This window comes from Candidatus Pantoea formicae (assembly GCF_011752625.1).
Taxonomy (GTDB): domain Bacteria; phylum Pseudomonadota; class Gammaproteobacteria; order Enterobacterales; family Enterobacteriaceae; genus Pantoea; species Pantoea formicae.
This window is the reverse complement of sequence record NZ_VWXD01000011.1, coordinates 1-57,671: the sequence shown is the minus strand read 5'-3', so window position 1 is coordinate 57,671 and position 57,671 is coordinate 1. Positions and strand designations below refer to the sequence as shown.

Genomic DNA, 57,671 nt, shown 5'->3' with positions numbered 1-57,671 from the left:
ACCCCTGTGATTTGTGTACCGTCATCGCCCAAGCCGTATCGTGCGCCGGTAAGCGACTCGGCTGCACCGCTTTAATGCTGCCATCCGGCAGCGGAAAGAACACTTTCAGCAGCCCTTCCTCGTCCAGCAGCGTGATGCCAATATCGCCGTTAAACAGCCCTAGTGCGCTATCATTGCGCGTCACCATCACCGGACGGCCCTGATACCAACGACTTCCACCTTGCGGCCGACGAATCAACTGCAGCTGCATCAGCTTCTGTTCAATTCTCTGATTCAACCCCTGCACACCAAAAGGTCCTTCGCGTAAGGCGCACAGCAACTGATAGCGACCAAATGCGGCGATGATTTCATCGGGTTCGGCGTGCTGGCTCACCAAGCGGAGAAACGGGCAATACCCCTCAGCAATATCAGCCAGCATAGTCTGATAGGCTTCACCGTCGTTGAGCGGCTGGCGAGCAATGTCGGTAAATCCCGCCATGAAAGCGGCTTCCACCGCTTGAGGATCACCCGCGTTCACCGCCGCCGCCAGCTTACCAATGCCCGAATTGGCATCGAAGCGATAGCTTTTGCGCAGCAGGCAGATGGCGTCGCGCACTGCTGGCGCGCTGTTGTCGTCATTGCCGACAACGTCACATCCGGTTAAAGCACTGAGTTGGGCTGCACGCGCCGGGCTGTAACCTGACTCCGCACAGCGACAAATATCACCCAGCACCGCTCCTGCCTCCACGGAGGCCAGTTGATCGCGGTCACCCAAGAAAATCACCCGTGCCTGTGGCGGTAATGCAGCGATCAGATTGGCCATCATCCCCAAGTCGACCATCGAGGCTTCATCGACCACCAGCACATCAAGATGCAGCAGATTACCGGCGTGATAGCGTAAGCGTTGCGTTTCAGGCTGAGCGCCTAGCAGACGGTGCAGCGTGGTGGCTTCGGCTGGGAAACGTAGCCGTTCAGTCTCGCTCACGGGCAGCGCCTGTAGCGCCTTGCCCAGTGATTCCGTCAAGCGCGCGGCCGCTTTCCCGGTAGGTGCTGCGAGCTGAATACGCAGTGCTCCTTCACTCAGACGAATCAGTGCCGCCAGCAGTTTTGCTACGGTAGTGGTTTTACCGGTGCCGGGACCGCCGGATATCACCGCCGTTTTTTGCGTTAGCGCCACCGCTGCAGCGATTTTTTGCCAGTCATCAGGCTGGGTGCCAAATAACGCATCCAGCACTTCACGTACCTTTTCAGCCTGGAATTGCTGCGGTGCCGACTGTTCGAGGAAGAAGTTTGCCACCTGCCCCTCGTTATGCCAGAAACGATGCAAATAAAGGCGGTGTTCGCTTAGTACAATCGGCGCAGCCTGTTCGCGACTGCTGAGTGCAGACCAGTTAGCGAAAACGGTCTGCCACGCCTCAGGCTCTCCAGCCGTTTGCCAAATCGCCTGAGCCAACTCGGGATGGCGTCCCTTAAACAATTGATTCTGGTTTAACTGAGACAGGGGCAAGCAAACGTGCCCTTCTCCCACCTCCGCACTGAGGCAAGCGGCAGCCAATAGCCTGGCGGGTTGGCTATCATCCGCCAGCAGTTGTGCGAACTGCACGTCCAAGGGGCGCAATAATCGTAAGTCAACCGCCTGGGTTAACAGCGCTGTCATGCTGCTCATGCTATGACTCCCTGGCCGCGAAACAGGCGATCCAGTTGTGTAACAAAATCGAGGCTTGGCCGGGTATGAAACACCCCATTGTCCGGTGAAGTCCCATCCATACCGCGCAGGAACAGGTAAAACACGCCGCCAAAGTGCTGCTCGTAGTCATAATCCGCCAGACGATGATTAAGATACCGATGTAACGCCAGCGTATAGAGTTGGTACTGCAAATCGTAACGGTGGTCGATCATCGCCTGTTTCATCGCCGCTGGCGTATAGGCGTCATGGCTGTCGCCCAGCCAGTTGGATTTGTAATCCAGCAGGTAATATTTACCCTGCCAGCGGAAAACCAGATCGATAAATCCTTTCAGCATCCCCTGTACCTGGCGGAATTCGAGTGGTGGAGCAGCCGCAGAGAGTGGATCCTGGCGTATCAAACTATCGAGCGCATTCGCCGTCAGTAGCCCTCCAATCGGCAGATAAAAGCCCATCTCAACCAAACGCTCACTGGCCTGCACGCTACCCAGTTGAATGCCCTGCGCGTTAAGCGGGGTGTTCACCACTCGCGCGATCCAATCACTCAGCATCGGCTGCCAGTACAGTGGGTAGCCATTCTGAAGCAGATGTTGTTCCAACTTTTCAGCGACGGGCGGCTGCGGGAAGTCGAGTGATTCAAACAGTTCGTGCAAAAAGGTTCCGGGTGCTGCACCGCGCGGGAAATGATGCGGCGTCAGAGCACTGTCCGTTTCCTCTTCCTGATGATCTTCACCTGCGGCTTCAATATCAAAGTTCGGCATGACATCCAGCAGTCGTTGGCTTCCGTGTTGCTGTAAGCCGGAATAACTGGTCACGCGCCAGGGTTCAATCAGCGTACGCGAGACTGATCGCGCGGCGAGCGCCCCCTCACTGGCGACAGGTTCTTGCCAAGGTAAGGCGGGCTGTTCCTCTACCCGCAACACTTCGGTGCCCACCACCTGCATGTCATTCAGCAGAACTTCCAACTGCTCGGCCGTGGCCGCTTCACCACGCTGTAACAGGAAACCCAGCGCACTTTTGTGAAAATCGCTTTCTCCCTCTTTCTTACGCGTGCCGCGAAACAGCGGCGCGATGCCTACGCTACAGTGATAAACCGAACGCGTCAGCGCCACATACAGCAGACGTAAATCCTCCGCTAGCCGCTCTTGCTCCGCCAGCGCCAGGCTCGCGTCGTCGGCTTGCAGATCCAGCACCGCAGAGAAGGTTTCACGATCGTGATAAAGCGCAGTATCGGCTTCCCGAAAACCCGCCGCAAACGGCAACCATACCAGCGGATATTGCAGCCCTTTGGATTTATGGATGGTGACGATCTGCACCAGATGGCGATCGCTCTCCAGACGCAGTTGCTGACTGGAGGACTGGCTGTCTGGATTGGCAATCTGTTGGGCAAGATAACGCACCAGCGCGTGCGGGCTATCCAGTTGTGCGGAAGCCTCCTGCAACAATTCGCCCAAGTGCAACAGATCGGTCAGACGCCGTTCGCCGTTTTCTGACGCCAGCAGATTTTCAGCCAACTGACGTTCCTGCATCAGCTGGCGCAGCATCGGTAACACCCCACGCTGCTGCCACAGTAACTGCCAACGGGCAAAGGTATCGACCAGCTCATCCCAGCCGCGCGCATCCTGGTCCAGCGCGTCCAGCTGGGCGGCATCAAAAGCAAACAGTGATGTGGCCAGCGCCGTGCGCAGCATGCGCTCTTGTTCAGGTGCCAGCACCGCTTGTAGCAGCCACAACAGTTCGTGCGCTTCCGGCGTGGTGTAAACACTGTCTCGGTTTGAAAGATAGACCGACGGAATGCCAAGCTGATTGAGCGATTCGCGAATCAGGTTGGCCTCATTACGACTTCGCACCAGCACCGTAATATCTGATGCTTCCACAGGGCGCTGCGCTGAGGCGGTGCCCAACAGCGCCCGCTGCTGCTGTCCTGCCTGTAACCAATGGCTGATATCAGCGGCACACTGTTGTGCCATCGCTTGTTGGTACTCCCCGACGCTGCAGCCCGCGCCCGGTTGCAACCAAAAGCGCAGTGCAGCTTGTTCCTGCTGATCAATACTGAGTGACAGTTTTTGATTCGGCGGTGCGAATTGCACGGACTGAAACGGGATGGCCTCAAACAGGAAGGGCGACTCAAGGCGTGAAAACAGTTGATTGACACTCTCGACCATGGCCGGTGACGAACGCCAGTTGGTGTCCAGCGTGTAGTGCGCCTGAACTTCATTACGCGCACGGATATAGGTAAAAATGTCCGCACCACGAAACGCATAAATAGCCTGCTTAGGGTCGCCAATCAGCAACAGGGCATGTTCGGGCTGATTGATGTAGAGCGTGCGGAAAATACGATATTGCAGCGGATCGGTATCCTGAAACTCATCAATTAACGCCACCGGAAAGCGCTGACGAATCGCTTGCGCGAGCTGTTCTCCACCGGGCTGCTGTAGCGCGTCATCTAAACGACTGAGCAGGTCATCAAAACCGAGCAGCGCCTGCTGACGCTTCTCTTTCCGCACCGCAGCACGAACTTCGACTAACGCACGCGCAATCACCAAGTCGCGCAGTGAAATCGGCTGGGCGAGGAAGGTATCAATAGCGGCAAACAGCGCATGCTGTGGGGGACTGCCCTTCTTGGTTTTTTCATCAAGCATCTGCTGACCAAAACGCGCCAGTTCAGGTGGCACCTGATAATCACCGGTTTCACTCTGCGCCCATAAACTCACCTTGCACACCCAGACCGGCAAGTTTTTGCTGCTGTAGCTGCGTTTATCCACATCGGACTGGCCAACTAACGACAGCACTTCTTCGCCGACTGCAAGCCACTGAGCTTTCATCGCGTCAATACGCGTCAGATTGTCATGGTGGCGAGTGCTCAGTGTTTCTGCATCACCAGGCGGCAGCCGTAAGTTGGGTGCCTCCCCCTGCAACCAAGGGCGTAATGTCGCCAGCAACTGTTCCGGGCCACTCCATTCACTGACAATCACGCGAGCGATATCCAGCGAAAGCGGATAGCAATGGCGACGCCAGAAATCGGCGGTGGCCTGCCGTAACAGTTGTTGTTCATCTTCAATCAACTGCTGCTCAAACAACATGCCCGACTCAAACGCATTCAGATTAAGCATGCGCTGGCAGAAGCCGTGGATAGTAAAGATTGCTGCTTCATCCATCTGACGCTCAGCCGCCAGCAGCAGCGACGCCGCCTCAGCGGGTTGCGGCATCTCGCTCAATAACTGCATCAACATCGGGTTGCGGCTTACACCCCGAATGCAGGCCAGGCGTAGCTCATGGATGTTGGCGCGGATGCGCCCACGCAGCTCCGCCGTGGCGGCCTCCGTAAAGGTCACCACCAGAATCTCTTCGACCGATAGCGGACGCGAGTAAGCATGTTTACCACCCAACCCCAGCAACAACCGCAGGTAGAGCAACCCAATGGTGAACGTTTTACCGGTTCCGGCAGAAGCCTCAATCAAACGCTCGCCCCGTAACGGTAGCGTCAGCGGATTGAGCGATTCAGGCGGTTGAAGCTGACTCATTGCGCATCACTCTTAACAGGCAACGATTGCTGCAGTTTCTCAACCTGATCCCAGATTGTGAAGCCAGGTAATGGCGCGTAATCATCTTTAGTTGCGCCGTCATGACTGCCACCAATCTGTGAAATCATAGCCATACCTTGCTGTTCCAACACCGCCTTGTGGAAGAAGTCAGCTAAGCCTATCGGCGTCAGTTTTTGGATCTGCTCAACCGCTTTCTCACGGGTATCAAAGGCAAAGTTCTGACGATTGAAGTCACGATTATAGCGGTTTGCTTCTTCATCCAGCGTTTGTGGGCGCTGTTTCAAATCGTTGATCAACGCTTGCTGGTACTGGGCAAAATCTTCCGGCTTCATGTCACGCAGCCGTTTTTCGGCCTGCGGGTAGAATGCCTCGAAGCGTTGCATCAGGTAGGCCGGCTGCTTACTGTTACTTTGCAGCAAGAAGCCGATGCCCCACTGACGACCAATCGGCATTTGGTACGAGAATACGGCATAACCGAGCTGTTCCTGGGTACGCAACTGGTTGTAGAACCAAGGCTGAACAATCTGGCTTAGCATGGTGCTATTGGCCATGCTTTGGTACTCGTCATAACCGAGTGGGACGTAGAGCGCAGCCAGCGCGGAATCGGTGCTGCTGCCAGCCGTTTGCAAGTTGGCCTTCATGGCTTTATCAATCACGACGTAGTCACTGTGCCAGTAACTATGGCCATCACTGTGTAACTGCTGCTGGAGATCGGCACCCAACTGTTTCACACGATCGGCAGACAGGTTACCCACCACCATCATTTCCGGCGTGGCCTGGCGAATCAATGCATCGCGATAGTCAGTGACATCTTTTAGCGTCAGATCTTTGACCAGCTTACGGCGCGTTTCGCGTTGGGTGTAAGGCAGTTGCGACAACATCTGCATGGGCTGGATCGCTTGTTCAAAGGCTTTGCCTTTCTCTGCGGCTTCCAGACGCTCCAGATACCATGATTTGGCTTGCTCTAACTGCTGTGCATCCGGCTGGAAGCTGGCATAGCCTTCAACCAGTTTTTGCAGCAACTCGGGCAGACGTTGAGTAAAGCCGCTGGCATTGAATACAATGCCGTCATCTTCGCCCGTCGAGAAGCTAATCCCCCCTACCGACGCCTGTGAATTCAGTTCATCCAGCGCCACGCTGGAGAGATAGTCATTCAGGCCAAACAGGACCTGTTGCCGAGCATCACTTATGGCGGCTTTATTGCGTAATGCCAGAGTGATCGCCGCTTTAGGTTCACTGGCGTAGTACTGGCTCGGCATCCAATAGATACGCATGCTGTCGCCGTTGGTGAGCGGCACCGGATGAGAATAAGTTTTGCCGTCAGTCGGGATTAGAGCAAAGTCCGACGGGATATACGGATTGAGCGTTGGCATCGACAGTTGGATCTGCGCACCGCGCTGCTGCCAGTCACTGAGCTGATCAGGGGTGATTTTATCGACCTGATAAGGCGCGTTAACAAAATAGGCTTCTTTGTTGTGGGGCTCATTCGGGCTGATGTACCAGATGCGGGCATTTTGCGGCGTCATCTCATCAAGACGCGACTTAATAGCTGCAGGGTCGAAGTTATCAGCCAGATAGGGAGCATCCAGCGTGTGATCCACCGGTACCCGCAGCATGGTGTCCACCAGCCATTCGATGTAATCCATATCACGGGTGATGGAAGGATAACGGAAATCTAACGCCAGCACGTGCGAGACTTCGTCGAAATATCCCTTATCGATGCCCTTAGTACGCAGCATATCCAGATAGCTGAACACGGCGGCAACCACTTCATCACGCTGCGCCAGCCCTTTATCCGTCAGTGAGATTGAAATCGCAAACACACCGGTATTGCGTTCGGTCATGGGGTCTGCCCCGGCATTGACGCCATCGGCCAGCCCCTGCTTTTGCAGCCAATCGTTCAGGGTATTTTTACTGCGGTTGCCAAGTATATAGCTGATCAAGGTATCGGTTTTGCTGCGAAATTGATCGCTATTGTTGGCAATGCGGAATTCAATTTTCAGTTGTTTACGCGGCTGCGCGGGAACGTAATGAATGATGATGCCTTTCTGCGCATCAGTGACAACCGGCACTTCAATTTTCGGGACAATAGCCTGATGATTGGTGACTCGACCAAAGGTTTTCGCTGCGATGTCAGCCATTTCCGGCAGCGATTTGTTGCTATAAATCACCGCTTTCATCAGGTTGGCGGAATAGTGGCTACGATAAAACTCGGTCAGTGCCTGATGCAAATTACTGTCAGGTTTATCACGCAACGTCTCGAGGTTACCCCCTGAGTAACGCGATCCTGGATGCGCCGGATTCAGGGTTTCTGCGCCAACCTGAGACATACGCAAACCATCGCGTGAACGTGCCATGGTCAGTTCAGCATTCACCGCATGGCGTTCGCGGTCGGCATTGACCGGGTCGAGCAAAGGTTCTGCAATGGCATCTGCCAGGCGATCTACCGCCGGTTGCAGCGCATCATTCTCTACTTCCAGATAAAAGGCGGTGCGATAGGACGCGGTACTGGCGTTGTGGCTACCACCGTGCTTTTTCAGAAACTCGGCCAGATTATCCGGCTGGGGGTAAAGTTTCGAACCCATCAGTACCATGTGTTCGGTGTAATGTGCCAAGCCAAGTTGCTGGTTTGGATCGTCAAGCGAACCAATAGGCAAGGTGATCGCCGCCAGTGATTTCGGTGCTGCTGCATCAGAAACCAGCAGCACGGTCATGCCGTTGGTGAGCGTAACAGCTTGGTAGCTGCGTGGATCGTGATCGCTTTTACGAATGGTTTCATTGATGGGCTGCCAGCCGCGATCGGTATCGGCAAAGGCACTCAGCGCCAGCATACTCAGCAGCAGCGCTCCAATCCAGCGTGCGTAAATCCGCATTTAAACCCCTTACGTTACCCTTTACCGCTGGCTGTGTGCCCAGCGGAGAAATAAACAAACTTTTTTATGGTTTGAGAACAACAGCAAAGGCTGTCGTTACCCGATTGCTATTCATCATCTTGATGCGCGAGCCGCACCGGTAAATACCATTGGCGTGCAGCGGCAGTAATGGGCTGCACCGCATCGTCATCCAGCGTCCGGCATAAACGTTGCAGATAAGGATCGCTCCCCTCACCTTCCACCTGGAAACCACCCTGCCAGGCTTGCAGCAGTTTGTTAAGTGCCTTTTTCTGTGTTGCTTCGTCTTCTAACAGCTGACGTGATTTACTATCGAAGCTGGCATCAAGCCAGGCACCGCCCGATTTATTCAGCAGCCACAAGGGTTCCGTCATACCTAACCGGTAGGCTTCAACATATTCCTCTAGCCATGACAGCGCCTGCTCCCGGCTAACCGACTTAAAACGCCAGTCGCTCTGTTTACGTCCGTACATGCGGCTTTCACCTGTGCCGCCCAGCGCACAGTAGACCAGATGTTCCAGCCAAAGCAGCAGGCCATCATTCATATTCAGCACGCCCGGACGCCAGCGTAACAGGCCATCAGATTGCACCTGTGTCAGCCAGCCGGTCAACTGCACATCGCCCAAGGCCAGATTGACCTCCCAACTTTCCGCGATCTGACGTTGCCCACTGACTTCAGCCGCCACTTCCTGCATCTCTTCGGTCTGACTCTGCCAAAAAAGTTCCCCAAAAGCGCCATAAGGCAGATTGCCTGCAGCACGATGGCGAGCATAAAGCAGAGCAGGATCGTCACCGTTGACCAAGGTATTGAGTAACTGCGCATTGATCTGATAACGCTCCAAACTATCTGGCGCGAAAGGCTCGCTGTCCGGCAGTTCACTCTCCTCCATCCAAAAGGCGACGCCCAAGCGCTGCTGGAACCAGGCACGAATCGGATGGCGCCAGAAACGCAGCAGTTGCTCCAGAGAGAGTGTGTCTAGCGGCTGGGGTTCCAGCTTTTGCACGAAAGCAGGCTGAGCCACACCGCTGCCCGTGGCGGCAGGTAGCCATTCCGCAGCAAAGCTTTGACCATAGGCACCGGGCTGGAAATTTTCCGCAGCAAAGGGCATACGGCTATGCAGTATTTGCAGATGATCCCGCACCCGTTGCTCGCTGATATCCGGTTCACACGACTCATCGCCCGGCAGGCAGAAACTCTGTCCAAGATAGTCGACCAGTTCCGTGACCAACACGGAGGGATAACGTTCGGTGTTGTCCTGAATGGCACGACCGATATAGCTGATGTAGAGCTGCTGCTGCGCAGAAATCAGTGCTTCGAGGAACAGGTAGCGGTCATCATCCCGACGGCTGCGATCGCCCTTTCGCGCCCGCTGCTGCATCAGGTCGAAACCAAGGGGTGCCAGCGTGCGCGGGTAAACACCATCGTTCATTCCCAGCAGGCACACCACTTTGAAGGGGATGGAACGCATCGGCATCAGCGTACAGAAGTTGATGGGGCCAGCCAGAAAACGTTGGCTGATACGCTGCTGGTCAAGGCGCGAATGCAGTTCATCACGTAATAGCGTGACAGGAATAGGTTGCTGATACGTTGCCTGCATGCCTTGCTCAATGATCAACTTCCACTGCGTTTCCACCAGCAACAGCGCGGCTTCACTTTCGGCATCGCCAGCAAAGAAGCTATCAATCAATTCACGGCACAGCGGGAGCCATTCAGGTAACGTCCGCTCTTCCGCCAGACGCATACGCCATGTTTCAAGACGCGAGAGTAATTCAGCCAGATGCCCGGCCAATTCGGCGATTAATCCGCTAGATTCGTCATAAGGTAAAATACCCTGCCAGTCACCGTTGCGGCTATCCACTGCATAGCCCAATAGCATGCGTTGCAGACCAAAGCGCCAGGTGTGTTGACCGGTGACCGGCAGCGAGAGCGCTTCGACGCTGGCATCATCCAATCCCCAGCGAATGCCCGACTCCATAACCCAGCGTCGCAGCAATCGTAGTCCACTTTCATCCACAGAAAAACGCTGCGCCAGCGCGGGCACTTCAAGCAATGCCAGCACCGCTTCAGAGGCAAAACGGCTTTCAGGTAGCGACAGTAAGCTGAGCGCCGCCAGAATGGACGGGTGTGCCTGACTGGCTCGACGATCCGAAATAGCGAAGGGGAGATAGCGCTCAGCGGGGGCGCTGGCAAAGGCGGCCTGTATAAAGGGCGCGTAGCTGTCGATATCAGCCACCATCACAATGATGTCGCGTGGCTTAAGATCGGGATCGGCGTCCATCAGCGCCAGCAAGTGATCCTGCAAGACCTCGACTTCGCGCTGAGCGCTGTGGCATACCTGCAGCGTGATGGAGCGATCTTGAGGATCGAGCACGCGCTTCTTGCTGCTGTTGCCCAACTCATCGGCATTGAGACCGATGATCGCCTTATCATCGAGATTGAGCAGATCGGCCTGCAAGCTGTGCAGCAGGTTGTCCTGCGGGATCTCAACAAAGGCATCAATATCGTTGGCTGCGGATTCCATCTGACTGAGTAAAAACAGGTTGTCGCGCCCTAACTTGCCCCATGAGGCCAACAACGGGTTAGTCAGTTGCTGCTCGCCGAGATCGTTAAACAGTGCAGCAGCGGTTTCAGGTTGGCGGAACAGCGGCTGCAGCTCATCAGATTGCACCCGGCGGCGTTGGCGGCTCTGTAGCTTCGCCAGGAAAGCATAATCCTGAATATCGCCCCAATAGTGTCGGCAGGGGTTGGTAAACAACAGATGAATGTCGATGTGGCGGCCAAGTGCCTCCAGCGCCTGTAAATAGACCGGCGGCAGTGCAGAAATGCCACAGATAAACACGCGTTGCGGCAGTCCCGGTGGCGGCGTCTGCGCCTGTTCCAGCGCCTGGATAAATCGCGCGTAAAGATTGGCTCGGTGCCACATCGGCTGGCCCAGCTGCTGCGTAAACTCAACCAGATCGCGCCACAAAGGCGCCTGCCACTGCTGAGCATCACCCACGCCTTCGATCTGCTCCCCACGCTCCCAACTGTTAAGCCAGTCGGAGCGATAAACCAGATACTGGTCAAACAGATCGGCAACGCGCGCACTAAGCTGATAGAGCTTACGCTTGTCATCATCATCGCTGAGATAGTGGCGCAACGGCTGGAAGGCGTCCTGCTCCAGCAAGGTGGGCAAGCGATGCATCAGCTTCCAGCTCATGCTGGCTTTGGTAAACGCACTCTCTTCAGGAATGCCGGGCAGCACCTTCACAAACATGTTCCAGATAAAGGTGGCTGGCAGTGGGAAATCAATGTTCGCCGCAATGCCAAAGCTGTTAGCCAGCTCCATTTGCAGCCATTGTGCCATGCCGGGGCTTTGCACCAGCACCTGCTCGGCCGCGAACGCATCGCCCAGCGGTTGATTTTCAATCAGAATGCCTGCCAGATTTTTCAACAGATCGAGCTGATTGGAGTGGTAAACCCGGAACATAAGTCTCCTTGTGAGAGCTAAAACAGCGCAGCCAGGTCACTCTACCCTGTATCGCCGGGGATGCCTATCGCGAAGGTCACCTTAGTGACAATTGAGCCGTGCCAAGCTAGCCGTGCGTTGCTGAGGCCCGTTAACGGTGACCTGTTCCAACACACATCCCAGCGTCATACTGTGTTGCTGTCGTTGAATCTGCCAGCCTTCAACCTCCCTTCCGAGTAAAGCCTGACCGGCAACCTGCCACGCCTGGCGTTGCTGCCACTGCTGGTTAAATCCCAGCGCTAAGGCGCGGTGATAGTTCAACAGGGTGCTGATCGTCACCGCCAACAACAGCATCGCCACTAAGGTTTCCGCCAGACTAAAGCCTTGCTGATTAAGTCTGCGGCTGGCAGTTTTCTGTTTTAGCCAGCGGGCAGTAGTCGAGCCACCCGTGTTGCTGCGGCTGCACCGTCTGACCTTGTGGCGAAACCCATTGCCAGAGCCGAAGATCACGGCCTTCTCCTTGTCCTGATAACACGGCATTCCCCTCCTCCATGCGTAATAAACAACTGCGCCACTGCTGAGATGACCATGTCTGGCACTGCCACCCCACCACCGCTGGCCAGCTCTGTGTTAATCCCCACTGCAGCGCAGCCTGTGCCTGCCAAAAATCTTTGTGATGCTGCTGTTCATCAGCCACCAGTACCATGCCTTGTGCAAGTTGAGTGCGTGAAGCATGCAGTGTCAGGCTCCCCAGCAGTAACAGCATGAGGACCATACCCAATGTGCTATTACCGCGCTGGTTCACAGATTCCATCCCTCTATCCATGTCTCCTGCTGAACGCGCTGTTTACCCGCCCTGCCAGCAAGATGCAACATCAGGCGCTGGCCCTGCCGCTCCAGCCGGAAGGTATCAATAGATAAGAACGCGGGGTCTGTCATGCGTTCCCAACCGCTACCACTGCAGTTATCTACGCCGCGTTGCATCTCTATTTGCCCATTACGCAATCGATAGCCGTAATAATCGCTGTCGCTGCTCGCCACACCTTCCCAGCGCCCATTACTGTTCTCATCCCAACGCAGTAAGACACAGCTGCCCCTTGCGGCAAGAGTGAGCGCGGGGCCACTGCACTCACCACGACAATAACCCGCACGCTGCAAGGCTTTTTTCAACGTATGGGAGAGTTGCAGCAGCTCCTGCTGCAATTGCACCCGCTGCTGTAGTTGCAGGTTTTGCGCCAGCAGTAGCGGTAAAAAGCGGCCAACGCTGACCATTAATACCGCGCCCACCGCCATGGCAATCAGCATCTCCAGCAGGCTGAAACCGCTCTCGGTTACTCGCATCCCTTTTCCCCCAACGGGCAGGCACGAATGCGGGCGCGCGCAGAGATGATCAGCCGCCATTGGCCAGCATCACTTTCCATGTTCACGCTGCCCGGTCGCGCAACATCGCGTCGCCCATAAAAACCCGGCTCACCGATTAGGCCCGTGAGCCGCACACCGTTATGGGGCGGCTTGAACCACCAGCGTGAGGAGAGTAAGCATCCCTCCGGCGGCTTGCTGCCCACGCCCAGGCAACCGCTGCCGCCGGGTATGAACCACAGGTTGAGGTCGCTGTTATGCCAGTTTGCGTGAGCGCGCAACCGCAGCAGAAATCCCTGCAATTGCTGCACGCTGTCACGCAACTGTTGATGTTGCTGCCAGCGTTGCCAACTCTGTAACGCACCAAGGCTGAGTATGCCGGCGATGACCATCACACAAAGCAGTTCTGGCAAGGTGAAACCGGCGTTAGGGTGTTTTTTCATGGCAGGCACTGTGCGCTTCAATTTCACAGGTAACAAGCAGGCCAGCGGCAGGATGGAAGAAGTCGCGAAGAATTATTTTACGGCGTACAGGTCGATACCGTTTTTTGCGAGGCGGCACATAAAAAAGCCCTGCACAGTGGCAGGGCTTCGGGATAAAGCGGGTACGATTATATCGCGACTGGCGCTTTGATGGCCGGATGCGGATCGTAACCTTCAATCTCAAAATCTTCGAAGTTGTAGTCGAAGATTGAGGCCGGTTTGCGTTTGATCACCAGCTTCGGCAACGGACGTGGCTCACGCGTGAGCTGCAACTGCGCTTGCTCAAGGTGATTGCTGTACAGATGAGTGTCGCCACCGGTCCAGACAAAATCACCGACATCCAGATCGCACTGCTGCGCCACCATATGCACCAGCAGCGCATAGCTGGCGATATTGAACGGCAGGCCAAGGAAGATATCGCATGAGCGCTGATACAGCTGACAAGAGAGCTTGCCATTGGCCACATAGAACTGGAAGAAGGCATGGCATGGGGCCAGCGCCATCTGATCCAACTCACCCACATTCCACGCCGATACAATAATGCGGCGTGAATCGGGATCGCGTTTCAGCTGCTCAATCACTTTACTGATCTGATCAATTTCTGCGCCTGACGCACTGCCCCAGCTACGCCACTGCTTGCCATAAACCGGGCCCAAATCGCCGTTCTCATCAGCCCACTCGTCCCAAATGGTCACCTTGTTATCTTTCAGATAACCAATGTTGGTTTCGCCTTTAAGGAACCACAGCAGCTCATGAATAATCGAGCGCAGGTGCACCTTTTTGGTGGTCACTAACGGAAAACCATCTTGCAAATTGAAACGCATCTGGTGGCCGAAAATGGACAGCGTGCCAGTGCCGGTACGGTCGGCTTTCTCTGCACCCTCATTCAGCACATGCTGCATTAAATCCAGATACTGTTTCATTTTACCTCACGAGTTTGTTGCTGCGGACGACGACGGAACGCCCAAATCATCATAATCACACCGGCCAGAATCATCGGGATGGAGAGAATCTGCCCCATGCTGATGCCGCCTTCAAACAGACCCAGTTGGGCATCCGGCTGACGGAAGAACTCCACGATGATGCGGAAAGCGCCATAGCCAATCAGGAACAGGCCAGAGACGCTGCCCATCGGGCGCGGCTTGCGAATAAACAGGTTAAGAATAATGAACAGGACGATGCCTTCGAGGAACAGCTCATACAGCTGCGAAGGGTGACGCGGCAACACACCGTAAGTGCTCAGCAACTGCTGATATTGCGGATTGTTTGCCGCCAGCGCGATATCTTCACTGCGTGAACCCGGGAACAGCATCGCAAATTTGAAGTTAGGATCGACGCGGCCCCACAGCTCGCCGTTGATAAAGTTGCCGAGACGACCGGCACCCAAACCAAACGGAATCAGCGGCGCAATGAAATCAGACACCTGGAAGAAGGTGCGTTTGGTACGGCGCGCAAACACCAGCATCACTACGATCACACCAATCAAACCGCCGTGGAACGACATGCCGCCATCCCAGACTTTGAAAAGATAAAGTGGATTGTCGAGGAACAACGGCAGGTTGTAGAACAGCACGTAGCCGATACGGCCACCGAGGAACACCCCCAGGAAGCCTGCATACAGCAGATTTTCCACTTCCTCTTTTTTCCAGCCGCTGCCTGGTTTGTTGGCCCGGCGCACTGCCAGCCACATGGCAAATACAAAGCCCACCAGATACATCAAGCCGTACCAGTGAAGCGAAATCGGTCCGATGGAGAAAATTACCGGATCGAATTGGGGAAACGAAATGTAGCCGTTAGTCATCTTTCACCATCGATTTTTCTGCCCTGAAAACGGGTCTGGCTAAGGGGTCATATAATAAAAGGCTGCGCATGATAGCACAGCCGCTTTTCACAAATGGCGCGGAAATGTAAACGCCGTTAACGACCGCCGCGAATCAAGCCGCCCAAACCACGACGCTCCATAAAGGCGGAAACCAGATGCCGCACTTCAGAAGCGGTGTGCGCCGCCGCGCCTTGCTCGCTGAGTTTCTGTGTCTCCTCATGATCGAGATGACGTAGCAGGTACTTCACGCGCGGAATGTTCTTACCGTTCATGCTGAGGTGGTGATAACCCAGCCCCACCAGCAGCGCCACGCACATGGGATCGCCGGCCATTTCACCACACAGGCACAGTTCCAGCTTGGCCTGACGGGCTTCGTGCGCAATGCTTTGTAACGCACGAATCATCGCAGGGTGCAGCGGATCGTAGAGATTCGCCACGCGCGTATTGTTGCGATCGACCGCCAACAGATACTGGGTCAAATCATTAGTACCCACAGAAACAAAGTCCACACGATCGGCCAGATGCGGGATCATGAACAGCATGGATGGCACTTCGATCATCACGCCAATACGCGGTTTCGGCACCACATAACCGAGCATCTCTTCCACTTCGCGACCGGCACGATCGATCAGCCGACGCGCATCGTCGATCTCATCAATATGGCTGATCATCGGCAGCAGAATGCTTAAGTTACCCGATGCCACATTAGCACGCAGCATCGCACGGACCTGCACAAGGAAGATTTCCGGTTGGTCGAGCGTCAGACGAATGCCGCGCCAGCCCAAACACGGGTTTTCCTCACTGATTGGCATATAAGGCAGCTGTTTATCGGCGCCCACATCCAAGGTACGCAGCGTGACGGGTTTATCGTAGAACAGTTGTAGCATCCCTTGATATTGCGCCACCTGCTCCTCTTCTGAGGGGAAACCGTTGTGCAACATAAACGGGATTTCAGTGCGATACAGGCCAATGCCATCGACCCAATTATCTAACTTCTGCTCATGCTCAGGGCTGAGGCCGGCATTCAACATCACCTGCACGCGCTCACCGCTTTTCAGCTCGCCGGGCTGTTCGACCACGCCTTCAGCCATCTTACTCAGCGCGTTCTCTTCGCTGATCAAGCGCTGATACTCCTGCACCAGCACCGGCTCAGGATCGATCAGCACTTCACCGCGATAGCCATCGACGATCAATAAGCGTTTGTTGAGCTGCGCCGGGATGATATCTGCGCCCATCACGGTGGGAATACCCATGGCGCGAGTGAGGATCGCTGCGTGTGAGTTGGCCGCGCCATCGCGCACCACCACACCCGCTAAACGCTCCTGCGGCAGCTCCGCCAGGGTTGTTGCCGTGAGTTCATCCGCCACCAGCACAAAGCGTTCCGGCCAGGCATTGGTGCCGACTAATGAGTCATCAAGATGGAACAACAGGCGCTGGCCCAGCACGCGCAGATCGCCTGCGCGTTCGCGCAGATATTGATCCTGGAGATTGGCAAACTGTTCGGCGAACTTCTCGATCACCGTTTTCACCGCCCATTCGGCCACCGATCCGCGATCGATCTCGGCAAACAGATCCTTTTTCAGACGTGCATCGGTTAACAGGTGCGAGTAGAGATCGAAAATGGCCGCGCTCTCTTTCTGCACGCTGGCGGCAAATCGCTTACTAAAACGACGGAACTCATTGCTGGCCTCGCCCATCGCGACGCTGAGGCGCTCACGTTCACGTTGCACATCCAGCGTTGACGCCGCCGAAACCTGATCGAGCAGCGGCTGAGTTTCATCCACCCAACCCGGTGCTACGGCCACACCCGGCGCGGCAGCTATCGCTTTGACGCGCGTCTGACGGAATTGACCAAACAGCTGACCGAGTTGCGACTGCGACAGCAATCCAGCCATTTGCGTGGCCAGCGTGACAAGGAATGACTCTTCGCTTTCGTCGAATTGGCGATGTTCGCGCTGCTGTACCACCAGCACGCCCAATAACTGGCGGCGGCTGATGATAGGCACACCGAGGAAGGAGCGGTAACGCTCCTCTTTTACCGAGGGAATATATTTAAAGCTGGGATGACTCTGCGCATCAGCAAGGTTAATCGGCTCGGCTAAACGACCGACGAGCCCAACAATCCCTTCATCAAACGCCAGCGTGACGGTGCGACCGCGCGGCTTTTTGAGGCCGCGCGTCGCCATCAGGTAGTAGCAACGCCTGTCGTGATCCGCGAGATAAACTGAGCAAACCTCGGTTTCCATCGCAAGGCATATTTCGTTTACCAGAATGTCGAGTGCTTCATTCAGACGCGGAGCACTCGCCACTTTCTCTACTATTTCGCGCAACTGAGTGAGCATAAAGGGCGTGGCCTATCCTCTTTTACGTCGATGGGCGGCGTTATTATTACGCTGCCCCGCACTCTCCTGCATAGACATCACCACGCCAGCGAATTCTTTCATCACGCGGCGATAGACATCGCGCTTGAAAGAGACAACCTGACGCACCGGATACCAGAAGCTGACCCAGCGCCAACCGTCGAACTCCGGCGTGCTGCTGTGTTGCACATTGATCTCCGCGTCACTGCACATCAACTGCAGAAGAAACCACTTTTGTTTCTGGCCGATACACACCGGCTTTGTGTCCCAACGCACCAAACGTTTTGGCAACTTGTAACGTAACCAGTTACGGGTTGAAGCAAGTATTCGAACATCTTTGCGGTGTAAACCCACTTCTTCGAACAGTTCGCGATACATCGCCTGTTCAGCAGTTTCACCCGGATTGATGCCTCCCTGAGGAAATTGCCAGGAGTGCTGTCCAAAGCGCCTGGCCCATAACACTTGTCCTTGCCTGTTACAGATTACGATACCAACATTCGGGCGGTAGCCATCATCATCGATCACTGGACTACCTCAAAGCTAAATTTGAATAGCCTGATTGTTTCACACTCCTTACAGGCGGTAAACCACTGGATATCCGGGGTGATAGCAGAATAAAAACAGGATAACTCACAGAGTTTAGCCAAGTTATAAACAGCGAAGCCGGTTTTAGGGCGATCTTATTCACCTTTTCTGTGGATAGCTTTGTGCAGAACACGGGAATGAATTGAATAACCGCTTCAGAAAAATCTTATGAACCAGACAAACAATAGCACTAAAACCACCATTTATCATAGCGATAGGCGATACCAATAGCACAATGGCGGCTCAGATCCTCTGTGATTAACCACGCCGTTTAATCCGCTGCTCAAAGATCCACCACAGCATCTTTTATCCACAGAGAATGTCCTAAACCTGGCCAAATAAAGGAAAAAAAGCGTTCGAATCGCTAAAGTCAAGGCTGTAAATCGAAACAGTGGTAGTAAATGACGGGGTTATCCCACCTTTCTGTGGATAACTAGGTTTAAGATCCTGTTCATTGTCGATAACAAGCCGGGATAACCTGGCTATAGCATCCACAACCTCTGGTCAATCACGTAAAAAAAGCATGCTGAATCATGCTATTATCAAGGTTATTCACGCCGCTGAGATGTGGAAAAACTTTGCTTGTCAGCGCTGTTCATCCTTTAACCAATATGAGTTTTCCCATGAATTCCCCTGCTTTATTGCCCACCCCACCACAAGACGAAGCGGAACTGCTGCAACGTGCACAGCTGCTGGCCGGTCAGACGTTTGCCGCTCTGGCCGCGCAGCTTGGGTTAGCGGTGCCAGCCAATTTAAAACGTGATAAAGGCTGGGTCGGCATGCTGATTGAGCTGCACCTGGGTGCCAGTGCAGGCAGTAAAGCAGAACAGGATTTCGCGCATCTTGGTATCGAACTGAAAACCATTCCTGTGGATGCCCAAGGCAAACCGTTGGAGACAACCTTCGTTTGCGTGGCCCCCCTCACTGGCAACAGCGGCGTGACCTGGGAAACCAGCCATGTGCGACATAAGCTGGCTCGCGTCTTGTGGATCCCCATTGAAGGCGATCGCGCTCTACCGCTGGCGGAGCGCCGCGTCGGTTCACCGCTGTTATGGCACCCCAGTGAGGAAGAAGATCAGCAACTGCGCGAAGATTGGGAAGAATTAATGGACATGATTGTGCTCGGTCAGGTTGATCGCATCACCGCACGACACGGTGCCTGGTTACAAATTCGCCCTAAAGCCGCCAACAGTAAAGCGCTAACCGAAGCCATTGGTGAACATGGAGAGCCTATAATGACCTTACCGCGCGGTTTCTATCTCAAGAAAAGTTTCACCGGACCGCTGCTGGCACGCCATTTTCTACTGTAAATGACTCGACTCTTTACACGACTAGTTCGGTTCCCCTAATGGGGCCTACTTTTGGTGCAGCAAGGCGGCAAGCACGCGAATCCCCGGGAGCTTACATAAGTAAGTGACTGGGGTGAGCCTGAGCAGCCAACGCAGCTGCATGCCGAACCAGGACGTGTATAATCGTCGTTTAATTTTCGTTTAGGAATGAATGATTCATGTTTGACTGGATTGCTGATCCCAATGCCTGGCTGGCACTGGGAACATTAACCATTCTGGAAGTGGTTTTGGGTATCGACAACATTATCTTCCTGTCGCTGGTTGTCGCTAAGCTGCCAAAACATCAACAAAATAAAGCACGCCGCCTCGGTTTAATGGGCGCTATGCTGATGCGATTGGGCCTGCTGGCATCCATCGCTTGGGTAGTACGCCTGACCAACCCACTGTTTACCCTGATGGATCACAGCTTCTCAGCCCGCGATCTTATTCTGCTGTTTGGTGGCCTGTTCCTGCTGTGGAAATCCAGCATGGAAATTCATGAGACCATTGAAGGTGGCGAAGAAGAGCACAAAACCAACGTCCACTCCTTCTTGGGCGCCATTGTGCAGATCATGTTGTTGGACATTATTTTCAGCCTCGACTCGGTGATCACCGCCGTGGGCTTGTCCGATCATCTTTTCATTATGATGGCGGCGGTAGTGATTGCGGTGTTCATGATGATGTTTGCTGCACGCTCGATTGGTGAGTTTGTTGAGCGTCATCCATCAGTCAAAATGCTGGCATTGGCGTTCCTGATTCTGGTCGGATTTACCCTGATTCTTGAGAGCTTTGGCATCCATGTACCAAAAGGTTACATTTATTTTGCCATGTTCTTCTCAATGGCGGTGGAGTGCTTAAACCTCATGCGCAGCAAGAAAAGCGCGGCCTGAGGCTGTCAAGGGCGAGCGCATCTCGCCCTTTAATTTTAGGAATGATGCGATTACGTCAACCAGCAAAAGCATTTATTACTACACTTTTGCAGTTGAAGTAAGTTGAGGGAGCTGAGAATGAAAGGGTTGGTAAGTGCAGTGGGCTTGGTGCTGGTCGCGTTAACGCTTAGCGGTTGCAGCAGTGACTACGTTATGGCGACGAAAGATGGTCGTATGATTATGACTGATGGTAAGCCATCCATTGATAAAGAGACCGGTTTGGTGCAATACACCGACGAGAAAGGTCATGTGATGCAGATCAATGGTGACGAGGTCTCCACCATCATTGAGCGTTAAGTGCCAAATTCCTTCGCCTGCACCCTTTTTTCCCCCGTGCAGGCGATTTCCCGAACTTTCCCCCCTTCCTTCCTCGCTGCTTCACAGGCTATAGTCCCAGAGGACACAACATTCCATTTCATAATGAAAAAAGGAAGCCGGCAATGCATTATCACCGCATCCCCCACAGTACGCTGGAAGTTAGCCAACTGGGGTTAGGAACCATGACGTTTGGTGAGCAAAACAGCGAAGCCGACGCCCATGCGCAACTGGATTACGCCATTAGCAGCGGCATCAACCTGATTGATACTGCTGAAATGTATCCGGTGCCACCGCGCCCGGAAACTCAGGGATTAACCGAACAGTACATTGGTAGCTGGCTGAAGAAGCGCGGCAGCCGTGACAAGATCATTCTGGCCAGCAAAGTGGCCGGACCGGTGCGCGGCGCAGATGCGTCGATTCGCCCTCACCAGGCGTTGGATCGTAAAAATATCCGCGAAGCGCTGGATGCCAGCCTAAAACGCCTGAACACCGATTACCTCGATCTCTATCAGCTGCACTGGCCTCAGCGCCAGACTAACTACTTTGGCAAACTGGGCTATCAGTACAGTGAAGCCACTGCTAACGTGACGCTGCTGGAGACGCTGGAAGCGCTGACCGAGCAGGTGCGTGCCGGTAAGATCCGCTACATTGGTGTGTCGAACGAAACGGCATGGGGCGTGATGCGCTATCTGCAACTGGCCGAGAAGCATGAGCTGCCGCGTATCGTGACTATCCAGAACCCCTACAGTCTGCTGAACCGCAGCTTTGAAGTGGGCTTAGCCGAGATCAGCCAGCATGAAGGTGTCGAGCTGCTGGCCTACTCCAGCCTCGCCTTTGGTACGCTGAGCGGCAAATATCTCAATGGGGCAAAACCTGCGGGAGCACGTAATACCCTTTTCAGCCGTTTCACCCGCTACAGCGGTGAGCAGTCGAATCAGGCGATTGCCGCTTATGTGGATTTGGCGAAGAAGCACAATCTGGATCCGTCGCAGATGGCATTAGCCTATGTGCGCCAGCAGCCGTTTGTTGCCAGCACTCTGCTGGGCGCCACCACCATGGAACAGCTGAAGATTAACGTGGAGAGTTTCAATCTGACGCTGAGCGCCGAGGTGTTAGAGGAACTGGAAGCAATTCATCGCCAGTACACCTACCCAGCACCGTAACTTTCCAGGTGCGCATAAATGCGCATTGAATGACGAGCGTTTTGCAGCCAGGTGCGCATGAATGCGCACCCTAAGGATGTGGGGTCGCCATGAATGGCGACCTGGTTTATTAACGACGTGATTTCCACCACAGCACGGCAATCGCCACAGTGAAAATAGCGCCAAAACCAATGCCTGTCGCCACCGCGGGTGCCCCCAATTTAATGGCGATGGTATACAGCCCCAACATCACTAACATCGCGATATTTTCACCGAAGTTCTGCACCGCAATGGCATTCCCCGCGCCAACAGAGTCCTTGCCACGCTCCTGCAGCAAGGCATTGAGCGGAACCACGAAGAAGCCGCCCAGCGCACCAATCAGCATCAACACCAAATAGGCATTCAGCAAACTGGTTTGCAGTGAGAACACCACTACCATCACACCAATCAATATCCCAGCCGGCATACAGCGGCGGACGGTCTCCAACGTGACAAGTTTTGCCGCTGCTGCTGCACCCATCACGATACCAATCGCGACCATGGCATTTAGCGTTGTGGGCGTTTTATTGTCGGTGATGCCGAGCGCCACCGGCACCCACAGCACCAATAGAAAACGCAGCGTTACGCCCGCACCCCAGAACATGCTGGTACCCAGCAGCGAGAAGCGTGTCTCGCCATTGCGCCACAGCAGCAAGCCTGAGTCGGCAAAACTGCGAAACATCGCGCCAAATTTCCAGCTCTGTCCAGGCCGTGCTGCTCGCAGTTTCGGGATAAAGATGTTGGCTACCACTGCCAACGCGTAAGTGAGTGCACACACAATCAACCCAGCCAGCAGATTCCAGTCGGCAAGAATTCCTCCGGCAACCGAACCCAGCAGAATCGCGGCAATCGTCGATGATTCCATCAAACCGTTGGCCTTCACCAATCGCTCACCGCTAGTGATCTCAGTGAGGATGCCGTACTTAGCCGGTGAATAAGATGCAGCACCAATGCCCACCAGCGTGTAACCGAGAAACGGATTGAAGCCGAAACAGATAATCAACGCACCCAGCAATTTCAGGCTGTTGGCAAACATCATCACCCGACCTTTGGCAAAGCTGTCGGCCATCTGCCCGACAAAGGGCGCGAGCAGGATGTAAGTGGCTACAAACATCATCTGCAGAATCGGCTGACTCCAGTCGGGATAAAGCTGGCTTTTCAGCACGGCCAGGGTAGCAAACAGCAGCGCATTATCGCCAAAAGCGGAGAAAAACTGCGCCACGATCACCGCCATCATATTACGTGACAGCAACGGTGCATTAGGGTTGACCGCCTGACTCATGCTTGTTCCTCTTCTGCCAGTTGTTTCAGGCTAACGTAATCGGGTTTACCACTACCCAGCAGCGGCAGTTGTTTCATGATTCGAATATCACGCGGCACTGCCAGTTCTGGCGCACCGATTTCACGCGCAGCCTTTTGCAGCCGGTCGCGACTCAGCTCGCTGTCGGTGGTAAACAGCACTAAGGCTTCACCGCGATTGCCATCAGGGCGCAACGATGCAGCATGTTGTTTCTCACCCGAGGCTTTCAGCGCGATCTGCTCAACGATCTCCAGTGATACCATCTCACCGGCGATTTTCGCGAAGCGTTTCGCACGTCCCTGAATCTGGCAGAAACCGCCCTCATCAAAGCTGACGATGTCACCGGTATCGTACCAACCTGGCTCCATCTCGCCTTCGCCGTTGTCCGCCACCGGCTTCTCCAGCACACCGGGGTTCTCAACGCGTAGATAGCCATTCATCACGTTAGGCCCACGCAGTTGCAAGCGTCCGCCCTGCTCAATGCCCGGCACGGAGATCAATCGTGAATCCATACCCGGCAGGATACGGCCCACAGTGTGGCTTTTGGCTGCCATCGGCACGTTGATGGCCACCACTGGCGCACATTCGGTGACGCCGTAGCCTTCCAGAATACGAATACCGTATTTCTCCATGTAAATCTGGCGCGTGCCTTCCTGCAATTTCTCCGCACCCGCCACTACGTAGCGCAAGCGTGCAAAGTCATACGGGCTGGCAAAGCGGGCATAGTTACCCAGGAAGGTCGAGGTGCCAAACAGCACGGTACAGTTACGGTCATATACCAGCTCCGGCACAATGCGATAATGTAACGGGCTGGGATAGAGGAACACCTGCGCGCCCGTTAACAGCGGCGTAAACAGCCCGACAGTCAGGCCGAAAGCATGGAACAGCGGCAACGCCGACATAAAGCGGTCACGCGGGGTAAAATCTGCCACGGTACGAATCTGTTCAACGTTAGCCAGCAGGCTTTTGTGTGAGTGGACGACACCTTTTGGATTGCCTTCAGAGCCGGAAGTGAACAGCACCATAGCGGCATCTTCCGGCTGCTGTTGCACTTGTGCGCGGCGTGGCATTAACAGGTGCGCCAGAATCCAGAGTTTATCTTTGAGCGTGACGGTATCTTTGAGATCTTCCAGGTAAATCCACTGCACCTCGGTTAAGCCCTGCGGTAAATGCCACAGGTTGCCTTTCTCCAAGAACTGGCGCGAGGTAAACACCGTTTTGACCTGAGAAGCGGTGAGTGCGGCGCGCATACCCTTGACGCCCGCCGTGTAGTTCAGCATCGCCGGGATGCGGCCCCGCAGCGAAGCACCGAGAATCGCCGCCGCCGTGACGGTGGCATTGGGCAATAACAGCCCCACGTATTCGCCCTGCTGGCTGTAGCGCTCCAAAATTCGGCCCACCCCCAGCGACTTCTTCAGCAACCCGGTGTAGCTGTCGGTTTTGAAGTTGACGTCTTCAATGCAGGGTTTGGTGAGTCCATAGCGCTGACGCGCATTGAGAAATGCCTCGAACAGGGTTTCACGTGGACGCACAGCCATACGCGCTTCCATCATCACGTGATGTAAGTGCTCACCCGCCAGTACGCGGCGATCGCGCGCGCGTTTGGCTTCAGGCATTGGGATGACGGTAGCAGGCAATACGCTCAGGGTAATACGTGGGAACAGGCGACGTTTAAATACCCCTGCCAAACGCCCAAACGGCGTGTATTCCGCACCTTCAATACGCATCGGCACGACGCTGGCGCCCGATTTCGCCGCCACAAAACCGGCCCCACTGTAGATCTTCATCAGCGAGCCCGTCACCGTGATACGCCCTTCCGGGAAGATCACCACAGGACGCCCTTCGTTGATCATGCGCACCAGATGCTTGATTGACATCGGTTTGGTGGGATCGAGTGGGACAAAATCAATGATTGGCTTGAGGAGGCGCATAAACCATTGATCGCTGATCGACGAGTAAACGGCGAACACCGGTCTGATGGGCAGAAACAGTGCCACCAACACGCCATCCAGGAATGACATGTGGTTAGGGGTGATCAGCACTTTCTCTTTATGCAGGGCAGTGAGATCACCACGCAGTTCCACACGCCATAACAGGCGACAGAGGAAACGTAGAACGGTAAATAGCATGCCAGCTCCTTAGCAGCGATAAAATATGGCGCTTACCTTGCAGGATCTGGCGATTTTCGACAAGTGGCGCGGTGATTTATCGTGATGAATCCTGATGCATCTAAAGACTTAATATAGGGTCACACTTACTAGTGCGATGTTTTCGATAAGCATTTGGTGATAACGCAGTCTGGTGCCGCTCTGGACTGATGGCACAAGTGATAACGCAGTCTGGTGCCGCTCTGGGGCTGGCGGTCCTCGCGCCGCTGACGCGGTGCCTTCACTTCACTCGTCCGCCTGACGGACCGGTGCAGACGGGACTTTCCCTGTCCCGGCTGCACCTTTCGCCAGCATCCATGCTGGCTCTCCTGGCTTCCTCATTCCGTTCAGCGCTGCGAAATGCCATCCCCAGAGCGGCACCAGCCTGCTTGCTAACATCCGTGTACGCTGTTTGAAAGGGCACGATGACTCAGGCGATAGCGCTTTTACTGCCACAAAGGGCACATTGTCTGAGGCCACAGCGCCTCTGATGCTGCAAGGGCTATTCGCAGCGCTGAGGCGGAGACGTTGTGCCAGGAGCCAGGCGCAGGGATGCGACAGGCAGTTCGGGTAGGCCAGGACGGCCGTACCCGAACGTTCCGGCCGGCACGACGTTGCAGCTGAAGGCACCGCGAAGCGGCGCGAGGACGGCCCGGCAGCAGCAGAGGCGCTGTGGCCCGCACTTAGGCGCGTATTAGAAACAAGCTACTATTCCTGAAAAATAACAGCCTTTACTATCTAACAGAACCGCCACTGAAAAGCATTACACCGTTGATGGCGGCCTGTATCTATTGTAATTACCCCTGCCAGCCCCCGCCCAGTGCGGCAATCAATTCGACACTGCTGACCCACTGCGTACTCTGCAATGACAACAAGCTCTGCTGCGCACTCAAACTGCTGTTTTCGGTGGTGGCGACATCGAGATAATCAATCATCCCGGCATCGTACTGGTTACGCGTCACACGCGCTGATTCCTGTGCGGCATTGGTTGCCAACTGCTGCGAGGCAATCTCGCCCTGTAGGGTGTTCAACTGCACCAGATAATCTTCCACTTCCCCCATCGCCGTCAGCACTGATTGGCGATAATCCGCCACGCTCGCGTCATAGGCGGCACGCGCCTGTTCCACTTTTGCCGAGGTGGCGCCGAAGTCCAACAGCGTACCGCTCAACTCCGGTCCCAACGACCAAACACGATTGGGCAGAGAGAACAGGCTATTAATGGCTGACGAACTGACCCCGCCGCTGGCGCTTAACGTCAGATCAGGATAATAACCGGCAATCGCCACGCCGACCGCCGCATTGGCCGCCGCGACGTTGCGCTCGGCATAGGCAATATCTGGACGGCGCTGTAGCAACGCTGAAGGCAGACTGTTAGGTATAGCCGGTAACGTCGCATCCAGCTTCGCCACTGGTAGAGAGAAATCAGCTGGCGCACGGCCTAACAACAGCGCAATGGCGTGCTCAGCCTGAGCACGCTGCCACTGGTAATCCTGAGCGGAGGCGCGTGCGCTTTCCAGCTGCATCTGTGCTTGCGCCAAAGTGGCGCGCGATTCGCTACCCGCCGAATACTTGTTTTGAATCACGGTGAGATAGCGCTGATAAGCGTCGATACTGCGTTGATAAAGCGCAATCTTCTCGTCAATGATACGCAGCTGGAAATAGTCCTGCGCCAGCTCCGACTGCGCGCTCAACGTGATATTGGCTAATTCTGCCTTGCTGGCCTGCGCACTGGCTTTGCTCTCTTCCAGCGTGCGGCGTAGCTTGCCCCACAAATCCAATTCCCAACTGGCGCTGAGATCGGCGGCATGCGCGTTGCTCACGCTGCGCTGTCCCGTGGCGCTGGCACGGCTGCCGCTGCGGGTGGTGCTCGCATCGTAGCTGACCGACGGGAACAGTGCCGCACGCGACTGTGAAGTCAGCGCCTGTGCTTCACGATACTGGGCCGCATAGCTGGCAACGTTCTGGTTAGAGATACTGACCTGGCTCAGCAGACTGCTCAGCGTAGCGTCGTGATACACCAACCACCACTCCCCCTTGCTTTGCGCATCCTGAGGTGTCGCCTGCTGCCAACCTTTGGCCTCTTTAAAGTGCGTAGGCATCGCCATCGAAGGGCGTTGATAATCAGGACCAACGGCACAACCCGCCAACAGCATCGCCATTAGCACCGGCACTATTTTCACAGACATTTTCATCAATCAGGATTCCACATGACGCAACCGCTGCCACTGACGTTTGGTGGCACGGCTTAAACGATCAAGCCAGAGATAAACAACCGGCGTAGTAAACAGGGTCAGCAGTTGGCTCAGCGCCAGACCGCCTGCAATCGCTAGCCCAAGTGGGCTACGTAAATCCGCATCGCCGCCGCTGCCCAATGCCAGCGGCAACGCACCGAAAAAGGCTGCCAGCGTGGTCATCATAATGGGACGGAAACGCATCAAGCAGGCTTGGGTAATCGCCTGCTGCGGCGACATCCCTTGCGTGCGTTCGGCATGAATGGCGAAATCGATCATCATGATGGCGTTCTTTTTCACAATGCCGATCAGCAGAATAATACCGATCAAGGCGATCACCGTGAGTTGCGTGTTGGTGAGCAGCAACAATAACAGTGCGCCAACGCCCGCCGAAGGCAGCGTTGAGAGAATGGTCAACGGATGGATATAGCTCTCATACAGCACACCGAGCACGATATACACCGCCGCCAGCGCCGCAATAATCAACCACGGCATGGTGGCAGTGAGCTGGGTGAAAGCCGCAGCGGTGCCAGCGAACCCAGCCTGAATGGTGGACGGTAACCCCAGTTTAGCCATCGCCTGCTTGATCAGTACCTGCGCCTGCTCTAGCGACACGCCGTCATTCAGGTTAAAGGCCACGGTGCTGGTGGCCGACTGCCCCTGGTGCGCCACCGACAGCGGTGCGTTGCCGCCCTTGAAGCTGGCGAAAGCGGAGAGCGGCACACGATCGCCGCTGTCGTTAATCACATACAGCTCTTTCAGAATTTCTGGATCGCGCGTGTAGCTGTCCTGCAATGACATCACCACATGATACTGATTCAGCGTGTGATAGAGCGTAGCGACCTGGCGCTGGCTGAAGGCATTATTGAGCATGGTGTCCAGCATTTGCACATTCACGCCAAGCCGTTTAGCGCGGTCGCGGTCGATATTGATCACCACTTCCTGTCCACCGGTTTGCGAATCGGAATCCACGCTGTTGAGCTGCGGGATTGCCGCCAGCGCCGCCTGCACTTTCGGCGTCCAGACACGCAGCAGATCGAGATCGTCCGCCTGCAAGCTGTATTGATACGTCGCATTGGCGCTGCGCCCACCAATATGCAGGTCCTGCGCCGCCATCAGGAACATCTGCGCACCGGCAATATGGCTGGTTTTCAGGCTCAGTCGGTTGGCGACTTCGGTGGCCGTCGCATCACGATCGCTGAAATCCTTCAGACGAACAAAGAAGTTGGCGCTGTTACGTGAGCCAAACATGCCGCTGCCCATTGAGGACATCACGCTCTCCACCGCGGGATCGGACTGAATGATCTTGGTGAACTCCAGCATCTTCGGCTTCATCGCCTGGAATGAGATGTTTTGGTCAGCGCGCAAAGCCCCCATCAGCAGCCCAGTATCCTGATTGGGGAAGAAGCCCTTCTGTACTACGGAGAACAGAAACAGATTCAACAGCACCGTCAGCACCAGGCTGAACATCGTGATCTTCTGGTGCGCCATCACCCACGCCAACCCGCGCGAGTAGGCCGCCAGCAATCCATTCAGCTGGTTTTCGATAAACTGGTAAACCGGGTGTGGGCGTTTACTGACTTTAGGTTTTGGCTTCAGCAGCCGTGCACACAGCATCGGCGTCAGGCTGAGTGAAACAAACATCGAGATCAGCAGCGAGATGGTCAATGTCACCGCAAACTCGCGGAACAAGCGCCCCACGATACTGCCCATCAACAGGATCGGAATAAACACCGCCACCAGCGACATGGTCATCGACAGCACGGTGAAACTCACTTCCTGCGCGCCTTTCAGCGCTGCGCGCAACGGGCTTAAGCCTTCTTCGATATGGCGCGTAATGTTTTCCAGCACCACAATCGCATCATCTACCACGAAACCGGTGGCGATGATCAACGCCATTAATGACAGGTTATCGAGGCTGTAGCCCAGCAGATACATCACCGCACAGGTACCAATTAGCGAGACGGGCAGCGCCAGGGCCGGAATAATCACCGCCTGGACATTGCGCAGGAACACAAATACCACGGCGATCACCAGCAATGTGGCAATCAACAGCGTCTCTTCGGTGTCATACAGTGATTCACGCACTGTAGGGGAACGGTCTACTACCACTTTCAACTGGGTATCAGCTGGCAGGTCTTTTTCCAGCGCCGGAAGCTGCGCCTTGATGGCATCAATGGTGTCGAGCATATTGGCACCGGCCTGACGCTTAATCCCGACCATGACCGAGGGCTGTGAATTAAGGAATCCCGCCTGATACTGATCTTCCACCGAGTCATATACCGTCGCGACATCATGCAGGCGCACGGCTTTGCCGTCCTTATAGGTCACGATCAAATTCTGATACTGCGCGGCTTTATCCAGTTGGCCGTTACTGTCCACCACCCATGATTGGTTGCTGCCCTCCAGAATGCCTTTAGGCTTGTTGGTGGTACTGTTGGCGATGGCTTCACGCACCGTATCCAGCGAAATGCCGTACTGCGAAAGCTTGAGCGGTTGCAGATCGATGCGCACCGCTGGCAGCGCACTGCCCATCAGCGACACTTCCCCCACACCTTTAACCTGCCCCATGGCCTGCTCGATTTTGCTCTCGGCCAGATCGTAAAGCTCACCCGGCGTGCGCGTGGCTGACGTGAGCGCCAGCATCACAATCGGCGCATCGGACGGGTTGGCTTTGCGATAGGTCGGCAGGGATTCCATGGCGCTCGGCAGCAGGCTGCGCGCGGCATTGATCGCCGCCTGCACATCACGCGCAGCACCATTGATATCGCGGTCGAGGTCAAACTGCAAAATGACACTGGTAGACCCTTGAGAGCTGGTCGAGGTCATTTCGGTGACGCCTGCAATTTGCCCCAATGAACGTTCCAGCGGCGTGGCGACGGTCGCCGCCATGGTTTCTGGACTGGCACCGGCCAAGCTGGCGCTGACCATGATGGTCGGGAAATCCACTTGCGGCAGCGGGGCTACCGGCAGCAGCCGATAGCCCAACGCACCCAGCAACATGATCGCCAACGTCAGCAACAGCGTGGCGACTGGGCGGAAGATAAACAGCCGGGTAAAATTCATTACTCGCCCCGCGCCTGCTGCTGTTTACGCTGCATATAGCGCTTGCCACGCTGCGCGATACCATCAAACCACAGGTAGATCACCGGCGTGGAGAACAGCGTCAATACCTGGCTGACAATCAACCCGCCAACGATCACCAAGCCCAGTGGTTGACGCAGTTCTGCACCAGAACCCGAAGCCAGCATCAACGGCAGCGCACCAAGCAGTGCTGCCATGGTGGTCATCAAAATGGGGCGGAAACGCAGTAAACACGCCTGATGTATCGCATCACGCGGGCTCATGCGCTGCTTGTTCTCTGCCTCCAGCGCGAAGTCGATCATCATGATGGCGTTCTTTTTCACGATACCGATCAGTAGGATTACCCCAATCAAGGCGATCAAACTGAATTCACTGCCCGCCAGCAACAGCGTCAACAGTGCGCCCACCGCCGCTGATGGCAGCGTCGAGAGAATGGTCACCGGATGAATAAAGCTCTCGTACAGAATACCCAGCACCACATACATGGTGATCAATGCCGCCAGTATCAGCCATAGCGTGTTGCCAGTGGCGCTCTGGAATGCCGAGGTTTCCCCCTGATAGCGCAGCGTAATGCTCGACGGCAGATTCAGCTGCTGCGTCACTTCCGCTATCGCTTTTTGCCCATCCTCCAACGAATAGCCGCTGTTCAGGTTGAACGACACCATGACGGCAGGAAATTGATTGAGGCGCATGTGCATCAGCGATCCCGTACGCTCGTGGATAGTGGCAATCGAGGTCAGTTTCACCATTCCGGTGGTCGTGCTGTCGCTGTCCGAGCTGGAGGTTGAGGTGCTACTCGAACTGCTGCTGGATGTGGTGCTCGAACTGCTGCTGGTTGAAGAGCTGGTACTGCTGGTCACCGGCAAATAAACATCATCAAACGACGCCGGAGACTGCTGATACTGCGGCGCCACCTCTAGCACGACGCGGTACTGGTTGGCTTGGGTAAAAATCGTGGAGACCAATCGCTGACCGAAACTGTTGTAGAGCGCGGTATCAACGTCAGAAGCGGTAATACCATAGCGTGCGGCTTTATCACGATTCAGTTCAACATAGGCCACGCGCCCCTGATCTTGCAGATTGCTGACCACACCATTGAATTCCGGGCGCTTCTGCAATGCTGCCACCATCTTAGGCGTCCAGCTCACCAGATTTTCACTGTCGGCATCATCGAGGGTGAACTGATACTGGCTCGGCGTGACCTGATCGTTGACCGTCAAATCCTGCGCCGGTTGCAGATAAAGTTGAATACCTGCCACCTGTTGGTCGGCCTGCTGTAGCTGCTTGATCACCACGTCGGCTTTGTCGTCACGTTCGCCAAATGCCTTGAGGTTAATCTGGATGCGCCCACTGTTGAGGCTGGTGTTGCTGCCATCAATACCAATGGTCGATGAGAGGCTGTCAACCGACGGGTTTTGCAAAATCACTTTTGCCAGCGCTTGCTGACGTTTCGACATCTCGCTGAACGACACATCCTGCGACGCCACGGTGACGCCTTGGATCAGGCCGGTGTCCTGAGTGGGGAAAAAACCTTTGGGGATGGCAATATACAGCAGCGCTGTCAGCGCGAAGGTCGCCAGCGCCACCAACAGCGTCAATTTTTGATGATTCAGCACCACCGTCAACAGGCGGTCATAACCGCGCACCAGTTTGTCGAACAGTTCGCCGCCCTTACGCGAGAAGCGTGACTGCTTCTCTTCCGGGATATGCTGCAACAGGTAAGCGCACAGCATTGGCGTCAAGGTCAGTGATACCACCATCGACACCAAAATGGAGACCGCCAGAGTGATCGCAAATTCGCGGAACAAGCGCCCCACCACATCACCCATAAACAGTAACGGGATCAGTACCGCGATCAGTGAAAAGGTCAGTGAGATAATGGTGAAACCGATCTGCTGCGAGCCTTTCAGCGCGGCTTGCATCGGGGTTTCCCCCTCCTCCAGCCGCCTGGAGATATTCTCCACCACCACAATCGCATCGTCGATGACGAAACCGGTGGCAATGGTCAACGCCATCAAAGACAGATTATTCAGACTGAAATCGGCGAGGTACATCACGCCGAAGGTACCAATCAGTGATAACGGCACCGCCACGCTCGGGATCAGCGTCGCCGCGACATTACGCAGGAACATGAAGGTCACCATCACCACCAGCGCCACGGACAGCATCAGTTCGAACTGCACATCGCTGATTGAGGCACGAATGGTTTGGGTACGGTCCGATAAAATCGTCATCTTCACGCCATCAGGCAGCGCGGCCTGCAAGGTCGGCAGCTGCGCTTTGATGCTGTCCACCACCTGAATGACGTTGGCACCCGGCTGGCGCTGCACGCTGATGACAATCGCCGGGCTGTTGTTGGCCCAGGCTGACTGGAAACTGTTTTCCGGCCCCTGCTCAATGTGCGCGATATCTTTCAAGCGCAGCGCTGCACCGTTCTGATAGGTGATGATGAGGTTGCCGTATTCGTCGGCGGTGCGCAGCTGGTCGTTGGCGTCGATGGTGACGGAGTGGTATTTACCATCGAAACCACCTTTGGAACCGTTGACGTTGCTGTTGCTGATCAACGTATTGACGTCTTCAAGTGACAAGTTATGCGCCGCTAACGCTTTCGGATCCATCTGCACCCGAATGGCAGGCTGATGACCGCCCGCCAGTGTCACCATACCTACGCCGTTGATCTGTGACAGCTTCAACGCCACGCGGGTATTCACCAGATCCTGCACCTGCGTGAGCGGCAGGTTATCGGAACTGGCCGCCAGGGTGATCACCGCCGTGTCTGCCGGGTTTACCTTTTTATAGGTCGGCGGATTTGGTAGATCGGTCGGCAAAAGGTTATTGGCAGCATTGATCGCCGCCTGCACCTCCTGCTCGGCGACATCCAGCGACAGATCGAGGCTGAACTTCAGCGTGATGATCGAAGAACCGCCGGAGCTGGTGGACGTCATCTGGCTTAAGCCAGCCATTTGCCCAAGCTGGCGTTCCAGCGGAGAGGTCACCGAAGAGGCCATCACGTCGGGGCTGGCACCGGGATAGAGCGTGGTGACCTGGATAGTCGGATAATCCACCTGCGGCAGTGCCGAGGTGGAGAGAAATTTATAAGCAAAGATCCCGGCGATAAGTACGCCCACCATCAGCAGAATGGTGGCCACGGGACGCTGAATAAAGAGGCGAGACGGATTCATTTTTGCGTCGCTGTCGCGGTTTTACTGTCATCAGCCAGCGACACTTTACTGCCGTTGGTCAGGCGATCGATGCCTTCGGTGACCAGACGATCGCCCGGCTCAACGCCTTTGAGGATCGCCTGCTGATCTTCGCCAAATGCCGGACCGGTGGTGACGGCTTTACGCGTGACGGTATTATCTTGGTTAATCACAAACACAAAGCTGCCGTCACTACTGAGCTGCAAGGCCTGCGCAGGAATGACCGTGGCACCTTTCAGAAGGTTGGTTTGCAGGCGCAGGTTAACAAACTGGTTAGCAAACAGTGACTCATCTTCATTGGGGAAGGTGGCTTTCAGCTCAATGGTACCCGTGCTGGTATCAATCTGGTTGCTGATGAACTGGACTGCACCTTGGGCCAGTTGGGTGCTGTTGTCCTGATCAAAGGCCACCGCAGGTAAACTTTGCCCATTATGCAAGGCCTTAGTGAGCTGTGGGATATTGCTCTGTGGCACGCTAAAGGTCACGGCCGCAGGCTGCATCTGCGTGACCACCACAATGCCGGTGGTATCGGTGGTTTGCACCATGTTGCCGGGATCAACCAGACGTAAGCCCACACGACCGCTGATCGGTGAAGTAATGCGTGCATACTCAATATCCAGCTTCGCGTTGGCGATCTGCGCCTGATCGGCCGCAACTGCGCCTTTATATTGGCCTACTGTGGCGGTTTGCGTGTCGAGATCCTGACGCGATAGTGAATCCTGCGCCGCCAGCTTCTTGTATCGAGCCAGCGTCAGCTCTGCGCTTTTCAGCAGAGCCTGGTTCTGGTTGAGATCGCCCTGATACTGCGCCAGCGTCGCTTGATAGCTACGGGGATCAATCTGTGCCAGCAATTGACCGGCAGCGACCTTTTGCCCTTCGGTAAAGAACACCTTATCTAACTGACCTGCAACACGGCTGGTGACAGTGACGCTGGCATTCGGAATCACCGTACCCAGTGCGTTGAGATAAACCGGAACATCGGCGGTACTCGCCACGCCACTATGCACCAGCGTTGCGCCTCCCATCATTGCCATGCCTGGCGGGCCACCGGCTCCGCCACGATGACCACCCCGTGCCCCTTTGCCTCCACCTGGCGGCATACCGCCCGGCGCGCCACCGTGTCCGCCGACAACGCGCCAGATCACGCCCGCGACAATGAAAAGCACAATCAAAATAAGCAGCCATTTAAGCCAGCGGAAACGCGATCTGCGAGGGGAATTAATGGTCATCGGACTCTTCAGATAAACAGGAAAAAGGAAAATCCCCTGTAATGTCAGGGGATTATTTCAAAAGAAATCATCACTGCTTGTATTATCAACTGAAGCGCCATGGAATTTCCATGGAGAAACCGTAAGGGTTACGTTAAGGATCTCAGGACTTCCAGCCGCCGCCCAGCGCTTTATACAAGGTGATTTTCTGGCTCAACTGGCCCAGATGCGCGCTGATAAGCGACTGTTGCGAACTGTAAAGCGATCGTTGGGCCACTAATACATTGAGATAGTTGTCTACGCCTTGCTTAAAGCGCAATTCGGAATAGTCGTAATCGCGCTGATTCGCTCCGACTTCCTGTTGCAGCGCTGTCAGCTGATCCTGCCAGGTATCCTGACCGGCCAGCGCATCATTCACCTCTTTGAAGGCGGTCTGAATCGCTTTCTCATAGTTAGCAATTTCAATGCGTTTCTCAATATGCGCGATATTGAGATTAGCCTCGTTTTTGCCGCCGTCAAAAATGGGCAGATTGATGGAAGGGACGAACGACCAGGCACCCGTTCCGCCACTCAGTAAGCTGCCCAGAGAGCTGCTGGTAGAACCGCCTGATGCCGTCAGCGTGATGCTCGGGAAGAATGCCGCTCGTGCTGCACCAATATTCGCATTCGCGGCTTTCAGTGTGTGTTCGGCAGCCATGATATCTGGACGACGCGTTAACAGATCTGACGTCAAGCCAGCAGGTGTTGCCGGGAACTGCCAGTTGGCATCCAGGGTCGCGTGTGACAACAGTGTGGCTGGCAGGTCGGTGCCAACCAACAACCGCAGGGCATCCACATCCTGACGCACCTGTCGCGTGTAGCTGGCAACATCTGCCTGCGCCGCACGTACCGTGCTTTCTGCCTGCGCCAGATCCTGATCGCTGCTGGCACCGCCGTCATAACTGAGCTTGGTCAGTCGATAGGATTCTTGCTGGCTCTTGGCGGTGTTTTGCGCCAGTTGCAGCAGATCGTTATCCGAACTCAAGGTCAACCACGCCGTCGCCACTTCGGAGATCAATGAAATGCGGGTGGCGCGCTCGGTGTCCGCCGTCGAGAGGTAAGTCTCTTGCGCTTCGTTGCGCAGACTCTGCAAACGGCCAAAGAAATCCAGCTCCCACGAGGTGACGCCCAACCCGGCGTTCAGCTCGTGATAGGTCACCGCACCGGTGGTTTTGGTGTTGTAAAGATTCGCAGGCTCATGCGCGGAAGTCTGGCTTGCCGTGGCATTGATCGATGGCATCAATGCGGCACGCTGCACCGTCACGCTCTGCTGGGCTTCTTCAACATTCAATGCCGCGACGCGCAGGTCGCGGTTGTTGTCGAGTGACAGCTGAATCAGATTGCGCATCGTGGCATCCGTGAAGAAATTCTGCCACGGCAAATCGGCCACGTTGCCCACTGCCGTGGGCTGATCGTATTTCTCATCTACTGGCATATTCGGACGCTGGTAGTGTGGCGCCAGCGTACATCCGGCCAGCGCCAATGCCAGTGGCAACAGCGCCATACGGAAAGTTTTACTGTTCATGCGTTGTCACCTCTACGGATGCTTTTTTCTTACGGGCGAAGAACTGCGATACCACCACGTAGAACATCGGAACAAAGAAGATGGCGAGGAAGGTCGCGGTGATCATCCCGCCCGCTACCGCAGTACCAATCGAGTGCTGGCTACCTGCGCCTGCGCCGTTAGAAATGGTGAGCGGCAGTACGCCAAGGATAAAGGCCATCGAGGTCATAATGATCGGTCGGATACGCAGTCTCGCGGCTTCCACCGCCGCCTCCACCAGCGTTTTTCCTTCACGTTCATGCAACTCTTTGGCGAATTCCACAATCAGAATGGCGTTTTTCGCCGCCAGCCCCACCGTGGTGAGTAAGCCCACCTGGAAGAACACGTCGTTTTGCAATCCTCGCAGCAGCACGGCACTGATAGTGCCGAGAATCCCGAGCGGCACCACCATGATCACCGAGAATGGAATTGACCAGCTCTCATACAGCGCTGCCAGACACAGGAACACCACCAGAATCGAGATCATATACAGCTGGGTGGTCTGGTTGCCGGACGCCTGCTCCTCATAGGAGATGCCGTACCACTGCACGCGGAAGCCTTTAGGCAACTGCTTCGCCAACTGTTCCACCGCTTTCATCGCTTCACCGGTACTCTGCCCTGCCGCAGGCGATCCGAGGATCTCTTCGGAGGTCAGACCGTTAAAGCGCTCGAAGTGTGGCGAGCCGTAAACCCACTTGCCGCTGGCGAAGGCGGAGAATGGCACCATGGTGCCGCTGCTGTTGCGGAAGTACCACTTATCAAGATCGGATGGCGTGACGCGTGAATCAGCTTTACCCATCAGGTAGACCTCTTTCACACGGCCGTTATACATAAACTGATCGATATAGCTGGAACCCCACGCCACTGACAGCGTGTTGTTGATGTCCGTCATGCTCAGTCCCAGCGCACTGGCCTTCTCGTCATTGATCTCCAACTGATACTGCGGCTCATCTTCCAGCCCGTTCATACGCACCTGCGCTAAATGGGGGTCTTTGTTAGCCAGATCGATTAACTGATGCGTCGCATCCATCATCTGCTGATGAGTATGCGCGCCAGTATCCTGCAGATAGAGGTCAAAACCGGTGGCATTACCCAACTCCATGACCGCAGGCGGCACCATGGCAAAGATTTTGGCGTTTTTGTAATTGGCAAAATGCGCCATGACACGGTTCGCCAGATCCTGCACGCTTTGCCCGCTATGGGTACGATCGCCCCAGTCCTTCAGGCGTACAAACGCCATCGCGTTACTCTGACCACGGCCGGCAAAGTTAAAGCCTGCCACGCCAAAGGTGGTGGTGACCACCGAAGCCTCATTCTTCTGCAGGTAGTCATTGAGATCGTTGATCACCTGCTGCGTACGCTGTGAAGAGGCGTTAACCGGCAGCGTCATCTGCACCATCATCAAGCCCTGATCTTCTGCGGGCAGGAAAGTGGTCGGGACACGCGTGAACAAAAAGCCCGTCACGCCGACGATCACCAGGTAGATCACCAGGAACAGGCCGCGACGGGAAATCACTTTATTCACGCCGCGCGTATAGTGCATCGCGCCGCTGTCGAACTTACGGTTAAACCAGCCGGCAAAACCGGTGGTCTTGTGCTCCGCCGACGAAGCCTTTAACAAGGTGGCACAAAGCGCTGGGGTAAAGATCAGTGCCATGATTACCGACAGCGCCATCGCCGAAACGATGGTGATTGAGAACTGGCGGTAAATCACCCCGGTGGAGCCGGAGAAGAATGCCATCGGCAACAGCACCGCCGACAGCACCAGCGCAATCCCAAACAGCGCGCCCTGTATCTGCTGCATCGACTTGATGGTGGCGGTTTTAGGATCGAGGTGCTCTTCGTGCATCACGCGCTCGACGTTCTCCACCACCACGATGGCATCATCCACCAATAGCCCTATTGCCAGCACCATACCGAACATCGTCAGGGTGTTAATGCTGTAACCGAAGGCTGACAGGATGCCAAAGGTGCCGAGCAGCACCACGGGGACCACTAGGGTCGTAATCAGGGTGGCGCGCAGGTTTTGCAGGAACAGCAGCATCACGAAGAACACCAGCACCACCGCTTCGATCAGCGTTTTCACCACTTCTTCAATCGAAGCGCTGACCACCGGGGAGGTGTCATACGGATACTGAATTTCAACATTATCCGGCAGTGAGTCTTTCAGATCGGCAATGGTCTGGCGCACCGCTTTGGCGGTATCCAGTTCATTCGCTCCGGTGGCCAGACGCAATGCAATACCGGCAGCCGGTTTGCCGTTCATGGTGGCGTCAATACCATAGCTCTGCGGCCCTAAGGCTACGCTGGCAACGTCTTTCAGGCGAATTTGCGAACCGTCACTGTTCACTTTCAGCAGCACATTTTCAAACTGCTGCACGGTTGTGAAACGGGTTTTACCCAGTACCGTAGCCTGAGTTTTCGCGCCCTGAATAGTCGGTAATCCGCCGAGTGAACCGGATGACACCTGCACGTTCTGGTTATCGATGGCAGTGGTGACATCGCTCGGCATCAGGTTGTACTTATACAACTTGGCGGGATCGAGCCAGATGCGCATCGCATATTCCGAACCCAGCACCATAAAGTCACCGACGCCAGGCGTACGGGAGATCGGGTCTTCCAGCTTCGACACCAGCATATCCGCAAGGTCGCCGTTGGTGAGTTTGCCATCTTTAGAGATCAACCCGATGACCATCATGAAGTTCTTCTGGTACTTACGGATGCGGATACCCTGCTGGGTCACGTCAGTTGGCAGCTGCGATTCCGCCAGCGATACGCGGTCTTGTACCTGTACCTGAGCGATATCGGGATTGATACCTTGGTTAAAGGTAGCGATGATCTGCGCACTACCATCCGAGGCACTGCTGGACTCCAGATAGCGCAAGCCATCCAGCCCGTTCAGCTGCTGCTCAATCACCTGCACCACGGTGTTCTGCGTGGTTTCGGCGCTGGCTCCCGGATAGGTCACCGAGATCGACACCGCCGGTGGCGAGATATTGGGATACTGATTGACCGGCAAGCTGATGGCCGCAATCCCGCCCACCAGCATCACGATAATCGCGATAACCCAGGCAAATATCGGGCGTTCAATAAAAAACTTCGACATACCGCCCCCTTATTGTGCCGCTGCGTCGGTCATCGACAGACTGACAGCACTGGCGGATGGGGTGTCATTGGTGTTTGCCGCAGTGGTGGTGACTTTAACGCCAGCACGTACGCTTTGCAGATTGTTCACCACTACATTTTCACCTTCACTCAGCCCTGACGTCACCAGCCATTCACCTTTGATCATCTCGCCGGTGTGGATACTGCGCTGCTCAATGGTGTTGTCGCCTTTCACCACATACACATAAGGTTGGCCTTTGGTGTCATGCATGATCGACTCCTGCGGCACCAGAATCCCCTGCTGCTGAATGCCCTGCGGGAAACTGGCGTGCACATACATGCCTGGCAGCAGTTCGTTATGCGGATTCGGGAATACGGCGCGCAGCACCACGGTGCCGGTGGCGGTATCGACGTTCACTTCCGAGAACGCCAGTTTGCCCTGCTGACCATACTGACTGTTGTCTTCCAGAGAGAGGCCAACCGCAGCGGTGTTGTCATCCACTTTGGCAATTTTGCCGTCGGCTAAGGCACGGCGCAGACGCAGCAGATCGGTAGAGGACTCACTGACATCGACATAGATCGGATCCAGTTGGGTGATGGTGGCGAGATAGTCGGTCTGGCCGTTAGTCACCAGCGCACCGGCGGTATACAGCGAACGGCTGATGTGGCCGGAGATCGGTGCTTTCACCAGCGTGTAATCAAGATTGACCTTAGCGGTTTCCACATCAGCTTGTGCTTCACGTTCTGCCGCTACAGCATCATCGTAAGTCTGCTGGCTGATGGCATGGGCAGAAGCCAGTGGCTGGTAGCGTTTTGCGACCATCGCATCGTTTTGCCAGGTCGCCATGGCTTTGTCATAAGCGGCTTTATAGGTCGCCGGATCAATCTGATACAGCGGCTGGCCCGCTTTGACTTCGCCCCCTTCGGTAAACAGGATTTTCTGGATAACACCGCTAACCTGCGGACGCACCTGCGCGGTGCGAACCGCTGTGGTGCGACCGGGCAATTGGGTCACCAGTGTCACAGGTTCAGATTTTAGGGCAATGACGCCCACCTGGGGAGTCGCGGATGCAGCGGGCTTTGCTCCGCCCTGGTCACAGGCTGCCAGTAAAAACACCACGCTGGCAGAAAGAAGTTTCAGGCGCATAATTTTTCTCTGGATGAAAGGAGGGATAGTCACTGATGTGATGACATTAAAAAAATCATTGTAGGGAGGGAGTCATGCAGCGGTTGTTAAGGTTGCGTAAAATATATTTTCCAAAGGAAAATGGTAAACCTTTCGTGCCATAAATAGCTGTGAAATTTAGCTTTTTGCGGGTTTTTGTCGATGGTGCGCATGAAGGCGCACCCTACGGCGTTAGCCTTTTGGCTCAATGCCTCTGCGGCGCAGTTCACGGCGCGCCAAATCTTTCAGCCAGCACGATAACGTGATGTTCTCATCTTCAGAGACTTCGCGCAGTTGGTCGTGCAGTTCCGGATGAATGCGCAACTGAAACGCCGAGGAACGGCCTTCACCTTTTGGGGTGCGGTCTTTGGTTTTTGGCATATTTGATGTCCTCAGCGAAGGGCAATAAATACGCCCCAAAGCCGTGCTACCAACACAGCCAGGGGCTGGCGAACCGAAATGGAATGCGGCATCGCGGTGCGTTACATACAGGTTACACGGCAAGATATTTTTATGTTGGCGGGGAAATGTTAAGACTCAGACAAGAGGTGTGAGCGAGTTCGCTAAGCCGTAAATTTTAGGCAAAAAAAACCCACGCATCCGCGTGGGTCGGTGCAACCGAACAGGGTGAATACCTGAAAACAGGTATCGCTGCCGCAGCAGCCGATCTTCACACCAATCAATACCTCTGGGACTTTTATCGTCGCTCAAAGCCATCAGAGTTAACAGCCGCAAAACGCAACGGAGTTCGGCGAAATGCAACGAGGTGTGAAAAGCACGACTGTAAAGTTACATACTGATTTTATTAAGATTTATCCGATGATGGCTTGCTGTAGATTGCATCAGGCGCGATGTTCATATGCTTCAGCACCGGCCCCATAATGTTGCCAAAGGTCGGTGCCGCCACCGTACCACCGAAGTGGTCGCCCGCAGTGGGATGGTTAATCAGCACCACCAGTGCCACTTCCGGATGACTGGCTGGCGCAACACCGGCGGTGTAGTTAACGTAACCACCATCATACTTGCCGGTTGGGCCCATCTTTTCAGCCGTACCGGTTTTGGTTGCCAGACGATAGCCCGGCACGTTGGCACGTAAACCCGATCCTCCCGGCAGTACGTCACTCTCCATCATATGTACCACGATTTCAGTGGTCACCGGATTCGCCACCTGTGTACCCACCACGGGTGGTGTCACTTTGGTAATGGAGAGAGGACGGTAGATGCCATAGCTGCCTAAAGTGGCGTATTCACGCGCGATTTGCAGCGGCGTCACACGTAAGCCGTAACCAAAGGCAAAGGTCGCACGTTCAATATCAGCCCAGCGCTGACGGTGCAGCGGGAAATACCCCACGCTTTCGCCTGTCAGCCCTAATCCTGTGGGTTTACCCAGACCAAACGCCTGATAGGTATTCACCAGCGCGTCGGCGGGCATCGCCAGCGCAATATGAGAGGCGCCGGTATCACTCGATTTTTGCAGGATGCCGGTCACCGTCAGTCGCGGCCAGTGGCCGACGTCACGAATCAAATGGCCGTTTACCGTGTAAGGCGAGGTATCCAGCACCGAGTCAGGGCGGATCAGATGACGTTCCAGCCCCTCTAACACCACCAGAGGTTTTACCGTTGAACCCGGTTCATAGCTGTCGTTGATCGCGGTGTTACGCATCTGCGCCGGTGTCGCATTGTCAAAATTGTTGGGGTTGAACGAGGGATAGGACGCCATCGCCAGAATTTCACCGGTATCAATTTTGATCAACACCGCCGCACCGGAATCCGCTTTGTTCAGCAATACCCCATCACGCAGTTTGCTGTAGAGCGTGAACTGGTCAAACTTATCAATGCTGAGTTGAACCGTTGGTGGCTGTTTGGGCGGCTCATAATCCAGCATCGCCACGATATTGCCCTCTTTGTCCTGGCGATAAACCTCTTTGCCCGGCTCGCCTTGCAGCACATGGTCAAAGCCTTTCTCCAGGCCATTCAGGCCGATGCTGTCAGCACCGACAATACCAATCAAAGGCGCTGCCGCTTCACTCATCGGGTAGAAGCGGCTGTCGTTATACACCGAACTGATGCCCTTTAAGTGCAACTGGGCGATGTCTTTTGCGATGCCCAATTCGATTTTACGCCCCAGATAGAGAAAGCGCTTTTTAGGATTGGCGGTGATTTGATCGCGCAACTCTTCCGGACGCAAATTCAACGCCGATGCAAGGTAAGTCCACTTGGCATTAGTGAAATCGGGGTTAGCTTCCAGCACCCGCATCGGGTCAGCAATGATGTCTCGCGCTGGTACGCTCAGCGCCAAAGCCTGACCGTCACGGTCCAGCAATGTGCCACGACTGGTCGGCAAGGTGACGGTGCGCAACGAACGCTGATCGGCCTCATGTTCGAGCATCGGGTGTTTTATCAGTTGCAAGTCACCCACAAAGATCAGCAGCACTACCATGCAGCTCAACACGCCCAAACAAATCAGGCGAAAGCGAAAGGGATTGAATGGGGCTTTAATCTGGTCTTTACCCAGAAATTTTTTTATACGGGGCATAGCATTCCGCTGCAATAAAAGGGTGATCCTAAGCTTCTTGCAAGCAGTTATAAAGAAAGGCGCGGCATGATGACAGGAAAACTGTGTATCAGTTCGTTAGCGTAAACAGCAGGCAAAAAAAACCTGCGCATCTGCGCAGGTCGGTGTAATCAAGAAAACTTTTTGATGTTCACCCATCAATACCTCTGGGACCCTGACTGTAGCAAGGTGGCACGATGGGAAACCATCTCTCAAACGCAACAGTTACCCGCAAAATGTAACCAGCAGTGAGATTGTTAGCACCCCATTCACATCAGGTGTTTTTTGATTTCCACCAGGCAACTCATGGCGTTAGGTCCCTGTGTCAGAGACGAGGTCCCGATATCCAGCGTCAGCACGTTCGGGTTGCCCGCACGGTCCCACGGCTGCCAAGCGCGGCCAAAGCCCGGATCGAACCATGCACCCGTGGAGATAATCACCACGCCGGGGGTTAAGCCATCGGTGAGGCGTACCCCTGCCAGCATACGGCCGCGCGTATTGCTGACTTCAATTTCATCACCATCCACAATGTTGCGCGCACTCGCATCCTGCGGATGCATATACAGGGTTTCACGCCCGGCGGTTTTATTTGCCTGAACCGTAGCAGTGGCATCCATTTGGCTATGAAGACGATCTAAAGGCTGTATAGAGATCATATGCAGCGGGAAGTCTTCGCTCAACGGTGCACCTAACCACTCCTGCGGCTCACGCCACTCAGGGTGTCCGGCGAAATCGTCCAACTGATAATCGGCGATGGTCTGGCAGAACAGCTCAATTTTTCCGCTGGCGGTCTGGATCGGATGCGCGATCGGGTTTGCACGGAAATCGTCCATAAACACGTACGGCTTGCCGCCTTCCGGGATCTCAACAAAGCCGCGCTCCCAGAATTCACCAAACTCCGGGAAGTGAATATCTTTGCGCGCATGGGCCACCGCACACTGCTGATACAGGTGTTCAATCCACTGCATCTCATTGCGCCCTTCGGTGAACACATCGCGATAACCGAGACGATCGGCGATATCCGCAAAGATATCGAAGTCATTGCGCGCCTGATGCTGAGGTTTCACCGCCTGATGCATCGCAAAGACAAAGCGATCGCGCGAGGAGCCACCAATGTCGTTGCGTTCCAGCGTGGTGGTGGCCGGTAAAACGATATCCGCCATCTGCGCCGCCGGGGTCCAGACGATGTCCTGCACGATCACGGTATCCGGGCGCTGCCAGCCTTCAACCAGGCGATTGAGTTGCTGATGATGGTGGAAAGGATTACCACCCGCCCAGTGCACCAGATGGATATCAGGATAGTGCAGGGTTTCGCCCTGGAAGTTGTACGGCTGACCAGGGTTGAGCAGCATGTCGCTAATGCGCGCTACCGGAATCGAGAAGTTGCCCGGATTTGGCCCGGTACTCATCATTGGCGCAGGCCCTTCCTGGCGCGGATTACCGACGCTGTTCATCGAACCATGACCAAAGGAGAAGCCGCCACCCGGTAAACCTGGCTGACCGAGCATTGAGGAGAGCGCAATCATCATCCAGTACGGCTGCTCACCGCGATGGGCACGCTGCACCGAGTAAGAACAGGTGATAAAACTGCGTTTGCCAATAAGCTGCTGTGCCAGCAACGCGATGCGCGCAGCCGGAATGCCGGTGATGGCACTCGCCCACTCTGGCGTTTTGGCGATACGGTCGCTTTCACCCAGCAGATATTCACGCAGCTGCGGCCAGCCGGTGCAGTGGCTGGCCAGGAAGCTTTCGTCGAGCGCATTGCGACGCGTAATCTCATAACCGAGCGCCAGCATCAGCGCCACATCGGTATTCGGGCGAATCGGAATCCACTCAGCATTGACGAAGGCTGGGCAGTCATCACGCATCGGGCTGATGTTGATAATCGGTGTGCCTTTGGCGGTGAGCTGCTCCAGCGCCGGTTTCAGGCTGTGCTGCCCAGCGCCGCCCGAAGCCACCTGTGCATTCTTGAGGGCCAGCCCACCAAAGGCGATAAAGATATCCGCATGCTCAACCACATCCGGCCAGTCAGTTACGCGGCCGGTGAGCGGCATATAGGTGCCAATCACATACGGCAGGAAGAACTGCGCCGCGCCCCAGCTGTAGTTGCCCTGCTGGTCTACCCCGCCGCCGCCCTGAAAATAGAAACGGCGAATCAAAGTACGCGCATGATTAACGCGGCCCGCTGAAGACCAGCCATAAGAACCGTTGAAAATCCCGGAAGCGCCATAGCGATCGCGCACACGGCGATTCTCTTCAGCCACCAGATCCAGCGCGGTATCCCAATCCACAGCCACAAAATCTTCACGTCCACGCAGCGTGCGATCGCTGTTCTCGCGGGATTTTAGCCATGAACGACGCACCATAGGCTGGCGGATACGCTTATCCGAGTAGACCAGTTCCGGAATGGTGTTGAGCATCGGCGAAGGATCGGCGTCAGCAAAAAAGGGTTCACAGCCAATCAGGCGATCGTTTTCAGTGACGGCAGTAAAAGCGCCCCAGTGCGCCAGGTGCGGCACGCGAGTTTTCATGGTTTTGGGTCCGGCAGACAGGTGTAATGATGGAGACCAGCATACCATGAGGGAGTTGGAGGGCTAAAGGTTGGCTGAATCCCCTTAATTTCCGCGCTTTTGCGACAGCGCTGGCATTCTCGCGGGTTGCTACAGGTAGTGTTTTCCGTAACACTGGGGGGATGTGTAAACGTTTTCCCGGATGCAAGTAATCGCATGGCTACCATTAAGGATGTTGCCCGCATGGCAGGGGTGTCGGTCGCAACCGTTTCCCGCGTCATCAATAATTCGCCCAAAGCCAGCGAGAGTTCACGCCTCGCCGTGACCCAGGCAATGGAGCAGTTGCAGTATCACCCGAACGCCAACGCACGCGCCCTGGCGCAGCAATCCACCGAAACCCTCGGGCTGGTGGTGGGTGACGTTTCCGATCCCTTTTTCGGCGCGATGGTAAAAGCCGTCGATGAAGTGGCAGGTGCCACCGGCAACTTCCTGCTGATTGGTAACGGTTACCACATCGAGCAAAAAGAGCGTCAGGCGATCGAACAACTAATGCGCCATCGCTGCGACGCCTTGGTGGTGCATGCCAAGAAAATCCCCGATGCGGATTTGGAAGTGCTGATGAAGCAGGTGCCGGGCATGGTACTGCTGAATCGCCTGCTGAAAGGCTTTGAGTCACGCTGTATCGCGCTCGATGACCGCTACGGTGCCTGGCTGGCAACGCGCCATCTGATTCAGCAAGGCCATACGCAAATCGCCTTTATCTGCTCGACCCATCCGATTTCTGACTCCGAAGACCGCCTGCAAGGTTACTACGACGCGCTGAAAGAGCACGGCTTGCCGTCTAACGACCGCCTGGTGGCGTGGGGAGAGCCGGATGAAGTCGGTGGTGAGCAAGCGATGACGGAATTGCTGGGGCGCGGCAAGCAGTTCACGGCCGTGGCTTGTTACAACGATTCCATGGCGGCTGGCGCGCTGGCGGTGCTGAGTGATAACGGCATTCGCGTGCCGGAAGAGATGTCACTGATTGGTTTTGATGATGTGTTGGTATCCCGCTATGTGCGTCCTCGTCTGACCACGGTGCGTTATCCGATTGTGACGATGGCGCAGCAAGCGGCGCAGTTGGCGCTGGCGTTAGCCAACGGTACGGAAATGCCGGAAGTGACCAATATGTTTAGCCCAACGCTGGTGAGAAGACATTCGGTGAGCGGACCGAGTTGATAAATATGAGGCGCCGCACAAGGTGTTAGCGGCGCCATTTAATGCGTATCTGTCAGCAGGATTGTCGCTTAAAATCAGCGCGATATATCACGCCGCTACGGCTCGATTCCTTCAGCCACGCATCACAAATCCTGCGAATAGACCTTCACCCGCACATCCGGGAACTCCAGCGCATCACACTGATACTGCCAACCAAAGCGTTCGTAATAGCCACCAAAGGTTGACCACAACCACAGCTTTTCATGCCCACGTTCACGGGCATACTCGATCACATGCTGCTGCAACGCTTCACTCAAACCATTGCCGCGCGCATGTTCATCAACATAGAGTGCCGCAATCCACGGATAAAGATCCTGACGACTGATGAGATCACAACGCCAGAACCCTACCGTGCCCAGCGGTACATCACCGTCCAGCGCCACAAAGGTCACCGGATATTCGGCCCCGTTCAGACTGCTGCGCACAATGCTGTCGTAAAACTCGCGCGACGTCCCTTCACCAAACGCCTGCCACAGCCAGTCGGTGATATGACTGGCGTGATGTGGGACTTCACTGAGTGGAACAATATTGATCACATCAGCTCCAGCGCCAGCAGCTCCTGAATGGTCTGCGCGCGACGAATCTCACGTGGAGTGCCATTCTCGAACAGCACTTCAGGGATCAATGGACGGCTGTTGTAGTTGGAAGACATGGATGCGCCGTACGCGCCAGTATCGTGGAACACCAGATAATCACCCACCTGGGTTGCTGGCAGTGCGCGTGTCTCGACTTTGCCGCCTTCAAGCTGAGTAAACACATCCCCCGACTCGCACAGCGGCCCTGCTACAACAGCATCCACAGTCGCATCACTCAATGCACGGCCATCGGCTGGCAGCACCGAGATGTGGTGATAGCTGCCGTACATGGATGGGCGCATTAAATCACTGAAACCGGCATCCACCAGCACAAAGTGACGGCTACCCATATCCTTGACGGCGCGCACCTGTGATACCAGCACGCCAGACTCCGCCACCAGGAAGCGACCCGGCTCGATTTCCAGTTTCACCGGATGGCCCAGATGCGCCGCAATGCGGTCACGCGCGCCACTCCACAAGCCGAAATAGTGCTGGGTATCAATGGCTTCTTCACCGAAGCGATAAGGAATCGACAGGCCACCACCGGCAGAAATCGCTTCCAGATCCTGACCAAATGACACCACCCGATCGACCATCGCGTCACATACCTGCTGCAGGTGACCGTAATCAACACCGGAACCGATATGCATATGCAGGCCAACCAGCTTCAGGCCATGCTGCTGAATCGCCGCCAGCGCCAGCGGCAGGTCGCTGTGCCAGATGCCGTGCTTACTGTTCTCACCGCCGGTGTTGGTTTTCTGGCTGTGACCGTGACCAAAGCCAGGGTTAATGCGCAGCCACACTTTATGGCCCGCAGAGACCGCGCCGAGCTGATGCAGCATATCGACGGAACCCGCGTTGACTGGCACTTTCAGTTCGGCGATACGAGCCAGGGTGGGTTGATCCAAAACGTCAGCGGTAAAAACGATATCTTCGCCACCCGGCTGGAAACCCGCTGCCAGCGCACGTTCAATCTCACCCAGTGAAACAGAATCCACTTTTACGCCAGCGGCACGCATCAGTCGCAGAATGTGAATGTTTGAGCAGGCTTTCTGGGCGAAACGTACCACGTCAAAGGCGCTCAGCTGCGCAATACGCTGCTGAATAATCGCGGCATCGTAAGCCCAGAATGGCCCTGCATAGCGTTGTGCCAGCGGCAGTAAATTGTCGGCAGTCAGTGCCGTTTCGGTGTTGTTCAGTGGACGTGGCATCTCAATTCTCCTGTGTCATTGCGGTTATTTAGCCACAGCCCATCAATTCAGAAAAATATCTGTTTTAGCGTCAGCTATGCAAATATGATATGGGCTGAGAGAGAGGAATGATGGCAAAAATTAACTGGCGACATATCGAAATTTTCCATGCGGTGATGACCAGCGGCAACCTGACGCAAGCTGCCGCATTGCTGCACACCTCGCAGCCAACCGTTAGCCGTGAGCTGGCGCGGCTGGAGCAGCAGCTCGGCCTGGAACTGTTTGAACGGGTGCGTGGACGTTTGCAACCGACGGTACAAGGCTTGCGGTTATACGAAGAAGTACAACGCTCGTGGTACGGGCTGGACCGCATCATGGATGCCGCCGAAGGATTGCGCCAATTCCGTCAGGGCGAGCTGTCGATTGCCTGCTTGCCAGTATTTTCGCAATCGCTGTTACCTCCCCTGCTACAGCCTTTCCTGCAACGCTATCCGCAAGTCAGTCTGAATATCATTCCGCAGGAGTCGCCACTGCTGGAAGAGTGGCTGTCGGCACAGCGCTACGATCTGGGTCTAACCGAAACCCAACATGCGCCAGCAGGCACCGAGCGCGTGCCGCTGCTGACCTGCGATGAAGTGTGCGTGCTGCCGCCCAACCATCCGCTGTGCCAGCGTGAGGTGCTGACGCCGCAGGATTTTCAGGGTGAGAATTACGTCAGCTTGTCGCGCAGCGATAGTTATCGCCAGCTACTGGATTCGCTGTTTCATGAACAAGGGGTGGAACGCCGTCTGGTGCTGGAAACACACAGTGCGGCATCGGTATGCGCGATGGTGCGCGCCGGGGTAGGGATTTCGATTGTGAATCCGCTGACGGCACTGGATTACGCCGACAGCGGAGTGGTGATGCGTAAATTCAGTGTCGCTGTGCCGTTCACCGTCAGTCTGGTAAGGCCACAGCATCGTCCGGCATCCGCTTTGGTTGATCACTTCTGCGACCACCTGCAGCAGCAGGTGGCCACTTTTACACAACGCATTGCCGAACGTCTGGTTTAAGCGCGTACCGCTTCGCCCTGCCCGCCCGATTTACGGAAGGTGATCAGGCAGATAACCAGGCCAACCACCGCCAACGCTGCCGCCGCCACGGGCACCGAGGTCAGGCCGTAGCCTTTATCGATCACTGCGCCGCCGACCCAGGCACCGAGCGCATTACCGACGTTGAACGCGGAGATGTTCAGCGTGGAGACCAGGTTAGGGGCGTCTTTACCGTGGCGCACCACATTAATCTGCAAGCCCGGCACGGTAGCGAAGGTCGCCATCGCCCACAGGAACAGGGTGATCTCCGCCAGCCACAGCGCGTGGCTGGTCCAGCTGAACAGCAGCGAGAACACCGCAATCAGCACAAAGCTCAGAATCAGGCTGAAGGAGACTTTCCAGTCGGCCAGCTTACCGCCGAGGATGTTACCGACGGTTAAGCCAGCACCAATCAGGAACAGCGTCCAGCTCACGCCGCGATCGGTGATGCCAGTGACCTGCAACAGCAGCGGTGCAATGTAGCTAAACAGCGCAAACATCGCAGCGGCAAAGAACACCGTCATCAGCAGCGAGAGCCACAGTTTGCCATTCGCCAGCGCACTGACTTCGCTTGCCAGATGCACCGGTTTCTCTTCTTTGTTGGTCGGCAGGCTGACAATCAAAGCGATAAAAGCGAGGATGCCGATGATCGCCACGCCCCAGAAGGTGGCTCGCCAGCCAAACAGCTGACCAAACCAGGTACCGAGCGGCACGCCCAGCACGTTGGCCAGGGTTAAGCCGGTGAACATCAGCGCTACCGCCGATGCCTGACGGCCAGGTGCCACCAGACTCGCCGCCACCACCGCACCGATACCGAAGAAGGCCCCGTGACACAGTGCAGTGACCACGCGCGCCAGCATCAGCAGGTTGTAGGTGTACGCCAGTGCACACAGCACGTTGCCAATGATGAAGATGATCATCAACAGAATCAGGGTACGTTTGCGTGGTAGTTTGGCGGTTAACAGCGCCATGATCGGTGCACCAATGGCCACGCCCAGCGCGTATCCACTGATCAGCCATCCCGCTGAAGGAATCGACACCTGTAAATCGCCCGCCACTTCCGGCAGCAATCCCATGATGACGAACTCCGTGGTGCCGATGGCGAACGCACTCAGCGCCAGCGCCAGTAATGCAACAGGCATAACACACTCTCCTAAAATGTTTTGCAGGCAGGCCGCACGGCGAACGCAGTACGGTTACAGCGGACGCTTGTGGTTATTTGAACTGCGTCACATTCTGATTAAAGCACAGCCGGCTCGGCTCAACCAGCCCATTGGTTGCAAGGCATCTTTGCTCGCTGCGCAATAATCCCTGCACGAAAAAGTGTCTGCACCTGACCACTGAGACAGAGTCCAATTTTCACGCTACGCTTGATTCAGATGTGATCACTGTCACAGCCACTGCGCTTTTGGCGATAAATCAATCAGTAAAGGATGCGCGCGCATTGCCGATACCCCAATGAGTAGCTCGGCAATGTGGTGTCAAAAAATGCAGGGGGAGAACCTATGCGATGGCTCATCGCACTGACAGTGGGCTGCCTGAGTGGCTGCTCCGTTGGGCACTACGAGTACAGCAAAGAAGCCGCTAAACGCGTCGATATGACCGTGACCGGCATTCCCACCGTGCTGGGTATAGGCGCGCTGGGCACCACCATTCCACTGACGCCAGAATACAGTCTTACGGCGGCACACGTGGCGAAATACTCAATGTACCGGGTCAAGGCCTGGCATCCTGAGTGCGATATCGCTGTGGTGTATCACAAGAACAGCGAAACCAATCTGCCACCTCAATTCCGCAACAGCCACATTGGCGATAACGTCAATCTTTACGGTTACAGCTTTATCTCAGCGATGCCGGTGGCCTCAAGCGGCAAGAACTTGATCAACACTACGCTGGCGAATGACTGGAACAAACCGAGTTGCGTCGTGGTGGCCGCGAATGCGGGCGTGGTGAAAGGCATGTCGGGTGGTGCGGTGTATAACGCCAGCGACGATACGCTGGCGGGGGTGATTGTCGGCTACAGCAGCGCGATTGATGACAACAAGAGTGGCAAAACGCTGTTCAAAGATGTCGCGCTGTATGTGCCCTATGCTCGCTTTCAAGCATGGCTGGACGGCGTAGTGAAATCGTAATCAGGCTGGAACCCAGGCCCCTTTCAACTGCACCTGCGGGAAACCTGCGGTCAGAATACGCAACTCGGCATCGCGCGGGGTGTTATCGCCCTGCCCCTGAATGCTGACGATATCCTGCGGACAGGCCGAGAATGCCACGAAGCAATCCATCTCGGCGCGCAACACAATGTAATCGCCCGGCTTGGTCACCACCGGCAATGTTTTCAGAGTAATACCGTCCGGCTGCACCTGAATATTCATAAAAATATTCAATGACGCCAGATTGCCGTGCGGCAGTTCGACACCTAATTCGCGCATGCCTTCAAACAGGTTATCGTGGCAGTTGCGGTGATACTCGGTGCAGCCCAGCAGCTCATAACGACGCGCATCGCAGGCCGCCATAAAGGAATCATGCACGCCGGGTGAAGTATCTGCCACCAGGGTCAGAATCGGGTGGCGCTGGCTGGTGATAAAGCTGTCACCGACTTTGGGATTGAGACGCTGGTTCCACACACGCGTCGCTTCCATACACATATATTCAGTGACGTCCTCGGCGTTGTACGCCCAGCAATCCACTACCTGAGTGCCATGCAGATTGATCACCTGCACCGCTTCCCCTTTCTTCAAACGCACCGCTTTGCCGTAGCGCGCGGGAATGGTGATCGCTTCACGATGCTGATATTCAGCTGACATAGTGTTCTCCTGATTAATGCTGCATGCCGCGACGATAGCGCGTCATGCGAGATTCAAGGCCGCGTGCCAACCAGTCGATCAGACTGTTGAGCAGCCAGTAACAGAGCGCCACCGTGAGATAGATCTCCAGCGGCGCGTAGGTATCTGAAATCGCCTGTTTGGCGGCGTACATAAACTCCTGCACCGAGACAATCGACAGCAGCGCCGAGTCTTTAATCAAACCAATCATCAGACCGACCAGCGGCGACAGCATCTGCGGCAGGGTTTGCGGCAACACCACATCGCGCAGCTGTTCGCTGCGGCTCAAACCCAGCACGCGGCAAGCTTCCCACTGCCCCTTCGGCAATGCCTCTATTGCCGCACGAATAACCTGTGCGATATAGGGCGCGTAATAGAGCGTCAGGGCCAGCACGCCCACCACCGGCGATGACAGCGTGATGTCGTACTCTGGCAGCACAAAATAGAGCAGATAGATCACCACCAGCAGCGGCAGTGCGAGCGTTAAGCCGCTGTAGAGGTTGAGCAAGCGCAACCAGAACGGCGAAGCGCGCATTAGCAGTAATGCCATCAGCCCACCCCACGCCAGCGAACAGAGTGCGGCGACAATGCACAGTTGCAGCGTGGCGATCATGCCGTCTCCCAGCGAAGGCAGGGAAGTGAGAATGGCTTGCCAATCCATCAGGCGATCCTCCGTTTAGCTTCCAGACGTCGGGCAGCGGCAATCAGCGGCATGGCGATCAGCAGATATCCAGCCGCCACCAGTAGCAGCACTTGCGTGGCTTCATAAGTGCGCGCAATCACAATCTGTCCGGCGTAGGTCAGTTCGGTCAGCGCCACCACCGAGGCCAGCGGCGTGGTTTTCAGCAGGATGGTGAACTCGTTAACCAGCATCGGCAGACTGGCACGCATCACCTGCGGATTGATCACATACCACCAGGTTAAGAAGCGGCTTAGCCCCAACGTGCGTGCAGCTTCGAGCTGACCGCGCGTCACCAGTGAACGATTGACGCGCAAAATCTCCGCCACGTAAGCGCCACTGTTGAGGCCGATGGCAATCACCGCGGCCAGCATCGGCTGACCGCCCAATCCGAGGCGCGGCAAGGTGAAAAACACCACGAACAGTTGCACGATGGCCGGTGTACCACGCATCAGGCTGACATAGAGTCGGCCGATAGCGCGCCAGATCCAGGCGCGGCGCAGTTGCAGGAAGCAGCCAAGCTGCCCCATCACCACGCTGACCAATGACGCCAGTACCGTGAGTACCAACGTCATCAGCAGGCCGTGTCCGAGTTCCGGCAGCGCGGCCACTACCTGTTGATCCAGCCCCATGCGTTACTCCGCGTTAAAATCGTGCAGGTTTTCCGCAACCGACAGCAACAGCGGTGCCGGTTGATCGTTGCCCTCGATGCCGGTGTTGCAGGCCGAGACGATAAACTGCGTGTCCATCACCACGCGACAGGTGATGCTGTCGCCTGCTTTGGTGAGGTTCGGCTCCGGCAGGATGTCGCCGGCCCGCGTCAATTTGACGTGCATAAACAGGTTGATCGGGTCCGGCAGCTTCGGCACTTCCATGCCCAGGCGCGCCAGCTCGCCGCTCACCGCTTCCAAACAACCTTCACCCTGATAGCCTTTTTCCGTCAGGAAGGCGCGGGTAGAGGCAGGCAGCAGCAGGTCGTGACGCTTCACGCTGTCTTTGCCCAGCACCATCATCGGGCGGCGGCGGTTGTTGACCAGACGCATGCCTGATCCGAGCAGATAACTGTTGCTGAACACGCGGGTGTGATGTACCGACAGCCACACCGCCGGATCGGCGAGGCTGAAGCCAAACAGGGAAGCCACCGCGCCGTCGCCCTGGGCCGTGATGCGCAGCAACTGGCCGCGCAACACCTTTATCGACCCAACGCTGCCCGGTTCAACCGTGACCGCTTGTGCCAGCGTGCGCTCAGCGGTCTCTTCATAACTTTCACGCATTAACAGCATGATTCATCTCCTCTGCGTGAAATTCGTCACTCACCACGATATCAATCGGCGTGACCTGTAAACCGTTGCCGGGAATGATGTCCTGCGGGCAGGATGACACCGAACAAATCAGGTCGCACAGCGCTTCAAAAGTAATGCTGTCGCCTGCCTTGCTGTTGGGATCGGTCACTTCCATCCGGCCATCGGCGGTGACTGGCCCGTTTTGGAACAGGTTGAACGGCTCGGGCAGCGAGAAATACGTCACGCCAAAGGCCTTCATGCCTTCCAGCAGGTTGTCCACGCAGTTGCGATGGCCTTCGACACCGAAATCGACGCTGAAGCGTGTGCGATCGCAGGCTGGCACGTTGGCATCGTGGATGCCAATACTGTCCGCCAGGATACGCAGCATCGGGCGGTTTTCACTCGACCACAACGCATCGCCGGGTTTGAAGAACAACGAACGCAAGTGCTGGCGGGTATGCACCGGCGACAGCTTTTCGTTTAAATCATCGGCGTTAACGGCGACGAAATCCGCCGCCTGCTGCCCTTCACTGTCAATCACGGTAATGAACTGGCCCTTACGCACGCGGAAGGTTTTGCCATTGCCCGCAGGCACCGTCAGGTTGCACTGGCACATAATTACTCCTGAGGAATGAAATCGCTGGCGGGAACGGTAAAGGTGGTGCCGAGATACTGCTGCTGCAGTTTGGTCAGCTCGCCATCCTTCTGCATCGCCAGAATGTGGTCGCTGATGGCTTTGTTCAGGCTGCCGTCTTCTTTACGTGTTGCCCAACCCATCCACTGTGAAGGACCGACTTCGCCAACTTGCGCCACTTTACCGGCGTATTTTTTCGCGACCGGCGCCAGCACCGAGATGTCGTCGTAGACGAAGTCCGCGCGTTTGGTCATCAGGGTGCTGACGGTCTGATCCAGCGAATCCACGTTGATGATGGTGATGGGTTTTTTACCCTCTTTTTTCAGCTGCTCGTTAAAGCCTTTCAGCAACTGCTCGGGCACGCTGGCGGTTTTCACTGCACCACGCAGGCCAGACAGGCTCTCCGGGCTGAGGGTTTTGCCGCTGAAAGTGCTGGCTTCACTTTCACGCACCAGCACGCCGTTAACGGTTTTGCTGTATGGCACGGTGAACAGTACTTTCTTCGCACGCTCGGCAGTGACGTTAAGAGAAGAACCTTCGGCGTTGAACGAGCCAGAGATCAGGCCCGGCAAAATGCCGCTAAAGGCGGTTTTCTGAAACTCCAGTTTCACACCGAGATCTTTGGCGAAGGATTGCATGATCGCCACGCTATAGCCGGTGATCTCGCCTGCGTCATTGGTGTATTCGTATGGAGGAAAGGTTGGATCGATACCAACGGTAATTTTGCCGCTGCTTTTGATGTCACTCAGGGTGTCGGCTTGCGCCTGCGCCATGGTGCCAACGGAGAGAAGTGCGGCGATCAGCAGTGCTGTTTTTTTCATTGTGGTGTTTCCCTGGTGTTGGTGAAATGTCTTTTTCTACTGAGCATATTTTGTGCCAGCTTTTTCACCCACCAAGTCACAACTTTGAGTTACAAGAGTATTACTGAATAAAATCAGTGAGAAACATTTGTTTCTTTATTTTAAATGTTAGTTTCTAAGATTTCACAAAGAGGAGTTTGGGCTTGGAATACGAGATGAATGGCGCACTATTTTGGGGCAATCTCTGGCGCAGTGCGCGCCAGAACGGGGCATTATTCGAGTTCGTCGAGGGACTGGTGCAACGCTTCAACCTGTGCCAGATAATCATTGCTGGTTTTGCCCATTTGTCGGGCCACCAGTGAGCAGAGCAGATTGCACACACCGGAGAGCGCGGCGGTGCTGTCGAACATAAGGCTGCTGTCGGTGTGGCAGCGCACCACCCACTGCGCATGGCGCGCCGGCTTGCCGGAAAGCACATCGGCGATATACAGCATCGGCACGTTGCGCTCTGCCAACGCATTCATCGCCGCTTCCAGCGCAGGCATACGGCGACGCAATCCAACGCAGATCACCACATCCTGCTGATTCAGCGAGGCGAGATGCTCCGCCAGCGAATCGCCGGGACGCGGCAGCAAACGCACATCGGGATGGATATGCACCAAATCGCGGTAAATCAGCTGTGCAATGGTCTGGCTGTGACGCCAACCCATCACCACCACGCGGCGTGATTGGGCAATAGCGCTCACCGCCTGTTGCAGTTGTTCACTGTCCAGCGTGCGATAGCTGTTGACCAGATTGGCGATCTCTTTTTCCAGGTGCTGCTGCATGATGCTGGCAAGCGGTGATGCGGTTGGCACGGCCTGCAGATAAAGCGGTGAGCCGCTGCTCTGCATCTCACGCGCCTGGCGGCGAGCGGCCTCATAGCTTTCGTAGCCAAGATGACGGAAAAAACGCGTGGTGGTGGCTTTGGAAACGCCTGCGCTCTGCGCCAGCTCAGTGGCAGTGTTCATCGCCAGCTGGCCGGGTGCCGCCAGCAGCACGTCAGCCAGCCGCTGCTCGTGGCTGGAGAGTTGATCCCAGTGCTGTTGAATCCGGCCCTCTAACGTTGCCGCTTTTGCACTCATGGTGATTCCCTGAAAATAAAAAAACTATCCTGCACAGAGCGTGCCGGGTTGTCATCAGGAATTTTGCCAGGCAAACAGAAATGAAAAATGCCGCCGGGTAAAAAGGAGCGCCATAAAAAATCTATGGTCACCTCCATTTTTGCAACCCTGATTTTGATTAATGACGAGAGGCTTGCTTAAATCTATACGGCGTCTGATGGGATATTGTCCCGCGCCACGATGAAGTTCGCACCTGTGGA

Annotated in this window: 42 protein-coding genes (1 of these 42 running past the window's edge); 7 read left to right on the top strand and 35 right to left on the bottom strand. The window is 55.5% G+C overall.

Going from position 1 to position 57,671, the window contains the following annotated elements; all coding sequences use genetic code 11:
• From recD to rppH, 12 genes are all read right to left on the bottom strand, one after another.
• Nucleotides 1-1,645, bottom strand: partial view of an exodeoxyribonuclease V subunit alpha gene (recD, locus tag F3J38_RS22740; protein WP_167142406.1) — the 5' portion only. The gene continues 197 nt to the left of window position 1, outside the view; the window shows 1,645 of its 1,842 coding nt (coding positions 1-1,645); the start codon lies at nt 1,643-1,645; its stop codon lies off the left edge, out of view.
• Complete coding sequence (recB, locus tag F3J38_RS22735; RefSeq protein WP_167142404.1) at nt 1,642-5,187, bottom strand: exodeoxyribonuclease V subunit beta; 3,546 nt, start codon at nt 5,185-5,187, stop codon at nt 1,642-1,644. Before recB ends, recD begins: the two co-directional genes overlap by 4 nt.
• Nucleotides 5,184-8,081 carry a pitrilysin gene (ptrA, locus tag F3J38_RS22730; RefSeq protein WP_167142400.1) on the bottom strand — a complete coding sequence of 966 codons (2,898 nt, stop codon included), beginning with the start codon at nt 8,079-8,081 and terminating at the stop codon, nt 5,184-5,186. The genes recB and ptrA overlap by 4 nt, the downstream gene beginning before the upstream one ends.
• A 107-nt stretch (nt 8,082-8,188) precedes the next feature.
• On the bottom strand, nt 8,189-11,569 hold the full coding sequence (recC, locus tag F3J38_RS22725) for an exodeoxyribonuclease V subunit gamma (RefSeq protein ID WP_167142397.1): 3,381 nt from the start codon (nt 11,567-11,569) through the stop codon (nt 8,189-8,191).
• 81 nt (nt 11,570-11,650) lie between these two features.
• The gene (locus tag F3J38_RS28195) at nt 11,651-11,923 is read right to left on the bottom strand and encodes a prepilin-type N-terminal cleavage/methylation domain-containing protein (RefSeq protein ID WP_240156065.1); all 273 of its coding nucleotides are present in this window, start codon (nt 11,921-11,923) and stop codon (nt 11,651-11,653) included.
• 16 nt (nt 11,924-11,939) lie between these two features.
• On the bottom strand, nt 11,940-12,362 hold the full coding sequence (locus F3J38_RS22715; protein WP_240156064.1) for a DUF2509 family protein: 423 nt from the start codon (nt 12,360-12,362) through the stop codon (nt 11,940-11,942).
• A complete protein-coding gene (locus tag F3J38_RS22710) occupies nt 12,350-12,889 on the bottom strand; it encodes a prepilin peptidase-dependent protein (RefSeq protein WP_167142391.1) in 540 nt (179 codons plus the stop codon). Before F3J38_RS22710 ends, F3J38_RS22715 begins: the two co-directional genes overlap by 13 nt.
• Nucleotides 12,880-13,350: a prepilin-type N-terminal cleavage/methylation domain-containing protein gene (locus F3J38_RS22705; RefSeq protein ID WP_167142389.1), complete on the bottom strand. Its 471-nt coding sequence runs from the start codon at nt 13,348-13,350 to the stop codon at nt 12,880-12,882. Before F3J38_RS22705 ends, F3J38_RS22710 begins: the two co-directional genes overlap by 10 nt.
• Before the next feature lie 167 nt (nt 13,351-13,517).
• Nucleotides 13,518-14,312 carry a thymidylate synthase gene (thyA, locus tag F3J38_RS22700; RefSeq protein WP_167142386.1) on the bottom strand — a complete coding sequence of 265 codons (795 nt, stop codon included), beginning with the start codon at nt 14,310-14,312 and terminating at the stop codon, nt 13,518-13,520.
• Nucleotides 14,309-15,190 carry a prolipoprotein diacylglyceryl transferase gene (gene lgt / locus F3J38_RS22695; RefSeq protein ID WP_034823111.1) on the bottom strand — a complete coding sequence of 294 codons (882 nt, stop codon included), beginning with the start codon at nt 15,188-15,190 and terminating at the stop codon, nt 14,309-14,311. The genes thyA and lgt overlap by 4 nt, the downstream gene beginning before the upstream one ends.
• A 116-nt stretch (nt 15,191-15,306) precedes the next feature.
• Complete coding sequence (ptsP, locus tag F3J38_RS22690; protein WP_167142383.1) at nt 15,307-17,553, bottom strand: phosphoenolpyruvate--protein phosphotransferase; 2,247 nt, start codon at nt 17,551-17,553, stop codon at nt 15,307-15,309.
• 12 nt (nt 17,554-17,565) lie between these two features.
• A complete protein-coding gene (gene rppH, locus F3J38_RS22685) occupies nt 17,566-18,096 on the bottom strand; it encodes an RNA pyrophosphohydrolase (protein ID WP_034823115.1) in 531 nt (176 codons plus the stop codon).
• Between the two features lie 683 nt (nt 18,097-18,779).
• Here rppH and mutH point away from each other — a divergent pair.
• The 4 genes from mutH to F3J38_RS22665 all read left to right on the top strand — a co-directional run bounded on the left by mutH (nt 18,780) and on the right by F3J38_RS22665 (nt 21,894).
• Entirely contained in the window at nt 18,780-19,466 is a 687-nt protein-coding gene (gene mutH / locus F3J38_RS22680) for a DNA mismatch repair endonuclease MutH (RefSeq protein ID WP_167142380.1), read from the top strand.
• Nucleotides 19,467-19,663: 197 nt separating this feature from the next.
• Nucleotides 19,664-20,374 (top strand): TerC family protein, encoded by a 711-nt coding sequence (locus F3J38_RS22675; protein WP_167142377.1) that lies wholly within the window; start codon nt 19,664-19,666, stop codon nt 20,372-20,374.
• A 117-nt stretch (nt 20,375-20,491) separates the two neighbouring features.
• Nucleotides 20,492-20,710, top strand: a complete 219-nt coding sequence (locus tag F3J38_RS22670; protein WP_167142374.1) for a YgdI/YgdR family lipoprotein — start codon at nt 20,492-20,494, stop codon at nt 20,708-20,710.
• 143 nt (nt 20,711-20,853) lie between these two features.
• Entirely contained in the window at nt 20,854-21,894 is a 1,041-nt protein-coding gene (locus F3J38_RS22665) for an NADP(H)-dependent aldo-keto reductase (protein ID WP_167142372.1), read from the top strand.
• 109 nt (nt 21,895-22,003) lie between these two features.
• On the opposite strand, the gene lplT is transcribed toward F3J38_RS22665, so the two are convergent.
• The 12 genes from lplT to F3J38_RS22605 all read right to left on the bottom strand — a co-directional run bounded on the left by lplT (nt 22,004) and on the right by F3J38_RS22605 (nt 46,019).
• Nucleotides 22,004-23,194 carry a lysophospholipid transporter LplT gene (lplT, locus tag F3J38_RS22660; protein WP_167142369.1) on the bottom strand — a complete coding sequence of 397 codons (1,191 nt, stop codon included), beginning with the start codon at nt 23,192-23,194 and terminating at the stop codon, nt 22,004-22,006.
• Entirely contained in the window at nt 23,191-25,341 is a 2,151-nt protein-coding gene (gene aas / locus F3J38_RS22655) for a bifunctional acyl-ACP--phospholipid O-acyltransferase/long-chain-fatty-acid--ACP ligase (RefSeq protein WP_167142366.1), read from the bottom strand. The genes lplT and aas overlap by 4 nt, the downstream gene beginning before the upstream one ends.
• Before the next feature lie 815 nt (nt 25,342-26,156).
• Entirely contained in the window at nt 26,157-27,551 is a 1,395-nt protein-coding gene (locus F3J38_RS22650; RefSeq protein ID WP_167142363.1) for an efflux transporter outer membrane subunit, read from the bottom strand.
• 3 nt (nt 27,552-27,554) lie between these two features.
• Nucleotides 27,555-30,656 (bottom strand): efflux RND transporter permease subunit, encoded by a 3,102-nt coding sequence (locus tag F3J38_RS22645; RefSeq protein ID WP_167142360.1) that lies wholly within the window; start codon nt 30,654-30,656, stop codon nt 27,555-27,557.
• Nucleotides 30,656-33,856 (bottom strand): efflux RND transporter permease subunit, encoded by a 3,201-nt coding sequence (locus tag F3J38_RS22640; protein WP_167142357.1) that lies wholly within the window; start codon nt 33,854-33,856, stop codon nt 30,656-30,658. The genes F3J38_RS22645 and F3J38_RS22640 overlap by 1 nt, the downstream gene beginning before the upstream one ends.
• Nucleotides 33,853-35,103: an MdtA/MuxA family multidrug efflux RND transporter periplasmic adaptor subunit gene (locus F3J38_RS22635; protein WP_167142354.1), complete on the bottom strand. Its 1,251-nt coding sequence runs from the start codon at nt 35,101-35,103 to the stop codon at nt 33,853-33,855. Before F3J38_RS22635 ends, F3J38_RS22640 begins: the two co-directional genes overlap by 4 nt.
• Before the next feature lie 142 nt (nt 35,104-35,245).
• Nucleotides 35,246-36,646, bottom strand: a complete 1,401-nt coding sequence (locus tag F3J38_RS22630; protein WP_167142351.1) for an efflux transporter outer membrane subunit — start codon at nt 36,644-36,646, stop codon at nt 35,246-35,248.
• Nucleotides 36,636-39,770 carry an efflux RND transporter permease subunit gene (locus tag F3J38_RS22625; RefSeq protein WP_167142349.1) on the bottom strand — a complete coding sequence of 1,045 codons (3,135 nt, stop codon included), beginning with the start codon at nt 39,768-39,770 and terminating at the stop codon, nt 36,636-36,638. Before F3J38_RS22625 ends, F3J38_RS22630 begins: the two co-directional genes overlap by 11 nt.
• A gap of 9 nt (nt 39,771-39,779) precedes the next feature.
• A complete protein-coding gene (locus F3J38_RS22620; protein ID WP_167142344.1) occupies nt 39,780-40,916 on the bottom strand; it encodes an efflux RND transporter periplasmic adaptor subunit in 1,137 nt (378 codons plus the stop codon).
• A 210-nt stretch (nt 40,917-41,126) separates the two neighbouring features.
• Nucleotides 41,127-41,315 (bottom strand): toxin-antitoxin system HicB family antitoxin, encoded by a 189-nt coding sequence (locus tag F3J38_RS22615; RefSeq protein ID WP_167142341.1) that lies wholly within the window; start codon nt 41,313-41,315, stop codon nt 41,127-41,129.
• 424 nt (nt 41,316-41,739) lie between these two features.
• Nucleotides 41,740-43,470 (bottom strand): penicillin-binding transpeptidase domain-containing protein, encoded by a 1,731-nt coding sequence (locus F3J38_RS22610; protein WP_167142338.1) that lies wholly within the window; start codon nt 43,468-43,470, stop codon nt 41,740-41,742.
• Nucleotides 43,471-43,757: 287 nt separating this feature from the next.
• Entirely contained in the window at nt 43,758-46,019 is a 2,262-nt protein-coding gene (locus tag F3J38_RS22605) for a molybdopterin-dependent oxidoreductase (protein ID WP_167142335.1), read from the bottom strand.
• Between the two features lie 195 nt (nt 46,020-46,214).
• Here F3J38_RS22605 and galR point away from each other — a divergent pair, with 195 nt between their 5' ends.
• A complete protein-coding gene (gene galR / locus F3J38_RS22600) occupies nt 46,215-47,216 on the top strand; it encodes an HTH-type transcriptional regulator GalR (protein ID WP_167142332.1) in 1,002 nt (333 codons plus the stop codon).
• Between the two features lie 122 nt (nt 47,217-47,338).
• On the opposite strand, the gene F3J38_RS22595 is transcribed toward galR, so the two are convergent.
• A complete protein-coding gene (locus F3J38_RS22595) occupies nt 47,339-47,791 on the bottom strand; it encodes a GNAT family N-acetyltransferase (RefSeq protein WP_167142331.1) in 453 nt (150 codons plus the stop codon).
• A complete protein-coding gene (gene lysA, locus F3J38_RS22590; RefSeq protein WP_167142328.1) occupies nt 47,788-49,041 on the bottom strand; it encodes a diaminopimelate decarboxylase in 1,254 nt (417 codons plus the stop codon). Before lysA ends, F3J38_RS22595 begins: the two co-directional genes overlap by 4 nt.
• A gap of 110 nt (nt 49,042-49,151) precedes the next feature.
• Between lysA and F3J38_RS22585 the strand changes: the two genes are divergently transcribed.
• Nucleotides 49,152-50,072 (top strand): LysR family transcriptional regulator, encoded by a 921-nt coding sequence (locus F3J38_RS22585; protein ID WP_167142553.1) that lies wholly within the window; start codon nt 49,152-49,154, stop codon nt 50,070-50,072.
• On the opposite strand, the gene F3J38_RS22580 is transcribed toward F3J38_RS22585, so the two are convergent.
• Nucleotides 50,069-51,232 (bottom strand): MFS transporter, encoded by a 1,164-nt coding sequence (locus tag F3J38_RS22580; RefSeq protein WP_167142325.1) that lies wholly within the window; start codon nt 51,230-51,232, stop codon nt 50,069-50,071. The two genes, F3J38_RS22585 and F3J38_RS22580, sit on opposite strands and share 4 nt — an antisense overlap.
• Nucleotides 51,233-51,595: 363 nt before the next feature.
• On the opposite strand from F3J38_RS22580, the gene F3J38_RS22575 reads away from it, so the two are divergent.
• On the top strand, nt 51,596-52,222 hold the full coding sequence (locus tag F3J38_RS22575; protein WP_167142322.1) for a serine protease: 627 nt from the start codon (nt 51,596-51,598) through the stop codon (nt 52,220-52,222).
• Here F3J38_RS22575 and F3J38_RS22570 read toward each other — a convergent pair whose 3' ends face one another.
• From F3J38_RS22570 to F3J38_RS28000, 8 genes are all read right to left on the bottom strand, one after another.
• Entirely contained in the window at nt 52,223-52,894 is a 672-nt protein-coding gene (locus F3J38_RS22570) for a DUF1989 domain-containing protein (RefSeq protein ID WP_038645037.1), read from the bottom strand.
• Nucleotides 52,895-52,907: 13 nt separating this feature from the next.
• Nucleotides 52,908-53,573, bottom strand: coding sequence for an amino acid ABC transporter permease (locus tag F3J38_RS22565; protein ID WP_034823167.1), 666 nt, complete (start codon nt 53,571-53,573; stop codon nt 52,908-52,910).
• Nucleotides 53,573-54,223: an amino acid ABC transporter permease gene (locus F3J38_RS22560; RefSeq protein ID WP_034823169.1), complete on the bottom strand. Its 651-nt coding sequence runs from the start codon at nt 54,221-54,223 to the stop codon at nt 53,573-53,575. Before F3J38_RS22560 ends, F3J38_RS22565 begins: the two co-directional genes overlap by 1 nt.
• A gap of 3 nt (nt 54,224-54,226) precedes the next feature.
• A complete protein-coding gene (locus tag F3J38_RS22555) occupies nt 54,227-54,874 on the bottom strand; it encodes an urea carboxylase-associated family protein (RefSeq protein ID WP_167142320.1) in 648 nt (215 codons plus the stop codon).
• Nucleotides 54,858-55,490, bottom strand: coding sequence for a DUF1989 domain-containing protein (locus F3J38_RS22550; RefSeq protein WP_167142317.1), 633 nt, complete (start codon nt 55,488-55,490; stop codon nt 54,858-54,860). Before F3J38_RS22550 ends, F3J38_RS22555 begins: the two co-directional genes overlap by 17 nt.
• Nucleotides 55,491-55,492: 2 nt before the next feature.
• Nucleotides 55,493-56,329, bottom strand: coding sequence for a transporter substrate-binding domain-containing protein (locus F3J38_RS22545; protein ID WP_167142314.1), 837 nt, complete (start codon nt 56,327-56,329; stop codon nt 55,493-55,495).
• A gap of 251 nt (nt 56,330-56,580) precedes the next feature.
• On the bottom strand, nt 56,581-57,432 hold the full coding sequence (locus tag F3J38_RS22540; protein WP_167142311.1) for a MurR/RpiR family transcriptional regulator: 852 nt from the start codon (nt 57,430-57,432) through the stop codon (nt 56,581-56,583).
• Nucleotides 57,433-57,486: 54 nt separating this feature from the next.
• Nucleotides 57,487-57,671, bottom strand: a 185-nt coding sequence (locus F3J38_RS28000) for a hypothetical protein (RefSeq protein WP_205298380.1), incomplete at its 5' end; no start/stop codon positions are given.

Bases quoted from the DNA above. Each gene is read 5' to 3' on its own strand.
- recB (WP_167142404.1), bottom strand. From the start codon at position 5,187: ATGAGTCAGCTTCAACCGCCTGAATCGCTCAATCCGCTGACGCTACCG.
- ptrA (WP_167142400.1), bottom strand. From the start codon at position 8,081: ATGCGGATTTACGCACGCTGGATTGGAGCGCTGCTGCTGAGTATGCTG.
- recC (WP_167142397.1), bottom strand. From the start codon at position 11,569: ATGTTCCGGGTTTACCACTCCAATCAGCTCGATCTGTTGAAAAATCTG.
- F3J38_RS22715 (WP_240156064.1), bottom strand. From the start codon at position 12,362: ATGGAATCTGTGAACCAGCGCGGTAATAGCACATTGGGTATGGTCCTC.
- F3J38_RS22710 (WP_167142391.1), bottom strand. From the start codon at position 12,889: ATGCGAGTAACCGAGAGCGGTTTCAGCCTGCTGGAGATGCTGATTGCC.
- F3J38_RS22705 (WP_167142389.1), bottom strand. From the start codon at position 13,350: ATGAAAAAACACCCTAACGCCGGTTTCACCTTGCCAGAACTGCTTTGT.
- thyA (WP_167142386.1), bottom strand. From the start codon at position 14,312: ATGAAACAGTATCTGGATTTAATGCAGCATGTGCTGAATGAGGGTGCA.
- lgt (WP_034823111.1), bottom strand. From the start codon at position 15,190: ATGACTAACGGCTACATTTCGTTTCCCCAATTCGATCCGGTAATTTTC.
- ptsP (WP_167142383.1), bottom strand. From the start codon at position 17,553: ATGCTCACTCAGTTGCGCGAAATAGTAGAGAAAGTGGCGAGTGCTCCG.
- mutH (WP_167142380.1), top strand. From the start codon at position 18,780: ATGAATTCCCCTGCTTTATTGCCCACCCCACCACAAGACGAAGCGGAA.
- F3J38_RS22675 (WP_167142377.1), top strand. From the start codon at position 19,664: ATGTTTGACTGGATTGCTGATCCCAATGCCTGGCTGGCACTGGGAACA.
- F3J38_RS22670 (WP_167142374.1), top strand. From the start codon at position 20,492: ATGAAAGGGTTGGTAAGTGCAGTGGGCTTGGTGCTGGTCGCGTTAACG.
- F3J38_RS22665 (WP_167142372.1), top strand. From the start codon at position 20,854: ATGCATTATCACCGCATCCCCCACAGTACGCTGGAAGTTAGCCAACTG.
- lplT (WP_167142369.1), bottom strand. From the start codon at position 23,194: ATGAGTCAGGCGGTCAACCCTAATGCACCGTTGCTGTCACGTAATATG.
- aas (WP_167142366.1), bottom strand. From the start codon at position 25,341: ATGCTATTTACCGTTCTACGTTTCCTCTGTCGCCTGTTATGGCGTGTG.
- F3J38_RS22650 (WP_167142363.1), bottom strand. From the start codon at position 27,551: ATGAAAATGTCTGTGAAAATAGTGCCGGTGCTAATGGCGATGCTGTTG.
- F3J38_RS22645 (WP_167142360.1), bottom strand. From the start codon at position 30,656: ATGAATTTTACCCGGCTGTTTATCTTCCGCCCAGTCGCCACGCTGTTG.
- F3J38_RS22640 (WP_167142357.1), bottom strand. From the start codon at position 33,856: ATGAATCCGTCTCGCCTCTTTATTCAGCGTCCCGTGGCCACCATTCTG.
- F3J38_RS22635 (WP_167142354.1), bottom strand. From the start codon at position 35,103: ATGACCATTAATTCCCCTCGCAGATCGCGTTTCCGCTGGCTTAAATGG.
- F3J38_RS22630 (WP_167142351.1), bottom strand. From the start codon at position 36,646: ATGAACAGTAAAACTTTCCGTATGGCGCTGTTGCCACTGGCATTGGCG.
- F3J38_RS22625 (WP_167142349.1), bottom strand. From the start codon at position 39,770: ATGTCGAAGTTTTTTATTGAACGCCCGATATTTGCCTGGGTTATCGCG.
- F3J38_RS22620 (WP_167142344.1), bottom strand. From the start codon at position 40,916: ATGCGCCTGAAACTTCTTTCTGCCAGCGTGGTGTTTTTACTGGCAGCC.
- F3J38_RS22615 (WP_167142341.1), bottom strand. From the start codon at position 41,315: ATGCCAAAAACCAAAGACCGCACCCCAAAAGGTGAAGGCCGTTCCTCG.
- F3J38_RS22610 (WP_167142338.1), bottom strand. From the start codon at position 43,470: ATGCCCCGTATAAAAAAATTTCTGGGTAAAGACCAGATTAAAGCCCCA.
- F3J38_RS22605 (WP_167142335.1), bottom strand. From the start codon at position 46,019: ATGAAAACTCGCGTGCCGCACCTGGCGCACTGGGGCGCTTTTACTGCC.
- galR (WP_167142332.1), top strand. From the start codon at position 46,215: ATGGCTACCATTAAGGATGTTGCCCGCATGGCAGGGGTGTCGGTCGCA.
- lysA (WP_167142328.1), bottom strand. From the start codon at position 49,041: ATGCCACGTCCACTGAACAACACCGAAACGGCACTGACTGCCGACAAT.
- F3J38_RS22585 (WP_167142553.1), top strand. From the start codon at position 49,152: ATGGCAAAAATTAACTGGCGACATATCGAAATTTTCCATGCGGTGATG.
- F3J38_RS22580 (WP_167142325.1), bottom strand. From the start codon at position 51,232: ATGCCTGTTGCATTACTGGCGCTGGCGCTGAGTGCGTTCGCCATCGGC.
- F3J38_RS22575 (WP_167142322.1), top strand. From the start codon at position 51,596: ATGCGATGGCTCATCGCACTGACAGTGGGCTGCCTGAGTGGCTGCTCC.
- F3J38_RS22570 (WP_038645037.1), bottom strand. From the start codon at position 52,894: ATGTCAGCTGAATATCAGCATCGTGAAGCGATCACCATTCCCGCGCGC.
- F3J38_RS22565 (WP_034823167.1), bottom strand. From the start codon at position 53,573: ATGGATTGGCAAGCCATTCTCACTTCCCTGCCTTCGCTGGGAGACGGC.
- F3J38_RS22560 (WP_034823169.1), bottom strand. From the start codon at position 54,223: ATGGGGCTGGATCAACAGGTAGTGGCCGCGCTGCCGGAACTCGGACAC.
- F3J38_RS22555 (WP_167142320.1), bottom strand. From the start codon at position 54,874: ATGCTGTTAATGCGTGAAAGTTATGAAGAGACCGCTGAGCGCACGCTG.
- F3J38_RS22550 (WP_167142317.1), bottom strand. From the start codon at position 55,490: ATGTGCCAGTGCAACCTGACGGTGCCTGCGGGCAATGGCAAAACCTTC.
- F3J38_RS22545 (WP_167142314.1), bottom strand. From the start codon at position 56,329: ATGAAAAAAACAGCACTGCTGATCGCCGCACTTCTCTCCGTTGGCACC.
- F3J38_RS22540 (WP_167142311.1), bottom strand. From the start codon at position 57,432: ATGAGTGCAAAAGCGGCAACGTTAGAGGGCCGGATTCAACAGCACTGG.